Source organism: Streptomyces sp. NPDC001351, assembly GCF_042896045.1.
GTDB lineage: Bacteria > Actinomycetota > Actinomycetes > Streptomycetales > Streptomycetaceae > Streptomyces.
On record NZ_JBIAWS010000001.1, the window covers coordinates 656768 to 712558 of the forward strand.

Annotated in this window: 54 protein-coding genes and 3 pseudogenes (2 of these 57 only partly in view); 22 read left to right on the plus strand and 35 right to left on the minus strand. The window is 70.6% G+C overall.

The genetic code is table 11. The features are described 5' to 3' along the window. The 4 genes from ACFY1U_RS02965 to ACFY1U_RS02980 all read left to right on the plus strand — a co-directional run. On the plus strand, positions 1 to 227 hold the 3' portion of the coding sequence (locus tag ACFY1U_RS02965) for a CheR family methyltransferase (RefSeq protein ID WP_390692373.1). 1642 nt of this gene lie to the left of the window's left edge; 227 of the gene's 1869 nt are visible here — the last part of the coding sequence; its start codon lies off the left edge, out of view; its stop codon occupies positions 225 to 227. A 24-nt stretch (positions 228 to 251) separates the two neighbouring features. Beyond that, positions 252 to 1115: a GAF domain-containing protein gene (locus ACFY1U_RS02970; protein WP_390692374.1), complete on the plus strand. Its 864-nt coding sequence runs from the start codon at positions 252 to 254 to the stop codon at positions 1113 to 1115. Between the two features lie 79 nt (positions 1116 to 1194). Continuing rightward, the gene (locus tag ACFY1U_RS02975; RefSeq protein WP_390692375.1) at positions 1195 to 1932 is read left to right on the plus strand and encodes an ANTAR domain-containing protein; all 738 of its coding nucleotides are present in this window, start codon (positions 1195 to 1197) and stop codon (positions 1930 to 1932) included. A 231-nt stretch (positions 1933 to 2163) separates the two neighbouring features. Then, positions 2164 to 2463 carry a hypothetical protein gene (locus ACFY1U_RS02980; protein ID WP_390692376.1) on the plus strand — a complete coding sequence of 100 codons (300 nt, stop codon included), beginning with the start codon at positions 2164 to 2166 and terminating at the stop codon, positions 2461 to 2463. 28 nt (positions 2464 to 2491) lie between these two features. Here ACFY1U_RS02980 and ACFY1U_RS02985 read toward each other — a convergent pair whose 3' ends face one another. From ACFY1U_RS02985 to ACFY1U_RS02995, 3 genes are all read right to left on the minus strand, one after another. Further along, positions 2492 to 3076: a hypothetical protein gene (locus tag ACFY1U_RS02985; protein ID WP_390692377.1), complete on the minus strand. Its 585-nt coding sequence runs from the start codon at positions 3074 to 3076 to the stop codon at positions 2492 to 2494. 1 nt (position 3077) lies between these two features. Next, complete coding sequence (gene htpX / locus ACFY1U_RS02990; RefSeq protein ID WP_390692378.1) at positions 3078 to 3995, minus strand: zinc metalloprotease HtpX; 918 nt, start codon at positions 3993 to 3995, stop codon at positions 3078 to 3080. 127 nt (positions 3996 to 4122) lie between these two features. Next, positions 4123 to 4386: a hypothetical protein gene (locus ACFY1U_RS02995; RefSeq protein ID WP_390692379.1), complete on the minus strand. Its 264-nt coding sequence runs from the start codon at positions 4384 to 4386 to the stop codon at positions 4123 to 4125. A 404-nt stretch (positions 4387 to 4790) separates the two neighbouring features. On the opposite strand from ACFY1U_RS02995, the gene ACFY1U_RS03000 reads away from it, so the two are divergent. Both ACFY1U_RS03000 and ACFY1U_RS03005 read left to right on the plus strand, forming a co-directional pair. Then, a complete protein-coding gene (locus ACFY1U_RS03000) occupies positions 4791 to 5126 on the plus strand; it encodes a hypothetical protein (protein ID WP_390692380.1) in 336 nt (111 codons plus the stop codon). Positions 5127 to 5389: 263 nt separating this feature from the next. Continuing rightward, positions 5390 to 5797, plus strand: coding sequence for an SseB family protein (locus tag ACFY1U_RS03005; RefSeq protein ID WP_390692381.1), 408 nt, complete (start codon positions 5390 to 5392; stop codon positions 5795 to 5797). 641 nt (positions 5798 to 6438) lie between these two features. Here the strand turns inward: ACFY1U_RS03005 and ACFY1U_RS03010 are convergent. The 3 genes and pseudogenes from ACFY1U_RS03010 to ACFY1U_RS03020 form a co-directional block, all read right to left on the minus strand. Beyond that, the gene (locus ACFY1U_RS03010; RefSeq protein ID WP_390692382.1) at positions 6439 to 6645 is read right to left on the minus strand and encodes a hypothetical protein; all 207 of its coding nucleotides are present in this window, start codon (positions 6643 to 6645) and stop codon (positions 6439 to 6441) included. A 374-nt stretch (positions 6646 to 7019) separates the two neighbouring features. After that, positions 7020 to 7872: pseudogene (locus ACFY1U_RS03015) on the minus strand (transposase); the annotation flags it as partial. A gap of 312 nt (positions 7873 to 8184) precedes the next feature. Next, a complete protein-coding gene (locus ACFY1U_RS03020) occupies positions 8185 to 8652 on the minus strand; it encodes a hypothetical protein (RefSeq protein ID WP_390692383.1) in 468 nt (155 codons plus the stop codon). Between the two features lie 195 nt (positions 8653 to 8847). On the opposite strand from ACFY1U_RS03020, the pseudogene ACFY1U_RS03025 reads away from it, so the two are divergent. After that, positions 8848 to 9379, plus strand: a pseudogene (locus ACFY1U_RS03025) (hypothetical protein); the annotation flags it as partial. 148 nt (positions 9380 to 9527) lie between these two features. Here the strand turns inward: ACFY1U_RS03025 and glnA are convergent. Further along, the gene (gene glnA, locus ACFY1U_RS03030) at positions 9528 to 10937 is read right to left on the minus strand and encodes a type I glutamate--ammonia ligase (RefSeq protein WP_390692384.1); all 1410 of its coding nucleotides are present in this window, start codon (positions 10935 to 10937) and stop codon (positions 9528 to 9530) included. A gap of 197 nt (positions 10938 to 11134) precedes the next feature. On the opposite strand from glnA, the gene ACFY1U_RS03035 reads away from it, so the two are divergent. Beyond that, positions 11135 to 11602 (plus strand): RDD family protein, encoded by a 468-nt coding sequence (locus tag ACFY1U_RS03035; protein WP_390692385.1) that lies wholly within the window; start codon positions 11135 to 11137, stop codon positions 11600 to 11602. Between the two features lie 137 nt (positions 11603 to 11739). On the opposite strand, the gene ACFY1U_RS03040 is transcribed toward ACFY1U_RS03035, so the two are convergent. The 4 genes from ACFY1U_RS03040 to lipB all read right to left on the minus strand — a co-directional run bounded on the left by ACFY1U_RS03040 (position 11740) and on the right by lipB (position 14820). Then, positions 11740 to 12441: a DUF4191 domain-containing protein gene (locus ACFY1U_RS03040; protein WP_389069665.1), complete on the minus strand. Its 702-nt coding sequence runs from the start codon at positions 12439 to 12441 to the stop codon at positions 11740 to 11742. A gap of 60 nt (positions 12442 to 12501) precedes the next feature. Beyond that, positions 12502 to 12702, minus strand: a complete 201-nt coding sequence (locus tag ACFY1U_RS03045) for a hypothetical protein (RefSeq protein WP_390663207.1) — start codon at positions 12700 to 12702, stop codon at positions 12502 to 12504. A gap of 278 nt (positions 12703 to 12980) precedes the next feature. Next, positions 12981 to 13946: a lipoyl synthase gene (gene lipA / locus ACFY1U_RS03050; protein ID WP_390692386.1), complete on the minus strand. Its 966-nt coding sequence runs from the start codon at positions 13944 to 13946 to the stop codon at positions 12981 to 12983. A gap of 73 nt (positions 13947 to 14019) precedes the next feature. Then, on the minus strand, positions 14020 to 14820 hold the full coding sequence (gene lipB, locus ACFY1U_RS03055) for a lipoyl(octanoyl) transferase LipB (protein ID WP_390692387.1): 801 nt from the start codon (positions 14818 to 14820) through the stop codon (positions 14020 to 14022). 253 nt (positions 14821 to 15073) lie between these two features. On the opposite strand from lipB, the gene ACFY1U_RS03060 reads away from it, so the two are divergent. Then, positions 15074 to 16510 carry a regulator gene (locus tag ACFY1U_RS03060; protein ID WP_390692388.1) on the plus strand — a complete coding sequence of 479 codons (1437 nt, stop codon included), beginning with the start codon at positions 15074 to 15076 and terminating at the stop codon, positions 16508 to 16510. 93 nt (positions 16511 to 16603) lie between these two features. On the opposite strand, the gene ACFY1U_RS03065 is transcribed toward ACFY1U_RS03060, so the two are convergent. The 3 genes and pseudogenes from ACFY1U_RS03065 to ACFY1U_RS03075 form a co-directional block, all read right to left on the minus strand. Beyond that, positions 16604 to 17953 (minus strand): NAD(P)/FAD-dependent oxidoreductase, encoded by a 1350-nt coding sequence (locus ACFY1U_RS03065; protein WP_390692389.1) that lies wholly within the window; start codon positions 17951 to 17953, stop codon positions 16604 to 16606. Positions 17954 to 18140: 187 nt separating this feature from the next. Continuing rightward, positions 18141 to 18260 (minus strand): annotated as a pseudogene (locus ACFY1U_RS03070) (DUF1731 domain-containing protein); the annotation flags it as partial. A gap of 101 nt (positions 18261 to 18361) precedes the next feature. Continuing rightward, positions 18362 to 19267, minus strand: a complete 906-nt coding sequence (locus ACFY1U_RS03075; protein WP_390692390.1) for a TIGR01777 family oxidoreductase — start codon at positions 19265 to 19267, stop codon at positions 18362 to 18364. A gap of 38 nt (positions 19268 to 19305) precedes the next feature. Here ACFY1U_RS03075 and ACFY1U_RS03080 point away from each other — a divergent pair, with 38 nt between their 5' ends. After that, entirely contained in the window at positions 19306 to 19794 is a 489-nt protein-coding gene (locus tag ACFY1U_RS03080; RefSeq protein ID WP_390692391.1) for a GNAT family N-acetyltransferase, read from the plus strand. Between the two features lie 10 nt (positions 19795 to 19804). Here the strand turns inward: ACFY1U_RS03080 and ACFY1U_RS03085 are convergent, their stop codons facing one another. After that, positions 19805 to 20989, minus strand: coding sequence for a MarP family serine protease (locus ACFY1U_RS03085; protein WP_390692392.1), 1185 nt, complete (start codon positions 20987 to 20989; stop codon positions 19805 to 19807). Positions 20990 to 21263: 274 nt separating this feature from the next. On the opposite strand from ACFY1U_RS03085, the gene ACFY1U_RS03090 reads away from it, so the two are divergent. After that, the gene (locus ACFY1U_RS03090) at positions 21264 to 22007 is read left to right on the plus strand and encodes a peptidoglycan recognition protein (RefSeq protein WP_390692393.1); all 744 of its coding nucleotides are present in this window, start codon (positions 21264 to 21266) and stop codon (positions 22005 to 22007) included. 37 nt (positions 22008 to 22044) lie between these two features. Here ACFY1U_RS03090 and ACFY1U_RS03095 read toward each other — a convergent pair whose 3' ends face one another. After that, on the minus strand, positions 22045 to 23172 hold the full coding sequence (locus ACFY1U_RS03095; protein WP_390692394.1) for a lipid II:glycine glycyltransferase FemX: 1128 nt from the start codon (positions 23170 to 23172) through the stop codon (positions 22045 to 22047). Positions 23173 to 23264: 92 nt separating this feature from the next. Between ACFY1U_RS03095 and ACFY1U_RS03100 the strand changes: the two genes are divergently transcribed. Next, entirely contained in the window at positions 23265 to 23489 is a 225-nt protein-coding gene (locus ACFY1U_RS03100) for a hypothetical protein (protein WP_390692395.1), read from the plus strand. 3 nt (positions 23490 to 23492) lie between these two features. Here ACFY1U_RS03100 and ACFY1U_RS03105 read toward each other — a convergent pair whose 3' ends face one another. From ACFY1U_RS03105 to ACFY1U_RS03145, 9 genes are all read right to left on the minus strand, one after another. Then, entirely contained in the window at positions 23493 to 24032 is a 540-nt protein-coding gene (locus ACFY1U_RS03105; RefSeq protein ID WP_390692396.1) for a carboxymuconolactone decarboxylase family protein, read from the minus strand. A 27-nt stretch (positions 24033 to 24059) separates the two neighbouring features. Then, a complete protein-coding gene (locus ACFY1U_RS03110; protein WP_390692833.1) occupies positions 24060 to 24578 on the minus strand; it encodes a DUF4240 domain-containing protein in 519 nt (172 codons plus the stop codon). A gap of 56 nt (positions 24579 to 24634) precedes the next feature. After that, positions 24635 to 25627, minus strand: a complete 993-nt coding sequence (locus tag ACFY1U_RS03115; protein ID WP_390692397.1) for a helix-turn-helix transcriptional regulator — start codon at positions 25625 to 25627, stop codon at positions 24635 to 24637. Positions 25628 to 25704: 77 nt separating this feature from the next. Continuing rightward, positions 25705 to 26619: a hypothetical protein gene (locus tag ACFY1U_RS03120; protein WP_390692398.1), complete on the minus strand. Its 915-nt coding sequence runs from the start codon at positions 26617 to 26619 to the stop codon at positions 25705 to 25707. Positions 26620 to 26788: 169 nt separating this feature from the next. Then, positions 26789 to 29491 carry a pyruvate dehydrogenase (acetyl-transferring), homodimeric type gene (gene aceE / locus ACFY1U_RS03125; RefSeq protein WP_390692400.1) on the minus strand — a complete coding sequence of 901 codons (2703 nt, stop codon included), beginning with the start codon at positions 29489 to 29491 and terminating at the stop codon, positions 26789 to 26791. A 283-nt stretch (positions 29492 to 29774) separates the two neighbouring features. Continuing rightward, on the minus strand, positions 29775 to 30398 hold the full coding sequence (locus ACFY1U_RS03130) for a GntR family transcriptional regulator (protein ID WP_275771573.1): 624 nt from the start codon (positions 30396 to 30398) through the stop codon (positions 29775 to 29777). A gap of 444 nt (positions 30399 to 30842) precedes the next feature. After that, positions 30843 to 32666: a 2-oxoglutarate dehydrogenase, E2 component, dihydrolipoamide succinyltransferase gene (gene sucB, locus ACFY1U_RS03135; protein WP_390692401.1), complete on the minus strand. Its 1824-nt coding sequence runs from the start codon at positions 32664 to 32666 to the stop codon at positions 30843 to 30845. Between the two features lie 62 nt (positions 32667 to 32728). Then, complete coding sequence (lpdA, locus tag ACFY1U_RS03140) at positions 32729 to 34117, minus strand: dihydrolipoyl dehydrogenase (protein WP_115908590.1); 1389 nt, start codon at positions 34115 to 34117, stop codon at positions 32729 to 32731. Positions 34118 to 34371: 254 nt separating this feature from the next. Then, entirely contained in the window at positions 34372 to 35904 is a 1533-nt protein-coding gene (locus tag ACFY1U_RS03145; RefSeq protein ID WP_390692402.1) for a leucyl aminopeptidase, read from the minus strand. Between the two features lie 255 nt (positions 35905 to 36159). On the opposite strand from ACFY1U_RS03145, the gene ACFY1U_RS03150 reads away from it, so the two are divergent. Beyond that, positions 36160 to 36948 carry an endo alpha-1,4 polygalactosaminidase gene (locus tag ACFY1U_RS03150; protein ID WP_390692403.1) on the plus strand — a complete coding sequence of 263 codons (789 nt, stop codon included), beginning with the start codon at positions 36160 to 36162 and terminating at the stop codon, positions 36946 to 36948. Here the strand turns inward: ACFY1U_RS03150 and ACFY1U_RS03155 are convergent. Together ACFY1U_RS03155 and ACFY1U_RS03160 are read right to left on the minus strand one after the other, a co-directional pair. After that, on the minus strand, positions 36908 to 37513 hold the full coding sequence (locus ACFY1U_RS03155; RefSeq protein ID WP_390692404.1) for an RDD family protein: 606 nt from the start codon (positions 37511 to 37513) through the stop codon (positions 36908 to 36910). The two genes, ACFY1U_RS03150 and ACFY1U_RS03155, sit on opposite strands and share 41 nt — an antisense overlap. A 46-nt stretch (positions 37514 to 37559) precedes the next feature. Next, complete coding sequence (locus ACFY1U_RS03160) at positions 37560 to 38345, minus strand: adenosylcobinamide-GDP ribazoletransferase (RefSeq protein WP_390692405.1); 786 nt, start codon at positions 38343 to 38345, stop codon at positions 37560 to 37562. A gap of 61 nt (positions 38346 to 38406) precedes the next feature. Between ACFY1U_RS03160 and ACFY1U_RS03165 the strand changes: the two genes are divergently transcribed. Further along, positions 38407 to 39168, plus strand: coding sequence for a hypothetical protein (locus ACFY1U_RS03165; RefSeq protein ID WP_390692406.1), 762 nt, complete (start codon positions 38407 to 38409; stop codon positions 39166 to 39168). Between the two features lie 4 nt (positions 39169 to 39172). Here ACFY1U_RS03165 and ACFY1U_RS03170 read toward each other — a convergent pair whose 3' ends face one another. From ACFY1U_RS03170 to cobT, 3 genes are all read right to left on the minus strand, one after another. After that, positions 39173 to 39874, minus strand: a complete 702-nt coding sequence (locus tag ACFY1U_RS03170) for a hypothetical protein (protein ID WP_390692407.1) — start codon at positions 39872 to 39874, stop codon at positions 39173 to 39175. A 10-nt stretch (positions 39875 to 39884) separates the two neighbouring features. Further along, the gene (locus tag ACFY1U_RS03175; protein ID WP_390692408.1) at positions 39885 to 41621 is read right to left on the minus strand and encodes a phosphatidylglycerol lysyltransferase domain-containing protein; all 1737 of its coding nucleotides are present in this window, start codon (positions 41619 to 41621) and stop codon (positions 39885 to 39887) included. Positions 41622 to 41704: 83 nt separating this feature from the next. Next, positions 41705 to 42829: a nicotinate-nucleotide--dimethylbenzimidazole phosphoribosyltransferase gene (gene cobT / locus ACFY1U_RS03180; protein ID WP_390692409.1), complete on the minus strand. Its 1125-nt coding sequence runs from the start codon at positions 42827 to 42829 to the stop codon at positions 41705 to 41707. Positions 42830 to 42966: 137 nt separating this feature from the next. On the opposite strand from cobT, the gene ACFY1U_RS03185 reads away from it, so the two are divergent. Beyond that, the gene (locus ACFY1U_RS03185; protein WP_390692410.1) at positions 42967 to 43497 is read left to right on the plus strand and encodes a methyltransferase domain-containing protein; all 531 of its coding nucleotides are present in this window, start codon (positions 42967 to 42969) and stop codon (positions 43495 to 43497) included. Here the strand turns inward: ACFY1U_RS03185 and ACFY1U_RS03190 are convergent. Continuing rightward, entirely contained in the window at positions 43486 to 44688 is a 1203-nt protein-coding gene (locus ACFY1U_RS03190) for a bifunctional adenosylcobinamide kinase/adenosylcobinamide-phosphate guanylyltransferase (protein ID WP_390692411.1), read from the minus strand. The genes ACFY1U_RS03185 and ACFY1U_RS03190 overlap by 12 nt on opposite strands. 113 nt (positions 44689 to 44801) lie before the next feature. On the opposite strand from ACFY1U_RS03190, the gene ACFY1U_RS03195 reads away from it, so the two are divergent. After that, positions 44802 to 45014 (plus strand): hypothetical protein, encoded by a 213-nt coding sequence (locus ACFY1U_RS03195; protein ID WP_365845313.1) that lies wholly within the window; start codon positions 44802 to 44804, stop codon positions 45012 to 45014. Between the two features lie 57 nt (positions 45015 to 45071). Here ACFY1U_RS03195 and ACFY1U_RS03200 read toward each other — a convergent pair whose 3' ends face one another. The 3 genes from ACFY1U_RS03200 to ACFY1U_RS03210 all read right to left on the minus strand — a co-directional run bounded on the left by ACFY1U_RS03200 (position 45072) and on the right by ACFY1U_RS03210 (position 47810). After that, entirely contained in the window at positions 45072 to 46151 is a 1080-nt protein-coding gene (locus ACFY1U_RS03200; protein WP_390692412.1) for a S1C family serine protease, read from the minus strand. Positions 46152 to 46350: 199 nt separating this feature from the next. Beyond that, the gene (locus tag ACFY1U_RS03205) at positions 46351 to 47052 is read right to left on the minus strand and encodes a class I SAM-dependent methyltransferase (protein ID WP_390692413.1); all 702 of its coding nucleotides are present in this window, start codon (positions 47050 to 47052) and stop codon (positions 46351 to 46353) included. Between the two features lie 83 nt (positions 47053 to 47135). Further along, entirely contained in the window at positions 47136 to 47810 is a 675-nt protein-coding gene (locus ACFY1U_RS03210) for a DUF3043 domain-containing protein (protein ID WP_390692414.1), read from the minus strand. 251 nt (positions 47811 to 48061) lie between these two features. Here ACFY1U_RS03210 and ACFY1U_RS03215 point away from each other — a divergent pair, with 251 nt between their 5' ends. The 5 genes from ACFY1U_RS03215 (at position 48062) to ACFY1U_RS03235 (ending at position 54510) form a co-directional block, all read left to right on the plus strand. Further along, positions 48062 to 48826: a PspA/IM30 family protein gene (locus ACFY1U_RS03215; RefSeq protein WP_390692834.1), complete on the plus strand. Its 765-nt coding sequence runs from the start codon at positions 48062 to 48064 to the stop codon at positions 48824 to 48826. Positions 48827 to 48857: 31 nt separating this feature from the next. Continuing rightward, complete coding sequence (locus ACFY1U_RS03220) at positions 48858 to 49136, plus strand: hypothetical protein (protein ID WP_390692835.1); 279 nt, start codon at positions 48858 to 48860, stop codon at positions 49134 to 49136. A 202-nt stretch (positions 49137 to 49338) separates the two neighbouring features. Further along, complete coding sequence (locus tag ACFY1U_RS03225) at positions 49339 to 50562, plus strand: sensor histidine kinase (RefSeq protein ID WP_390692415.1); 1224 nt, start codon at positions 49339 to 49341, stop codon at positions 50560 to 50562. Continuing rightward, positions 50559 to 51242 (plus strand): response regulator, encoded by a 684-nt coding sequence (locus ACFY1U_RS03230; protein ID WP_390692416.1) that lies wholly within the window; start codon positions 50559 to 50561, stop codon positions 51240 to 51242. The genes ACFY1U_RS03225 and ACFY1U_RS03230 overlap by 4 nt, the downstream gene beginning before the upstream one ends. Before the next feature lie 139 nt (positions 51243 to 51381). Continuing rightward, complete coding sequence (locus tag ACFY1U_RS03235; protein WP_390692417.1) at positions 51382 to 54510, plus strand: efflux RND transporter permease subunit; 3129 nt, start codon at positions 51382 to 51384, stop codon at positions 54508 to 54510. Here ACFY1U_RS03235 and ACFY1U_RS03240 read toward each other — a convergent pair whose 3' ends face one another. Then, on the minus strand, positions 54511 to 55296 hold the full coding sequence (locus ACFY1U_RS03240) for a hypothetical protein (RefSeq protein WP_390692418.1): 786 nt from the start codon (positions 55294 to 55296) through the stop codon (positions 54511 to 54513). Positions 55297 to 55365: 69 nt separating this feature from the next. On the opposite strand from ACFY1U_RS03240, the gene ACFY1U_RS03245 reads away from it, so the two are divergent. Continuing rightward, positions 55366 to 55791, plus strand: the 5' end (the start) of a protein-coding gene (locus tag ACFY1U_RS03245) for a protein kinase (RefSeq protein WP_390692419.1). The gene runs 1827 nt beyond the window's last position; the window shows 426 of its 2253 coding nt (coding positions 1-426); its start codon is at positions 55366 to 55368; the stop codon falls past the right edge of the window.

Below are 55791 nucleotides of genomic sequence, written 5' to 3' on the forward strand. Positions count from 1 at the left end.
TGGACCAGCCCTTCCACGGTCTCGACTTCGGACTGCCCACCGGCGAGCTGCGCGAGACCATCCAGCTCTGCGTCGACAGCGGCAAGCGGGGAGACCCGCTGCCGGTGCCCGCCGTCAACCGCCTGGGCCGGTCGATCGTGTGCATGGTGCAGTGCAGCCCCTTCGACGGCCACAACGGCGGGGTGGTCCTGCTCATGGAAGAAGGCCGGACAAACGGCTCGCAGTGAGAACCTGAAGCGTACGATTCCGGTATGGCGACCGGACGTGAGGTCTCGGACCTCATTGCCTCCGCCGAACGGCAGGCCGCTGCGGCGCGCCTCCGTTCGGAGAAGGAGAGCAGCAGTGCCGAGCGGCATGAGCTCCTCGCCGGTCAGGCCCGCACCGAGGTCCTCAGGGACATGTACCTGCGGATCGCGGCGATCCACCGTTCCACCGCGGCCTGCCACCTGACCGCGGCCCGGCTTCAGGAGGACTACGTGGACCGGCTCACCAGCTGGGCACGTACGCGCGACGTCCCGAAGCCCCTGTTCATGTCGGGTGTGGCAGCGGCCTGCGGCACCAGCAGCGCCGCCGTCACCCTGGTCGGAGCGACGCTCGACCAGCTCGGCCTGGCGGCCTCCGACGAGTCTGCCCGCGCCGCCCAGGAGCTGGAGTTCCTGCTCGGTGAGGGCCCGGCCCGGGACGCCGCCAAAGAGCTCTGTCCGGTGGCCGCGGACGGCTCGGCGCTGCTCGACCGCTGGCCCGGGTACGGGCCCGCGGTGGCGGACCTGGGCATCGGCGCGGTGGCCGCCGTACCGCTCAGCCTGTCCGGCACCTGCGTAGGCGCACTCGCGGTCTTCGATCCGGCGCAGGGCGTCACCGACTCGGACACCTTCTCCGAGGTCGCCGAGGCGCTGACCCGCTCGGTGATCCTCGACGTGGACGGCGACCCCGGTATGTACGGCGCCACCGATCTGCGCGCCAAGGTGCACCAGGCCGCCGGCATGGTCTCCGTGCACCTCGACTGCCTGGTGGCCGACGCACTGGAACTGATCAAGGCACATGCCTTTGCCGAGGGTGCCTCCGTGCACTTGGTGGCGGAGTCCATCCTGCGCGGTGAACTGCGCCTCGGCTGAGGCGGGGGAGACGACGGGGCGTGGGCAAGGAAGACTGCGGACGCATCACCGGCCGAAGTCCGAGAGCGAAGGAAAGCTGATGAGCACGGTATCCCCGTCGCGGCAGCAGCAGCTGGCACAGGCGTTCGTCGACCTGGCCGCCAGCCCGGTCACCGCACCGTCCGACCCGACGGGGCTCCTCGCGGCCCTCGCCGCGCACGGAACCAAGCTGCTCGGCGACTGCGCCGTGGTCGTGCTGTACGCTCCCGACGACTCCTGCGGTGCCGAGGTGGCCGGCACCGGCCAGGACCTGCTGCACCTGGCACGCTCCGCCGCCACCTGGGGCGAGGGGCCCGGGTCGGAGGCCCGCCGCACCGGTTTCCCGGTGGCGGACACCCCCCTGGACAGCGACCGGGCCCGCCGGGACTGGCCGCGCTACACGGCCCGGGCGGTGGAACTGGGTTACGGCCGGGTCGCCGCGCTGCCCCTGCATGTCGGCGGGGACACCCTGGGAGCCCTGGTACTGCTCGGTCCCGGCAGCACACCGCTGCCTCACGAGCTCCTGACGCTGGCCCAGGCCCTCGCCGACGCCGCCGGCTGGACCCTGGAACGGGAGCGCCGGCTGCGCGAGACCCAGGCCCTGGCCGACCAGCTGGGCCAGGCGCTGAACAGCCGTATCGTCATCGAACAGGCCAAGGGCACCCTCTCCGCCCGGCACTCCATCACCGTCGACGAGGCCTTCCGCGTCCTGCGCTCCCACGCCCGCTCCCACCGCCGCCGCCTGACGGAGGTGGCCCGGGAGGTGGTGGAGCGGACGCTGGATCTGGGAGTGGACTGACGTCGCCTCCGGGGCTCCCGGCCGGAAAACAGGATGCACGCCCGGTGACCGTCTCCCTACGCTGGACATGCGTCGCGGAGCTGCCCACCACCGCTTTCCGCAGGACAGGCATCACCCTGCGGACTCGGGGCTACTCTCTACGCACCGACGGACGGACGCCCATCCCCCAGCGCCCCGTCGGACGAGAAAACCATCACCGCTCACTCATCCACGCCCAAACGGAGGCCCGTCATGGGCACCATCGTCATAGCCGGGACCGCCGTCCTGGTGCTCTTAGGATTCGGAAACCACGTCTGGTGGCTGGCCGCGGTCGCCGTGCTCTTCCTGTACGCGCAGTACGGGCGCAGCGGCACCAAGGGCGGCTCCGCCTCGCAGTCCTCGCAGTCGTCGGGGGGATCCTCGTCGGGGTCGATGCCGGCCACGTACCAGGCCTACCGCAAGCGCCGTGACATGCAGGCCAAGTGGGAGCGCCGCTACGCCCGCGAGCGCCCCCTTGAGTCGCGCCGCCAGGAGCGCGAGAAGAGCAAGTGAGACGACGTGAACCGCTGGTAGGCGCCGGTCACAGGCCGGGCGCGCCCCACACCGGGAACCAGCGGCTCAGGTCCTGCTCCATCCGCAGGTCGTCGGCGAGCGCCGCCTTCACCTGCAGTTCCAGCGCGTTGTCGCGCCGCTGCCCACCGCCGGGCAGCGGCGCGAACGGGTAGAACGTGCCGCGCTTGTAGAGATAGACCAGCGCGAGCCCCCGGCCCCCCTCGCTCTGGAAACCGGCCAGGGAGCACAGCAGTTGCGGCCCGAAGCCGTTGACCTCCATCGAGCTGTTCACCGCGTGCAGATCGTTGACCAGCTCGGACAGCTGGTCGGGGGAGCGGCGGGAGACCAGCCAGGAGTAGCCGTACTCGTCCTGGCTGAGCTCGACCGGGGGGCCTTCCCGGTCGGCGTCCGCGTCCAGCAGGGCCTGGACCTCCCGGTGCGTCTGCTCGAAGGCCCCGCCCTCGACCGTCGCGAAGCACACCGCGCCCGTGCCGGTCGGCGTGAAGCCGGCCGCGGCCTCGAGGGTCACGGCCGCCGACGGCAGCGCGAAGAGCTGGTCGAGATCGGGCAGGACCGGTTTCGTACGGCCGAGCAGAATGTCCAGGAGCCCCATGTCACCCCTTTCCGGGTGTTGCCGCATCACCCAACTCGGCGGAGATCCGCCCCAGTTGGTCGAGCCGCTGCTCCAGGCTCGGGTGCGTGGAGAAGAACCGCTCGATGCCGGGCTCCTTGCCGGCCGCGGGGGTGAAGTAGAAGGCGTTGAAGGCCTGCGCCGTCCGCAGGTCCTTGGTCGGGATTCTCGCGATGTCGCCGGAGACCTTGGTCAGCGCGGAGGCCAGCGCCGAGGGCCGCCCGGTGAGCAGCGCCGCCGCCCGGTCCGCGGCCAGCTCCCGGTACCTCGACAGCGCCCTGATCAGCAGGAAACTGATCGCGTACACGGCCGCCGACACACCCATCACGGCGGCGAAGACGGCAGCGGTGTTCTGGTCCCGGCGCCCCCCGCCGAACAGCTGCGAGTAGAAGGCGAACCGCACGATCAGGCCCGCGATCACGCCGAGGAACGACGCGATCGTGATCACGGCGACGTCCTTGTGCGCCACGTGCGACAGCTCGTGCGCGAGGACGCCCTCCAGCTCCGCGGGCTCCAGCCGCCGCAGCAGCCCGGTCGTCACACACACCACCGCATGGTCGGCATTGCGTCCGGTCGCGAACGCGTTCGGCATGTCCATCTCGGACACCGCCACCACCGGCTTGGGCATGTCGGCGATCGCACACAGCCGGTCGACCACCGCATGCAGCTCGGGATACTCCTCGCGCTCCACGACCCGCCCGCGCATGGCGAACATCGCGATCCGGTCGGAGAACCAGAACTGCGCCACGAACATCGCCGCCACCAGCACCACGACCAGCAGCCACGACTTGAGCAACACGATCAACGCGGCGACGAAGGCCACGTACAACAACCCGAGCAGGAACATCGTGACCGTCATCCGCACGGTCAACCGCCGGTCGCTCCGGAAGCGGCTCTGCATCTGCCATCACCCCGCAGTCAGGCACTCGTCCCACTGCCAGTGTGCACCCAGCCACTGCCATGAAGTGGTCCCGAACGGCTCTAGGAGCCGCAAAAGGTCCCTGTGAGAGGCCGCTGGGCAGAGTCCTCTAGTACGGGGCCCGGAACTGTGCCCACCCGAGCAGCACGATGATCGCCGCCACACTGCCCAGCACGATCGCCGTCGACACCCATGAGGACCTGCGCGGCGCCACCGGCTCGGGATCCGCACGGAAGGGCTGCGGCTCCGGCGGGTTCTCCCTCCAGCGCGCGGCCAGCATCCGGGCCCGCGCCGAGGGCTCCTTGTGCTGCGCGTCGTCCGCCCACCTCAGGTCGAACTCGCGCTCCTGGTCGTCGTGTTCGTGCTCCGGCATCCCGTCCACCCCCGTGTCATGGCATCGGCAGAGGCAGAATAGAACATACGCCCGCGCCCCCGCTGTCGGTACGACAACGGGGGCGCGGGCGCTGTGCCTGGGACAGGCGTCGATCACACGTCGCTGTCATTGTCTGTCGTTGTTGGTAGTCATTGGGCTGTCCTCGGACGGCCCAGATACGGCCCAGGATGCGCTCGGGTACGTGCCGCCCCTCGAAGGCAGTGGCCTCCGCCTGTCCGGGCTGAGAGGGTGAGCCGGTGACTGATGACGAGGTCGTGGAGACAGTGCGCGCTGCAGCCCGGACACGTACGCTGCCCCCGCCTGCGGGGCCGGACGCTCTCGCCCATGCGGAACAGGTCATCGGGTTTCGGACGCCTCCACTCCTTCGGCGTCTGTACAGCGAAGTGGCCAACGGAGGGTTCGGACCGGACGACGGCATCCTGGGCGTGAGCGGGGGCCACGCACAAGGCAACTTCTACGACATCGCCGAGCTGTACCACGGCGGCCCAGATCCCTCCGGCCGCATCCCCGCCGGCCTGGTGCTGATCTACGACTGGGGTTGCACCATCTGGTCACTGGTCGACTTCCGCGACCCTGCGGGCCACATGTGGTGCAGCCACCAGGGAGAGCTCTGGGCCCAAGGGATCACTCTCGCGGAGTGGCTGATCGGCTCGTCGGCAGGAACCGTGACGGTGGATACGCTGCTCGACAGCCAGCCCGCCGTCGAGCGCGTTCAGTAGCCGGTCTACTGATCACGGGTCTCGCCCACCAGCGAGGTTGAGGAAGCCCACGGCTCTGACCTGGTCGGACGCCGTGGGCTTCTGTGATTGTTGGTCGACGTCGGGTGACCTGGGACGGCCCAGCGATGAAACCTCGTGCAGCTGCCGTCGATGTGATCGACATCTGCTCTCATCGTCGACGCATGATCGGACCGATCGCGGGTAGGCGAAGTTGACGATCCGTCGTCTCTGGGTCGTTTCTATGCACAAAAGGGTGCGGCGCGATGACTGAGATACCGGCAGAGGTCTTCGAACTGGTGGCGCGGAAGGCTCTGCAAGACCTGTCCACCGCGGTGGACCTATCGGCACTGGATGCGCTGGCCGGCTGTGACGTGCTGATTCCTGCGATCGGCGGGATCCGATACACGCGTAACCGCAGTGAACTCGTGCGGCTTGTGCTTCCGGTGATCGAAAGCGCCAACGACGCCCTCGCGGTCATGGTGTTCACCTCGGAGGAACGGCTACTCAGGGCGTTTCCCCAGGTGCCCTGCTACAGGCCTGTCACCCTGCGGGACCTGGCCTCTCGCTGGCCGAGCGACGAGGTGGTGCTGGTGATCGACGCCGGGGACCAAGACGAACTGACACTGTCCGCGCACAACGCGCGGTGGCTGCTCAGCCGCTGCCTCGTGTGACCGCCAGGTCCGTACGGCCGCCTCGAGCTCCGCGAGCGCGGCTCCAGCGCTCCCCTTCAGGAACCGAACGGATTGAGTGAACAGCTAGCTTGACGTCGCGGTCGGCGGCGCCTCAATGACCGAGTCAAGCAGGTGGGGCGCCATTGCTCGGTTGAGAACAGCGCCCCGTGCAGCACTTGTTTCAAGCTGCCCCTCGATGCGAACTACGGGCGGGTCGGTCGCTGAGGTCTACCCGGCTGATCAGATGTTCGCTGGCAGTTGGTATTGGTCGGCTGCGGTTGCCGTGGTTGCTGTACTCCACTGCTGTACAGCACAGCTCACCGTGCCGGGTTCTCCCAGGGGGCGTAACGCTTCAGTGCCGTCTGTTCCGTCAGCCCGAGCCGCTTCGCCGCCCGACGTCTCTCCCGGACTTCTGCAGCCGACCGACAGGGTAGAGAGGGCACTTGACCAGGACCACGGCTTTAGGAGCGAGGTTGGGCGATCACGGGCGTGACCTGCCGATTCCCTACCTTGGCAGACTTCGGCCGGTGCCTCCCGATCGCACCTCGGTGCACCGTGAGTCCCCGTCCGTTCTGGCGCGAGAGTGGCACGTTCCGCGGCTGTTCCGTGGTTCCCTCGACGCGAACCACGGGCACGTCACTCTAGACGCGCTCGCGCTGGGAACGTATCTGCCGGTAGATCGCGTGGCATGCGGACAGCATCAGGAAACTGGCACCGAGCGGCCAGAACAGAGAAGCTCCCTCTCGGTGCATTCTCACGCCCTCTGCCAAGAGGATCGCGGAGATGATCAGGCTCAGATAGGGCATCACCTTTTCCGCCGGGCCGCCATCTCTGAATGGGTTCTCCATGATCGCCCTCTCCGTCTATGGGGAGCGGCACTGTACCGCGCGGGCGGTGGAGTCTTAATGGCCGATTCAATCCGTTGGAGGGCTGGTTCCTTCTTCCCATCCCCACTCGTTGCGGCAGTCGACGCAGGTGAGGTGTGTGGGCACCGACTCCGTCGTGCTGTGTGCAATGCGGAAGAGTTCCTGCTCGTCCGTGGTGGTGGGGACGAACACGGTCAGGACGCGGTCTGTTGCTGCGCCGCAGCGGGGGCACGGCGTGGGTGGATCAAGGCGTGGACGCATGGATCACCTGTTTGGTCGGTTGAGCGCCCAAGGTAGTCAACTGCGAGGCAGGACATAGCTGATGGAGAGGGCAGGGCTTCGTGCCCGGCTCAGGCGGCGGGGATGTGCTTGTGTCCCTCGGCTCGTTTCTTGAGGTAGTAGGCGCGGTTGGGGCCTTCCCGAATGATGCTGGTCTGGGCGGAGACGTAGAACACGCGGCGAAGGCGGCGGCTGTAGCGCTGGGGGCGATGCAGGTTGCCGGTGCGCGTCCGGAGTCTTTCGCAACCGGGATGAGACCGACATGTTGGGCGTGCGCGGCGGTGAGGGCGGTGGCGGCGACCGTTTCGGGGTGGCGCACGCGTCGGGCGGCGAGCCATCGGGTCAGGCGGGTCTGCCCGCAGCGGCGGAGGGCGGCGGGGGTCCGATAGCCGGTGAGCAGGGCGAGGGCGCCCTTGTGGTCGGCGTAGTCGAAGGCCGTTTCCAGGGCAGGGCTGATGCCGGTGAGCACGTCGTGCAGGCGGTTGAGCAGACGGACCCGGTCGGCGATGAGGTCGCAGCGGTGGGTCGTGAGCAGGGCCAAGTCGGCGGCCAGCTTGGTGGGGACCTCGATCGGGGCGAAGTCCTTTCGCAGGCGGGCGGTATCGGCGATGACGTAGGCGTCGCGGGCGTCTGTCTTGGCCTCGCCCTGATAGGCGCCGGACATGCGGTTGACCGTCCGGCCGGGCACGTAGACGACCGGTTGTCCGTAGTCAGCGAGCAGGGCCAGCAGCAGGGCGGGCGCGGTGTCCGTGAGGTCCACTGCCCATCGAATCGTGCGAGGACTTCGCTGAGGCCGGCCAGGATGACGGCCTCGTCGTTGCAGACTCTCCGGCTCCAGACGCTGGTGCCGGTGTCGTCGATAGCGACCCACCAGTGGTGGGCCTTGCTGGCGTCGATACCAACCCATACACGGGGCGTCCGTGTGGTCATGTGGCGGTCTCCTCGGGCTGCGGACAGCGTGCCATTGGTCCAAGGACACCCCGCCGTCAGCTCCGTGAACAGCGACCGATTCGCACATCTCAATCGGCGGCCTGGGCGTCCCGAAGAGCGGGGCGGCCACTCCACCGGAGCCACCGGGGGCAAGCGGCTTTAGAGCAACACCCCACTCTTCCGGACCGCCAAACAACCTACGGAGCGGCTTTGGGCTGGAGCTGATCTGGCGATAGTGATGGGGCTGCAATCCGCGGGGATGACGACGCCCCGCCGACGCTGGTCGGCGGGGCGTTCGGGCCTGTGCGAGGGTCAGCAGGCGTTGTACTTCCAGTCGCCGCCCTCCAGCGTCCACGGCTGCTTCGTCTGGTCGAACTTCGGTAGGCCCTTCACCTTGTACGAGACGTGGCCCATGTCCCCCGAGACGGTGGCTTGTACGTCCGTCGCCGGGTGGTCGGGCCCGTAGTCCTTCGCGGCCTGCTTCACCGTGGCCTCGAACACGGCCGGATCCGCCTTCGCCCGGCAGCGCTTCGACAGGAACGCGTAGGCGCCCTTCCCTTCCCCGCCGAAGTACAGGTCCGTGTACGTCTCGGCGACGCGCTCCAGATCGACGGAGTCGGCCGGCGTCGGGGTGATGGTCGGCGTCTCGACGGCCGCCGTCCTGGTGGGTGTGCTGCTGCTCGCCGAGTCGGGCTTGTCGTCGCTGCTGGACGAGCAGGCGGTGAGCGCGGCGAGCAGGAGCGCGGTGGTGGTGAGCGTGATGGTGGCGCGGGTGCGCATGTGTTCCCCCATGGACGTGCGGTCTGAGGGGGCATGGTGACACAGGCGAGCATGGGTGAGACCCGCGCCCCTGGGGATTAGGCGCGGGCCTCAGATCCGTAGGCGCGTGCACCCTGGATGCGCGCCCTGCCGACGCACACACCCCACCGCCCACCTCCCGGGAGGGCCACGCTGTGGCCCACCCCGTCTTCTGCCCGGACCCTCGCGGACTCAGGGATGGCAGCGTCGTATCAGCGGACGGTCTTCGCGAACGTCTCTGCTGTGTTCGGCGCGGCCGTGGATGACGGAGTTCTGACCCGGAATCCCTGCCGCGCAGGCTCCGTACGGGCGCCGTCGACGTCGGTGCCGGTTGTGGTTTGCGGCAGGGGGAGATTTTCGGGCTTGCTGTCGACGAAGTCGACTTCGTCGAGGGAACGGTGCACGTCGTGCGACAGGTCAAGCTGATCGGCCCGCAGATGGTGTTCGCCCCGCCCAAGGGCGGCAAGCTGCGAGATATGCCGCTGCCGGACGTGGTGTCGGATGCGTCTACGCATCGGTGCTGCCGGACTCGGGGGAGAACATCAAAGCCCTGGCCGAGTACCTCGGCCACTCCGACCCGGGATGCACGCTCCGGACTTACACGCGCCTCATGCCGAACAGTCGGGATCGTGCTCGCTGGGCCATCGACGCCGCCTTCGGCCTACCGGCTGCGGCTCCCGGCCCGGGCGGAGCCGAAGCACTGACCTGAGCGGCGGCGGGGCCGCGTGGCTCTGGACCCCTATGTGCCGCAGGGCCTCGAAACGGCCGTCGGCCGTGCCCTGCCGGCGAGGAAGGACACGGCCGACGGCCCACAGACGGCCCAGGGGAGCGGAAACCCGCTCTGACCTGGGGCGATATCACACGTCGAAGTAGAGCTCGAACTCGTGCGGGTGCGGACGCAGCTGCAGCGGGGCGATCTCGTTCGCGCGCTTGTAGTCGATCCACGTCTCGATCAGGTCGGATGTGAAGACGTCACCGGCGAGCAGGAACTCGTGGTCGGCCTCGAGGGAGTCGAGGACGGCCGGGAGCGAGGTCGGGACCTGCGGGACGCCCGCGTGCTCCTCGGGGGCCAGCTCGTAGAGGTCCTTGTCGATCGGCTCGGCCGGCTCGATCTTGTTCTTGATGCCGTCCAGGCCCGCCAGCAGCAGGGCCGAGAAGGCCAGGTACGGGTTGCCGGAGGAGTCGGGCGCACGGAACTCCACGCGCTTGGCCTTCGGGTTGGAGCCCGTGATCGGGATACGCATGGCCGCGGAGCGGTTGCGCTGCGAGTACACCAGGTTGACCGGCGCCTCGAAGCCCGGCACCAGACGGTGGTAGGAGTTCACCGTCGGGTTGGTGAAGGCGAGCAGCGACGGGGCGTGCTTGAGGATGCCGCCGATGTAGTAGCGGGCGGTGTCCGACAGGCCCGCGTAACCGGCCTCGTCGTAGAAGAGCGGGGAGCCGCCCTGCCACAGCGACTGGTGGACGTGCATGCCCGAGCCGTTGTCGCCGAAGATCGGCTTCGGCATGAAGGTCGCGGTCTTGCCGTTGCGCCAGGCCACGTTCTTCACGATGTACTTGAAGAGCTGGAGGTCGTCGGCCGCGGCGAGCAGCGTGTTGAACTTGTAGTTGATCTCGGCCTGGCCGGCGGTGCCCACCTCGTGGTGCTGGCGCTCGACCTGGAGGCCGGAGTTGGCCAGCTCCAGGGAGATCTCGGCACGCAGGTCGGCGAAGTGGTCGACCGGCGGGGTCGGGAAGTAGCCGCCCTTGTAACGGACCTTGTAACCACGGTTGTCCTCGAGGGCACCGGTGTTCCAGGCGCCGGCCTCGGAGTCGATGTGGTAGAAGGCCTCGTTCGCGGAGGTCTGGAAGCGCACGCTGTCGAAGACGTAGAACTCGGCCTCGGGGCCGAAGTACGCGGTGTCGGCGATACCGGTGGACGCCAGGTAGGCCTCCGCCTTCTTCGCCACGTTGCGCGGGTCACGGGAGTACTGCTCGCCCGTGATCGGGTCGTGGATGAAGAAGTTGATGTTGACCGTCTTGTCGCGGCGGAAGGGGTCGACGCGCGCCGTGGAAAGGTCGGCGCGGAGCGCCATGTCGGACTCGTGGATGGCCTGGAAGCCGCGGATCGAGGAGCCGTCGAATGCCAGCTCCTCGGCCGGGTCGAAGGCCTCTGCCGGCACCGTGAAGTGCTGCATCACACCGGGCAGGTCGCAGAAGCGGACGTCGATGAACTTGACGTCCTCGTCCGCGATGAACTTCTTGGCCTCGTCGGCGTTCTGGAACATCCAGCTCCTCCTACTCCCGACCGCCTCGCCGGGGTGGTAGTTCGTTCGTGCGGCCAGTGCGGTGGCACACGCTGTCCTCGACCCTAGGGACGGGTGATTTCTCGGGCGTGACCCATTTGTTTCGCACAAGTTAACCGGACCGAGTCCGGTGTACCCCACCTGTCCGTATCGCGAAACGGGCGCAGTACCGTGGACGCGTGGACAACAGGGATGCAATCGGCTCATGGCTCTCGGGCCCCCGCGCGGCCGCAGAGGAAGCCGGTGTCGACTTCGGATACCGCGGTCAGCAGCTCGGTCTGCCCGAGGAGGGGCCCGGCTCGATCGCCCGCCCGGGCCGCCGGTTCGGCGCCCTGTTCGTCGACTGGGGCCTGTGCCTGTTGATCGCATACGGTCTTATTACTCACGGCTACAACCAGGCGACCGGCAACTGGGCTCTGCTCATCTTCTTCCTGCTCGGCGTCCTGACGGTCGGCACGATCGGCTTCACCCCCGGTAAGCGCCTCTTCGGCCTGCGCGTGGTCGCCCTGGACACCGGCCGCCCCAGCCCCCTCCGCGCCACCCTCCGCACGGCCCTGCTCTGCATCGCCATCCCGGCCCTGATCTGGGACCGAGACGGCAGGGGTATGCATGACCGCCTGGCCCGCACGGTCGAGGTCCGCAGCTAGTCGCTCCGCGGGGTGCGCCGTTTTTCGTCTGCCGCGCCATCGTGGTTTCTCGCGCAGTTCCCCGCGCCCCTTCAGGGCGCTACGACGAAGGGGGCGCCCGGAGTGATCCGGGCGCCCCCTTCGTCGTAGGAGCGAAATCAGCGAGCCTTCGGCCCACCCCTGGGCAGCTTCATGCCCTTCGGCATCGGACCCTTCGGCAGCGGCATATTGCTCATCAGGTCACCCATGGCACGCAGCCGGTCATTGGTGGCCGTCACCTGCGGCCCGGTGAGCACGCGCGGAAGCTTCAGCATCGTGGTCCGCAGCTTCTTCAGCGGGACCTGGCCCTCGCCCGTGCCGACGATGACGTCGTGCACCGGTACGTCCGCGACGATGCGGTTCATCTTCTTCTTCTCGGCGGCCAGCAGGCTCTTCACCCGGTTCGGGTTGCCCTCGGCGACCAGGACGATGCCGGCCTTGCCGACGGCCCGGTGCACCACGTCCTGGCTGCGGTTCATCGCCACCGCGGGCGTCGTCGTCCAGCCCCGGCCGATGTTGTCCAGGACCGCCGCGGCCGCGCCCGGCTGGCCCTCCATCTGCCCGAAGGCCGCCCGCTCGGCCCGGCGCCCGAACACGATCGCCGTTCCGAGGAAGGCGAGCAGCAGGCCCAGGATGCCGAGATAGATGGGGTGACCGATCAAGAAACCGATCGCGAGGAAAACACCGAAGATGCCGATGCCGACAGCCGCGAGTACAAGACCGATCTTCTTGTCGGCCTTGCGGGTCATCTTGTAGGTCAGAGCGATCTGCTTCAGTCGCCCGGGGTTCGCAGCGTCCGCTGCAGGTTCCTTCCTCGCCATGCCACGAAGTCTACGTGGCCCCGGGAGCGCCGTACGACGGCACTGTCCGGAGGGTGGGATTCAGGGGCGGGCGACGAGGGTCTGCTCCATGACGCGCTGGGCCTCGACGCGGTCCTTGGCACGGCGGCGGTCCTCCAGGACGGAGGTCCACGCGTTGCGGCGGGCGGTGCGCTGACCGCTGCTCATGAGCAGCGACTCGACGGCACGCAGTGCAGTGGTGAACGACGGGATGGCGGTGGCGCGAACCGGCGCGGCCTGCATGATGGAGGTCCCCCCTCGGGATACGGGCACTGGGGCGGGTGTACGTGGCGTGAGTCCAGCGTCACTGATTGGTGTTACCAGGGCGTGACCGACCGGTCAAACACCAATGAAGCCTTGATGCGACGGGCGAAAACGTTGACGCGGCCCTGACGGCGCCCTCATCTGCGAGGACGGTCAGGGCCGCATCGAATCGGCCGTTACCGGCCAGTAGTTTCTTGTGCGCAGTTTCACACGGAATAGTGGCACTCCGTGCCATTCGGCGATGGGTCGTGCGACCGTCAGACGGCCTGCGAAGCGACGTAGGAACCCCGCTTCTCGACCGCCATCTGGTAGAGGCGTCCGGCCCGGTAGGAGGACCGGACCAGGGGGCCGGACATGACACCGGAGAAGCCGATCTGCTCGGCCTCCTCCTTCAGTTCCACGAACTCGTGCGGCTTCACCCAGCGCTCGACGGGGTGGTGGCGCACGGAGGGCCTCAGGTACTGGGTGATGGTGACCAGTTCGCAGCCCGCCTCGTGCAGCTGCTTGAGCGCGTCGCTGACCTCCTCGCGGGTCTCGCCCATGCCGAGGATGAGGTTCGACTTGGTGACGAGGCCGTAGTCGCGGGCGGCCGTGATGACCTTCAGCGAGCGGTCGTAGCGGAAGCCGGGGCGGATGCGCTTGAAGATCCGGGGCACCGTCTCGACGTTGTGCGCGAAGACCTCGGGACGGGAGGAGAAGACCTCTTCGAGCTGCTCCGGCACGGCGTTGAAGTCCGGGGCGAGCAGCTCCACCTTCGTCCGCCCGGCCTCGCGGCCCGCGGTCTGCTGGTGGATCTGGCGGACCGTCTCGGCGTACAGCCAGGCGCCGCCGTCCTCCAGGTCGTCGCGGGCGACACCGGTGATGGTGGCGTAGTTCAGGTCCATGGTGACCACGGACTCGCCGACGCGGCGCGGCTCGTCGCGGTCGAGTGCCTCGGGCTTGCCGGTGTCGATCTGGCAGAAGTCGCAGCGCCGGGTGCACTGGTCGCCGCCGATGAGGAAGGTCGCCTCGCGGTCCTCCCAGCACTCGTAGATGTTCGGGCAGCCGGCTTCCTGGCAGACCGTGTGCAGACCCTCGCTCTTCACGAGGTTCTGCATCTTCGTGTACTCGGGGCCCATTTTCGCCCGGGTCTTGATCCACTCGGGCTTGCGCTCGATGGGGGTCTGGCTGTTGCGGACCTCCAGGCGCAGCATCTTGCGTCCGTCGGGTGCGACTGCGGACACGACCGGCTCCCTAGCGTTGATTCTTCGGCGTGCTCAAGGGTACGCCCGTTGTTTTGAAAGCTTTCGGCGGTGTTCAGGCTGCCGGTGTCTTCTCGATCACCCTCGGCTTGAGGTCCGCGTTCTCCAGTACGTCCCTCAAGTGCCGCTCCACGACCGGCAGCACCTCCGCGATCGTCACGTCGCGGCCCAGCTCCCCGGCCAGGGAGGCGACGCCCGCGTCGCGGATGCCGCAGGGGATGATGCGGTCGAACCACCGGTTGTCCGGGTTCACGTTCAGCGCGAAGCCGTGCATGGTGACGCCCTTGGCCACGCGGATGCCGATCGCCGCGATCTTGCGGTCCTCGCGGCGCTGGCCGGCGTTGGACGGGGCGTACTCCGGGCCGTTCATCCGCGGGTCGAACTCCTCGTCGTGCAGACGGGGGTCGAAGTCCAGGGACAGCCCGCCGAGCGACGGACGCTGCTCCACCGGGTCGCCGAGGACCCACACCCCGCTGCGGCCCTCGACCCGCGTGGTCTCCACCCCGAACTCCGCGCAGGTGCGGATCAGGGCCTCTTCCAGGCGCCGCACATGCGCCACCACGTCCACCGGGCGCGGGAGCTTCTGGATGGGGTAGCCGACCAGCTGGCCCGGGCCGTGCCAGGTGATCTTGCCGCCGCGGTCCACGTCGATGACGGGGGTGCCGTCCAGGGGGCGCTCGTTGTCCGCCGTGCGCCGTCCGGCCGTGTACACCGGCGGGTGCTCCAGGAGCAGTACGGTGTCGGGGACCTCGTCGGCGAAGCGCGCCGCGTGCACCCGGCGTTGCTCGTCCCACGCCGTCTGGTACTCGACGGCCTCGGCACCGAATCCCATGCGGACGAACCGCAGCTCACTCACGGCAAGCGCCTCCCTAGAAGGTCGTAAGGCACGAAACGTGCCTACGCCACTGTACGACCGACCGCCTCGCGTCAGCCCTGCGGCCAATCCTCACACGATCGGATGAACGAGGGTCGAAGTGTGCGACCGCCTGCTCACTCTCCGCTACATTCACGCCGTTCACAGAGGCCATAAGGGCTGCTCACAGGCAATCCGGGCACACAGGGCCGGCAGAGGTCCCGGTAGGCCCGAAAGGCAGGAGACCGCACCGCAGATGACGGAACGACCCGCGCAGCGCACTCCCAACCGCCAGCTCGCCGCGCTCATCGCAGAAGCCGGGTTCTCCAACGCGGGTCTCGCCCGCCGAGTCGACCAGCTCGGCCTCGAACACGGGCTTGATCTCAGATACGACAAGACGTCGGTCACCCGCTGGCTGCGCGGGCAGCAGCCCCGCGGCACCACTCCCGCCCTGATCGCCGAGGTCTTCACCCGCCGCCTCGGCCGCCGCCTCACCGCCCAGGACCTCGGCCTCGACGCCTGTGCGCCGGTGTACGCCGGGCTCGAGTTCGCCGCGGCCCCCGAGGAGGCCGTCGACATCGTCGGGGGCCTGTGGCGCAAGGACTCCGGTTCGCACGCCGAGCTCCGGAAGATCGCGTTCACGCCCGCCGGTCTTGTCGTGCCCAGCCGCGACTGGCTGATCGGCCGCGCCGACGACAAGGTCGCCCGCGGCGAACAGCCCGCCCGGGTCCCCGCCCAGGGCCGCCCGGTGGTGCCCCGCCAGCGCGGCCAGGCCGAACGCGGCCCCGGCCAGAAGGTCACCGCCGGCGACATCGCCGCACTCCGCTCGGTCGGCGAACTGTTCCGCACCCTCGACGACAAGTACGGCGGCGGCCACGCCCGCCAGGCCCTGGTGCGCTACCTGGAGCACGAGTGCGAGCCGATGCTGCGCGGCACCTACGGCGAGCAGACGGGCCGCCGGCTGTTCGGCGCGGCCGCCGACCTGACCCGGCTCGCCGGCTGGACGTCGTACGACATCGCCGCGCACGGGCTCGCGCAGCGGTACTTCGTGCAGGCGCTGCGGCTCTCCCAGGCGGCCGGGGACCGGGCGTACGGCTCGTACGTGCTCGTCACCATGAGCCGGCAGGCCGTGTACCTGGGCCACGGACGGGAGGCCGTGCAGCTGGCCCGGGTCGCCCAGCAGGGCGTCGGGACCAGCGCCCCGCCGGTGGTGCAGGCGCTGCTGCACGCGGCCGAGGCGCGCGGGCACGGGGTGCTCGGCGAGGTGCGCAACTGCACCGCCTCGCTGGTGCGGGCGGAGCGGGCCCTGGAGGCCGCACGATCCGGTGACGAGGTGCCCTACTGGGCGCGGTTCTTCGACGAGGCGCAGCTTGCGGACGAGTTCGGGCACGCGCATCGGGATCTGCAGCAGTTCCGCGCGGCCGCGCAGCATGCGGAGCGGTCGCTGCAGTTGCGTGCGCCTGCGTATGCGCGGAGTCGGCTGTTCTGCCGGGTGGTGCTGGCCTCCGCCCGCCTGGGTCTGGGGGAGCTTGATCAGGCCTGTGCGTTGGGGGCGGAGGCGGCGAGTGCTGCGGCGGAGATGCGGTCGGTGCGGGCGGTTGAGTATGTGCGGGAGTTCGAGCGGCGGTTGGAGCCGTACAAGGATGCGGCGCCGGTGCGGGGGTATCGCGACAAGGTCGCGGCACTTGGGTGACTATTCGCCGTAACTCCGATTGCCCGATGTCTCGTGCGGCGATCGTCGTGGTTTCTCGCGCAGTTCCCCGCGCCTCTGACGGGGCGCGGTTGCTCACGCCGCTTGTTTGACCGCGCTGCTTGGTGGGTCTGCCGTGTGCATCGAACCCGTCGCCCCCAGGTCCGTCAGGATGGCTGTTGAGGCCCTGTGGGCCGAGTGGAGGGCTCCCTGGACTGTGCTGGTGTCGCGGTGGTCGCCGCAGACGTACAGGCCTGCCAGCAGCCTTACGGGGCGCCGGAGATCGTGTGGGGGGCGCATGGCGGGGACTGCCTCGGGGGTGTGGTGGACGGCGAGGGTCTCCCAGCGGGTGGTGGGGGTGCCGTAGAGGCGGGAGAGGTGCATGCGTACGGCGGTGTCCAGTTCCGGTGGGGGTGGGCCGAGGACCGTGGAGGAGATGAGGGCGCGGCCCGCGGGGGCGCGGCTGGGGTCCACCGCGCTGACGATCGCCGTGTGGGCGACCGGGCCGCCGCGGTCGGCGTCCAGGAGGAGGGACGAGCCGGTGGCCGGGGGCTCGTCCGTGGTGTGGTGAAGGACCGTCAGGGGGTGGAAGTCCGGTACGCGCAGGCCGGGGAGCAGGTCGGCGGCGGCGCGGGCGTCCGTCGCCAGGAGGACCGCCCGGCAGCGGATCTCGCCGAGTTCGGCGGTCGTGACCGCGCTGGTCGAGACCGAGGTGACGCGGACGCCGGTGTGGACCGTGCCGGGCGGCAGCGCTCGTGCGAGCAGTTCCGGGAGCATCTCGGCGCCGCCCTCCGGCAGACACAGGCGCCCGCGGGCGAAGGCGCGCAGCGCGAGGTCGGCGCACCGGCTGGAGGTGGTCAGCTCCGGGTCGCAGAGCAGGGCGGCCAGCAGCGGACGCAGGAAGCTGTCGATCGTGCGGGCGGGGACACCGCGGGCCGTGAGGGCCTGGGCGGCGGGCAGCTCCGGGCGGGACAGCAGGCGTTCGACGGGGATCGTGGCGAGCCGGGACAGGGCGTTGCCGAGGCGGGCCTGGTCGACGGCGGTGCCGAGCGGGGCGGTGGTCCGGGGGGCGCTCTTGGTGGGGGCGCTCGCCAGGGCGCGTACCGCATGGAGTGCGCCCCTTGCGCCCCCCGCGGCCGCCGGGGTGCCCGCGCGGTGGTGGCGTCCGTCGCTGTGCAGCAGGACGCCGGGCGCGAACGGGCGCAGCACGAGCGCGTCCAGCCCGGGGGTCAGCCGTAGTTCGGGATACGCCGTGGACAGCAGCTGGCCGATGCGGTCTAGCCGGAAACCGTCGACCTTCTCCGTCGACATGCGGCCCCCCACGCAAGGGGCGGCCTCCAGGACCGCGGTCGTCACTCCTGCGCTGGTCAGCCGATGCGCCGCGGAGAGTCCGGCAACCCCGGCTCCCACGATCACGACGTCCGCCTGGTACGCGGGCTCAAGCACGTGCCCCTCCTCGAGGTTGCGCCGCCGGTGGAGACGTCATGCCCCCAACTGGCTCCAGGGATACCCGAGTTCGGGTCGAGGTTAGGGCTGCGAGCGGTCAAGTGCAGTCGCGCATGAACAGGGCACGGTCGCACAACGGTCGCATACGGTCACGCCTTCTTTGTCGTGCCCCCGAGGCGCCTCCGCCCTACGTCTCCGTGAGCGCGGCCCTCCGCGCCCCTTCGATGTCCGGGAACGCGAACGTGAAGCCCGACTCCAGGAGCCGTTTGGGCAGCACCCGTGCGCTGCCGAGGACGTCCCCGGTCATGTCGCCGAGTACGTCCGCAGTACCGGGGGCGGGTGAGGAGAGCAGCGTCGGATGGTGCGGCATGCACCCCATCGGCGCGGTGATCTCGGGGTGTCTGGGTCCTACTGCTCCGCGAGCGCGGCCTTCAGTGCCCCTTCGATGTCCGGGTACGTGAATGTGAAGCCCGACTCCAGGAGCCGTTTGGGCAGCACCCGTGCGCTGCCGAGGACGTCCCCGGCCATTTCGCCGAGCACTGTTCGTAGGACGGGGGCTGGTACGGGGAACAGTGCCGGGCGGTGCAGTACGCGGCCCATGGCTGCGGTGATCTCGCGGTTGGTGAGCGGGTTCGGGGCGGTGAGGTTCAAGGGGCCGGACAGGGTGTCCGTCTCGATGAGATGGCGGATCGCGGCCACCTCGTCGTGCAGCGCGATGTACGACCAGTACTGGCGGCCGTCGCCCATGCGTCCGCCGAGGCCCGCCTTGAACAGCGGGAACAGCCGGCCCCAGGCGCCGCCGCCGCGGGCCACCACCAGACCCGTCCGGGTGAACACGGTCCGCACGCCCGCCTCCTGCGCGGGAGCCGCCGCGCCCTCCCACTCCACGCACAGCTCCGGCAGGAACCCGGTCCCGGGCGGCGCGCTCTCGTCGACCGCCCGGTCGCCGGTCTCGCCGTAGTAGCCCATCGCGCTGCCGTTCACGAACACCCGCGGCTTCTCGTCCAGCGCGGCGATCGCCCCGGCCAGCGCGGCGGTGCCGAGCACCCGGCTGCTCCGGATACGCGTCTTGTACTCGTCCGTCCAGCGGCGGTCGCCCACCCCGGCGCCCGCCAGGTTCACCACGACCTCGCACCCGGAGAGCACGGCCGGGTCCACGCGCCCGCCCTCCGGGTCCCAGCGGACCTCGTCCTTCGCCCGGGGCGCCCGGCGCACCAGCCGCACCACCTCGTGCCCGCCGGCGGTCAGGGACCGCACCAGGGCGCCGCCGATGAGCCCGGACGCACCGGCCACCGCGATTCGGGAACGTTCCATGGGCCCATTCTGCTCGGGGGACTCATAAGGTGGCCGTCATGCCGGTTCCGTTCATACGCCACGCAACCCTCGGCGACGAGGAGACGCTGGGGCGCCTCGACCGTGTCACCTGGTCCCCGCTGCACTCCGTGCAGCCGCGCCCCCAACCGCCGTACGAGCCCTTCTACAACGAGCGGTTCGGGCCCCGGGACCATCTGGTCGCGGAGTTCGACGGGGAGGTCGTCGGCTACATCCGGCTGGCCCGTCCGACCCCGCTCGTCTGCAACGCCCATGTCCGGCAGATCCAGGGGCTCGTCGTCGCCGAGCAGGCGCGGGGCGCCGGCGTCGGGCGGGCGCTGCTGCGGGCGGTGCGGGAGGAGGCCCGCAATCAGGGCGCGCGCCGGCTCACGCTGCGCGTCCTCGGCCACAACACCCCGGCCCGCAAGCTGTACGAGGCCGAGGGGTTCGTCGTCGAGGGGATCCTGCCCGGCGAGTTCCTGCTGGAGGGCGAGTACGTCGACGACGTGCTCATGGGGTGCAGTCTGTGACCCGCCCGCTCTAGGACGTGACCAGGTCCCCCGTGTCCACCGACGCCGTCGCGTCCGCCGCGCGCCGGGCGTCGGGGGCCACCTCTGCCGCCGTCAGGACGTAACCCGTCTCGTTGTCGGAGGTCGAGCGGGCGAAGACCACGCCGTAGACGCGGCCGTCGGTCGTCAGCAGTGGGCCCCCGGAGTTGCCGGGGCGGACGGTCGAGCGGATCGAGTAGATCTCGCGGGTCACCATGGCGTCGCTGTAGATGTTCTGGCCGGTCGCCCGCACCCGGTTCGCGACCGTCGCCGCCTGGAGGTCGAGGTCGCCGTCCTGCGGATAGCCGGCCACGACCGCCGAGTCGCCGCGCGAGGCGCCGTCGTCGAACTTCAGGACCGGCGCGCGCAGCCCGGGCACGTACAGAACGGCCACGTCCCTGTCGGGGTCGAAGAGCACCACCCGTGCCTCGTACGACCGCCCGACCCCGCCGATCCGCACGTTCGGGTTGTCGATGCCGGCCACCACGTGCGCGTTGGTCATCACATGGTCGCGGGCGTACACGAACCCGCTGCCCTCGCGTCCCTGGGTGCCGGAGACGCCCTCGATCTTCACCGTGCTGCGCTTGGCCGCGTTGGTGGCGCTCGCCGTGACGCTGTCGCCGGTGGGCTTGGCGACCTCGGCCGTCGACTCGTTCTCGAACGGGTTGAACACCTGCGGGAAGCCCGCCTGGGTGAGTGCCGAGGTGGCCCGGGAGAACCAGGTGGGGGTGGTGTCCGGCATGGCGTCCTGCACGGCACCGAGCAGCGCCGAGTCCCGGATCGCGGTCGTGAGCAGCGGTGACGAGGAGGCGCCCAGGACGCTCGCGGCGACCCAGGCCACGATCAGCACGGCGACCGAGTTGGCCGCGGCCCCGCCGACCCCGTCGGCCACCCTCAGCGGTCCCCGGTCCAGCTCCCGGCGCAGCCTGAGCGCGAGACGCCCCGCCAGCTCGTGGACCACCACGGCAGGGAGCAGCACGGTCAGCACCGCGGTCACCGTTGCCTGGGCCGTGCCCGCCGTCACCAGGTCCATCATCCAGGGCAGGATCCACACGCCGAGCACCGCGCCGCCCACGAACCCGGCGAGCGAGACACAGCCGGCCACCAGTCCGCGCCGGTAGCCCGATGCCGCGTAGGCCACGACCACCAGCAACAGCAGGATGTCGAGCAGGTCCACAGAGCCGCCTTTCTCTCAGACCCCTTAGTACGCGCGGGACGGGCCCAGTGATCAGCCACGCGCGCGTGCATGAGGAGAAACGCCCCGGACCTGGACGATGGTTCCACCGGGTGGCACAGCACACATCGCGGACGGGGCGGATCGGGCCGAGAGTGGGTGCATGCGCGTCCGAAGATCGCGAGGACCCCGGCACGCACGCGCGGCGCCCGCGCGACGGAGCCGCACATCGGCCAGGACACCGGCCGCTGCCCCGGCGGGGCGCGGTGTCCCGCGCGTGCTGCTCGCCTGCCTGCCCGGGCTGGCCGCGGCCCTCGGACTGGTCCTGTGCGCCGACGGCATCGGAAACCCGGCCGCGAAGCCCCGGCCGCCCGTCGCGGCCCCGCGCCCCGCCGCGCGGCACACCGCGCCCAGGCCCCAGATCGTGCCCCGGTCGGCCTGGCTCGACTCCCTCGCCCGGCACGCCCAGCCGCCCCCGCGTTACGACGACAAGGTGGTCGCGGTCTTCGTCCACCACACCGACTCGCCGAACGACTACGACTGCGCCGAGGCGCCCCGCATCATCCGCTACCTCTACGCGGGCCAGACCGGCGTCCGGAACTGGGACGACATCGGCTACAACTTCCTCGTCGACCGCTGCGGCACCGTCTACGAGGGCCGCGCCGGCGGCGTGGACCGCGCCGTCACGGGCGCCCACACCCAGGGTTTCAACCACCGTACGGCAGGCATCGCCGCCCTCGGCACGTTCACCGCGGGCGCCACTGTCCCGCAGGCCATGACGGATGCGATAGCCGCGCTCGCCGCCTGGAAACTGGGCCTCGCCGACATCGACCCGCGCGCCGAGGCGCGCCTGGTCTCCAGCAACAGCCTCAGCCGCTACGCCTCCGGCACCACCGCCACCCTGCCCGCCCTCGCCGCCCACAAGGACGCGTTCATGACCAGTTGCCCCGGCCTGGCCCTCACCGCCCGCCTCCCCGGGATCAGACAGCTGGCGGCGCAGCTGCAGGGCCGCACGCCCTAGCGGCACCCACGCGGCGGAGCCGCACATCAACACAGCCTCACCTGCGCCCGAGATACGCTCCCAGCGCCCGCTGCAGCACCTTGCCCTGGCTGCCCACCGGCAGCTTCCACTCGCCGAGGTACTCCACCGCGCGGCCGCCCGCGCCCGTCTTGAAGCGGAGCCGGTTCAGCAGCCGGTTCTCGCTCAGGACGGGGGTGACGGAGCGCAGGTCGTACGTGGCGGCCCCCGCCGCCCGCGCGTGGCACAGCATGCGCCACAACAGCGCGCTGCTGGGCCGCAGTTCACGCCCCCGGCGGCCGGACGCGGCGTACGAGTGCCAGGCGCGCGAGCCGACGTTGATCATGAGCGCGGCGGAGAGCACCTCGCCGTCGTACTCGGCGAGATACAGCCGCAGCCGGTCGTCGTCCTCCGCGTTCAGCGCCTTCCACATGCGCCGGAAGTAGTCCAGCGGGCGGGACTTGAAGCCGTCGCGGGCGGCGGTCGCGGTGTACAGCCGGTGGAACTCGGGCAGGTCGGCGGCCGCGCCCCAGCCGACGCGCACACCTGCCAGCTCGGACGTCCGCAGGGACTGCTCCCAGTGCGGCGCCAGCGCCCCGCGCAGCTCGTCCACCGAACGCCCCGCGAGCGGTATGTGGCAGCCGTAGCGTGGCTGGCCGAGCCCGAATCCGCTGCCCTCGTCCTCCTCGCACCGCCGCCACCCGAGCCGCCCCAGCCGCTCCGCCACGTCCAGCGCGTACCCGTCGAGGCCGTCCGCCGGCAGATCGTGCAGATGGCGTACGTCGGGGTCGGCGATGCCCGCCGCGACACCGGCCGCCTCCCAGTGGCGTACGACAAGGGGCGGTCCGATCCGGAGCGAGAACGACCCGCGCTCCTCGACGTGGGCGACGAGCGGGTCCAGCAGGCGTTCCAGGCGAGGGTGGCGCCAGTCGATCGCGGGCCCGTCAGGGAGATAGGCGAGGCAGCGCCGGGTGCCGGGCAGCGGCCGGTACAGCACGAGGGCCGCGGCGACCATCGTCCTGCCCTCGAACCAACCGACGCTCTCCGCCTGCCAGTCGGGCTTCACATCGCCCCACTCGGGGATCTGGAGGTGGCTCGCGTCGGGGTACTGCCGCAGGTGGGCCAGGTGTTCCTCGCGGGTGATCTCCCTTACGTACGGGCTGGTCATGGCCTCACAGGTTCCTCTCAGCCGCCTCACGGATCATCCCGAGGCGCCCTCCCTATCGTCATGCACACGCACGGACTGGAGGTGGGGAAGAAGTGAACAGTCACAGCAACACCACGCACAAGACCGAGGGCCGGTCCCGGAGCGCCCACGGCCCCTGGGCGGCGCTCTGCGCGGCCGTGGCCGTCGTCCTGGGCCCGGCCGCCGTCACCGCGTCCGCGCTCGACCAGGCCAACGCCGCGCCGATGCACCACGCGGTCAAGGCCGGCCACACGCAGGCCTACATCCCCTCGGACCCGGACCGGCGACGGACGGCCTGACCCTCATCCGGGGTCGCCGCCCACCAGCCCCAGGAACTGCTCCCCGGACGGGTCGATGTCCACCGCGAGCCCGTTCAGCAGGCCGGCCAGCATGATGTAGTAGCCGGTCGTGGTGACGATCTCGATCACCTGCCGGTCGGTGAAGCAGGCGCGGAGAGCCGACAGCGTGCCCTCGGACAGGGTGTGCCGGGACACCAGCTCGAAGGCCGCCGTCAGCGCCGCCGACTCGGACTCGTCGAACTCCGGCCCGTCGGCGCGCCGTTCGGCGGCAGCCGCCAGCTGCTCGGGTGTCACCCCCGCGTTCAGGGCGATCGGGCGGTGCTGGACGGACCCGTACTCGCACCGCGTACCGGCCGCGACCGCCATCACCACCAGCTCGCGCAACCGGACCGAGAGCGTCGACTCACGCAGCACCGCCAGCCCCAGATCGATCGTCGGGCCCGTCAGCGGCGGGGCGTGCGAGAGCATACGGAAGGCGTTGAGCGGTACGGGCAGCCGGGCGACGGCGTCGGACGGCCGCTCAGGGTACGGAATTCGAGCCATGATCCCCCTCATGCACGGATGTGAACGTCACTCCCGGAACCGCTCCCACAGCTTGGGATACCGCTCCGCCAGCGCCCGTTCGTTCTCGAAGTCGATCGGTGTGCCCTCCGGCTCGGAAGCCGGGGCCGGGATGCCCAGGTCGGGGGCGACAGTCCCGGTGAGCTGCTCGTAGGCCTCGTCCGCCGCGTAACCCAGCTCCTCCCCGTCCCCGTCGATCTCCTCGTCGAAGTCGTCCAGGAGGTCGGCCAGCGAGTCCGGGTGGTGCACGGCTCCCTCGTAGACCTCCCGCCCCTGCCCGATCAGCCAGCACCGGAAGAAGTCGAACGCGTCGTCGCTCGCCCCGTCGAGCAGCACCCAGGCGGCACCCCACAGATCCCAGCTGTAGGCCCGGTTGTAGCGGGACTCGAAATGCCGGGAGAAGTCCAGGACGGTCTCCGGGTCGAGCTCCACAAGCCGCTCCACCAGCAGGTCCGCCTGCTCCTCGGGGTCGCCCTCGGCGGCCTCGCGGGCGGCGTCCACCAGCTCCCAGAACTCCGACTCTTCCATCACGGGTCCAGCATCGGCCCTGGGTGGGTGGGGCGCACGTGGAGTGTGGCGGATTGTTATGTCCCGTTCAGCCGGTCGTACAGCGCGGCCAGCCGTGCCGCATCGTCCGCGAAACGCCCGCGCAGGCTCTCCGGCGCCAGCACCTCCACCTCCGGGCCGAGCCCCGTGAGCTGCCCGTGCGCCACCTGCTCCGACTCCACCGGGAGCGTCACCGTGAGCCACCCGTCCTCGTCCGGGGGCCCCGCGGCCGCCAACGCCTCCCGTGCCGAAGCCGGATCGACGGCGTACGGAAGTCTTCGGACCCCGTCCGCCGACAGCCGTACGACCACCTCGGCCCGCAGGATCGACCGCGCGAACTGCTCCGCCTGCTCCGTCCAGAAAGCGGGCAGGCCGAACTCCTCGTCCCGTGTGAAGCGCTCCGCGCAGACGTCCACCGCCGTGAACCGGTCGATGCGGTAGACGCGGTACGGCCCACGGTCCGGTTCGGCCACCCGCGCGCACAGGTACCAGACCCCGGCCTTGAGCACGAGCCCGTACGGCTCCAGCTCCCGCTCGACCTCGCGGTCCCCCTTGCGGTAGCGGGCGGTGACCCGCCGGTCGTCCCACACCGCGTCCGCGAAGGCGGGCAGCAGCGCGGGTGTCTTCGGCTCGGTGAACCAGGTCGGCGCGTCCAGGTGGAAGCGCTGCGCGGCGGTCTTCGAGGCGTCGCGCAGGGAGGGCAGCAGGGCCGCCGACACCTTCAGCCGGGCCGCGGAGGCCGCGTCCTCCAGCCCCATCTCCCGCAGTGCCCCCGGTACACCGGACAGGAACAGCGCCTCGGCCTCACTGCGCGCAAGGCCGGTCAGCCGGGTGCGATAGCCGCCGATGAGCCGGTAACCGCCCGCCCGGCCACGGTCCGCGTACACGGGCACGCCCGCCTCGGACAGCGCCTGCGCATCCCGTGTCACCGTCCGCTCCGACACCTCCAGCTCACGCGCCAGCTCGGCGGCGGTCATGGAGGGCCGGCCCTGGAGCAGGAGGACCATCTTGATGAGACGGGCGGCGCGCATACGGACATGATGCGGGAGGCCATTGACAGAGTGGGGCCGAAGGCGACGCGGGTCGGCGCCCTCGGCCCGGCAGCCCGCTACCGAAGCGGGGGCAAACCGTTGCCCCGCCGCACGCGGCGGACTCTGCGTCGGCCCGCGCCGGGGAGGCGCAGGTCCAGGTCGAGGCCGGGCGGTTCCGGGCCCGGGTCCTCCAGTACTGGCCCAGGTGGGGTCGGCGTCTCCTCGTCCGGCAGTTCGTCCACTTTCCGTTCCACCCCGGAGGCATCGGGCGGGCGCGGGGGCACATCGTCGATGGCGGCGAGTGCATCCGGTTCGTCCGGCGGCTCCTCGCCGAGGTCCCACAGCAGGTCGTGGAGTTCCGGCGAGTCGGGTTCAGTGGCGAGCGTCTCGATGCCGTCCATGCACTCGGTGAATCGCGCGACGTTCGTTGCGTAGACGGCTTCGGCCAGCAGCTCCGTGGTGTCCCCGAACAGCATCAGCGCCGACGGGTGCAGGAGGTAGCGCGCCACTTTCACGGTCGTCGTCAGCGTTTCGTCCCCGGCCGCCGCCTCCTTGAGCAGCCGGAACTCCCAGTCGGCGCCGTCGTCGGACCTGACCAGCCTGAGTGTGCCCAGCCCATCCAGGAAGTCCGTCATGAGGCGTTCACCGGCATGGGGCCCCTCCTGCCCCGGCCCCACCACGTGCAGGATCGCCTGCAGGTCGGACGCGCGCCAGTTGTGTGCCCGGACGAAGACGGCCGCCTCCGTCACGAGCCGGATCAGCTCCTCCGCCTTGTCGGGCGACAGGTCGGTGGGCCAGCACAGGTCGAAGCGGCCCGTCAGCGCCGCGAAGTCCAGGTACAACTCGTCGAGGACCTCCTCGACGTCCTCTGCCCTGTACTCACCCCGCACCATCGCCTGCGCCTCCCTGGCCGTCCTCAGGACATGCCGGGCCGCGTTGTCCAGCTGCAACCGGGTCATCACCCGGGGCGTGCGCGGCTGCTCTTCGGTCAAGGCCCCCACCACCTTTTCCTCAGGAATCAGCACAAGGTACTGGAGGCGGAACATGTGCACCAGACCGCGTAACCCGGACCTGTCGGCAGAACCCGGGTCAACTGGCTGAAAACACATGCGGCGGGTAGGAGGGCATGTGCGCCCTCCTACCCGCCGCAACGGCCGACTTCTACAGTCCGTACTTCTCCCGCGCTTCCTTCACCGCCGTCGCCTTGACCTCGCCGCGCCTGGCCAGCTGGGCCAGGGCCGCGACGACGATCGACTGGGCGTCGACGCCGAAGTGGCGGCGGGCCGCCTCGCGGGTGTCGGAGAGGCCGAAGCCGTCCGCGCCGAGCGAGGAGTAGTCCTGGTCCACCCACTGCGCGATCTGGTCCGGGACCTGGCGCATGTAGTCGGAGACCGCGAGCACCGGGCCCTCGGCGCCGTGCAGCGCCTGGCGGACGTACGGCACGCGCTCCTCGCCGCGCAGCAGCGCCGCGTCGGCCTCCAGGGCGTCGCGTCGCAGCTCCGTCCAGGAGGTCGCCGACCAGACGTCGGCCGCGATGCCCCACTCCTCCGCGAGCAGCTTCTGCGCCTCCAGCACCCAGTGGATCGCCGTACCGGAACCCAGCAGCTGGATGCGCGGTGCGTTGGCCACCGGCGAGAGCCCGGCCGACTCCGCCGTGTTGAAGCGGTACAGGCCCTTGACGATGCCCTCGTCGATGCCGAGGCCGGCCGGCTTCGCGGGCTGCGGCAGCGGCTCGTTGTAGACGGTGAGGTAGTAGAAGACGTTCGGGTCCTCGCCCGGCGCCGCCTCGCCGTACATGCGACGCAGACCGTCCTTGACGATCGTCGCCACCTCGTACGCGAACGCCGGGTCGTACGTCAGCGCCGCCGGGTTCGTCGCGGCGATCACCGGCGAGTGGCCGTCGGCGTGCTGCAGGCCCTCGCCCGTCAGCGTCGTACGGCCGGCCGTCGCGCCGACCAGGAAGCCGCGGCCGAGCTGGTCGCCGAGCTGCCACATCTGGTCGGCCGTGCGCTGCCAGCCGAACATCGAGTAGAAGATGTAGAACGGGATCATCGCTTCGCCGTGCGTGGAGTACGCGGTCGACGCGGCGATGAAGTCGGCCATCGAACCGGCCTCGGTGATCCCCTCGTTGAGGATCTGGCCGTTCTTGGCCTCCTTGTAGTACATCAGCTGGTCGCGGTCGACCGGCTCGTACGTCTGGCCCTTGGGGGAGTAGATCCCGAGGGACGGGAAGAGCGACTCCATGCCGAAGGTGCGCGCCTCGTCGGGGACGATCGGCACCCAGCGCTTGCCGGTCTCCTTGTCGCGGACCAGGTCCTTGATCAGGCGCACGAAGGCCATGGTGGTGGCCACGTTCTGCGTGCCGGAGCCCTTGTCGAAGGAGGCGAAGGCCTTCTCGGCGGGGGCGGGCAGCGGCGCGAGCGCGTGCGTACGGCGGGCCGGGGCCGGACCGCCGAGGGCCGCGCGGCGCTCCTGGAGGTAGCGGACCTCGGGGGAGTCGGCGCCGGGGTGGCCGTAGGGCACCTGACCGTCGACGAACTGGCTGTCCGAGATGGGGAGTTCGAGCAGATCACGCATCTTCTTGAACTCGTCCACCGACAGCTTCTTCATCTGGTGGTTGGCGTTCTTCGACGCGAAGCCCTCACCGAGGGTGAAGCCCTTGACGGTCTGGGCCAGGATCACGGTCGGGGCGCCCTTGTGGTCGAGGGCGGCCTTGTAGGCGGCGTAGACCTTGCGGGCCTCGTGGCCACCGCGCGACAGGTGGAAACACTCGAGGATCTTGTCGTCGCTCAGCAGCTTCGCCATCTCGACGAGCGCCGGGTCCTTGCCGAAGAAGTCCTCGCGGATGTAGGCCGCGTCGCGCGTCTGGTACGTCTGCACCTGGGCGTCCGGTACCTCGCGCAGCCGGCGTACGAGCGCGCCCGTGGTGTCGAGCTGGAAGAGCTCGTCCCAGGCCGTACCCCACAGCGTCTTCACGACGTTCCAGCCGGCGCCGCGGAACTGGGCCTCCAGCTCCTGCACGATCTTGAAGTTCGCGCGGACCGGACCGTCGAGGCGCTGCAGGTTGCAGTTGATGACAAAGGTCAGGTTGTCCAGGCCCTCGCGGCTGGCGAGTGCGAGTGCCGCCGTCGACTCGGGCTCGTCCATCTCGCCGTCGCCGAGGAACGCCCACACGTGGGACGAGGAGACGTCCTTGATGCCGCGCGCCGTCAGATAGCGGTTGAAGCGGGCCTGGTAGATCGCCGACAGCGGGCCGAGGCCCATGGAGACCGTCGGGAACTCCCAGAGCCAGGGCAGGCGCCGCGGGTGCGGGTACGACGGCAGGCCGTTGCCCCCGGCCTCCTGGCGGAAGTTGTCGAGGTGCGCCTCGGTCAGCCGGCCGTCGAGGAAGGCGCGGGCGTAGATGCCGGGGGAGGCGTGGCCCTGGATGTAGAGCTGGTCGCCCGAGCCGTCGGCCTCCTTGCCCTTGAAGAAGTGGTTGAAGCCGGTCTCGTACAGCCAGGCCGCGGAGGCGAAGGTGGCGATGTGGCCGCCGACGCCGTGTTTCGCGCCCCGGGTCACCATCGCGGCCGCGTTCCAGCGGTTCCACGCGGTGATCTTGCGCTCCATCTCCTCGTCACCGGGCACGCCCGGCTCGGCGGCGGTGGGGATGGTGTTGACGTAGTCCGTCTCGAGGAGCTTGGGCAGCGTGACACCGGTGCCCTCCGCGCGCTCCAGCGTGCGGCGCATCAGATACGCGGCACGGTGCGGGCCCGCCGCCTTGGCGACCGCGTCCAGGGAGGCCTGCCATTCGGCGGTCTCCTCGGGGTCCCGGTCGGGGAGCTGGTCGAGCTCGCTCGGCTGGATGGCGTTGGGGTCGGTCATGTCGCCGCCTTCCTCAGTCGAAGGGGGTTCCCTGTGAGGTGTTTCGGGGGGTGCCCTTTGTCTTTGGCAGGACAGGGCGGTGGGGCCTGGGTGCTGTGACACCTCGCGGCTTCCGTCGCGTGGCCCGTCGGCGACTCTAACTCCCTGATCGATGATCGATCAAAGGGTTGCAGGCAAAACTTCTCGATTACGAGAAAGTAGGCACGCGGTGCCTTTCGGACGGGCACCCGGTGCCGCGATTTTCGAGGGTTTTCGCAGGTGAGCGTACGTATGCTCGGCTGTGTCACGCCCGCGGCGCGCACCCCAGCACATGCGCCTTCACCAGTTCCGCGATACGGGGGTCCCGGCGCCGGAACGCCTGGACGAGCTCCTCGTGCTCCTCGGCGTACGACTGCTGCACCGTGCCCAGCCAGCGGATCGAGAGTGCCGTGAACACCTCGATGCCCAGGCCCTCCCAGGTGTGCAGCAGCACGGAGTTGCCCGCGGCGCGCACCAGTTCGCGGTGGAAGGCGACCGTGTGCCGCACCTGGCCCGTGCCGTCGGCATTGCGGTCGGCCTCGTACAGCGCGACGACGTGCGGTTCCAGGGCCGAGCAGTCCTCCGCCAGCTTCTCCGCGGCCAGCTCCGCCGCGATCGCCTCCAGGCCGGCCCGCACGGGGTAGCTCTCCTCCAGGTCGGCCGCCGTCAGGTTCCGCACCCGTACGCCCTTGTTCGGCGCCGACTCGATCAGCCGCAGCGACTCCAGCTCGCGCAGCGCCTCCCGCACCGGCGTCTGGCTGACCTCCAGCTCGGTGGCGATCCGCCGCTCCACGATCCGCTCGCCCGGCTTCCAGCGCCCGCTGACGATCCCCTCCACGATGTGCTCGCGGATCTGTTCGCGCAGCGAGTGGACGACGGGCGCGGTCATGAGAGCTCCTTAAGGGCGTTTGACGCTTAGACAATAAGGCCGCGGGCCCGTTCGGGAGGGGCGCACGGGGGCGCTTTCATGCAGGTGAGACGAGACTTACACGCCCGGCAGGCACGGCCCCTCGGTAAAGACCCGTACCGGATGCGGTCCGGAGCCGTCACCGCCGTGTCACCTACGGAACCTGGCGGCACCGATCCGTGTGGCGTTCGGCAGGGCGCACGCAAAGAGGCGCACCTGGCAACGGCAGGGGGACGGCATGGGCGTCGGGGGACGACGAGGAGCGCTGCGCTGGACGGCCGCGGCGGCCGTGATCGGCGCGATCGTCGGCGTGACAGGCTGCCGGCGGATGCCCACAGGGGCGCCGGCTGACGCCCCGGTGGCGCATACGACGGTGCCCCCGCCCGGAAAGCTCCGGGCGGGGGCACGTCGTACAGGCCCTGTGACTTACAGGCCGAGCTCGACCTCGAACTCGCCCGCCTCCAGGATCGCCTTGACCGCGGTCAGGTAACGGGCCGCGTCGGCGCCGTCCACCAGACGGTGGTCGTAGGAGAGGGTCAGGTAGGTCATGTCGCGGACGCCGATGACCGTGCCCTCCTCGGTCTCGATGACCGCCGGGCGCTTGACCGTGGCACCGATGCCGAGGATCGCGACCTGGCCCGGCGGCACGATGATCGTGTCGAAGAGCGCGCCGCGCGAACCCGTGTTGGAGATGGTGAAGGTCGCACCGGACAGCTCGTCCGGGGTGATCTTGTTGGCGCGGACCTTGCCGGCCAGCTCCGCCGTGGCCTTCGCGATGCCGGCGATGTTCAGGTCGCCCGCGTGCTTGATGACCGGGGTCATCAGGCCCTTCTCGGAGTCCACCGCGATTCCGATGCTCTCGGAGTCGAAGTAGGTGATCGTGCCCTCAGCCTCGTTGATCTTGGCGTTGATGACCGGGTGGGCCTTCAGCGCCTGGGCCGCCGCCTTCACGAAGAACGGCATCGGGGAGAGCTTGACGCCCTCGCGCGCGGCGAAGGAGTCCTTGGCCTTGGCGCGCAGCTTCATCAGCCGCGTGACGTCGACCTCGACGACCGAGGACAGCTGCGCCTGCTCGTGCAGCGCCTTGACCATGTTGTCGCCGATGACCTTGCGGATGCGCGGCATCTTGACGGTCTGACCGCGGAGGGGAGAGGCCTCCAGGGTCGGCGCCTTCTTGGCGGCCGGGGCGGCAGCGGCGGGAGCCGGAGCAGCGGCGGCGGCCTTCGCGGCCTCGGCGGCGGCGATGACGTCCTGCTTGCGGATACGGCCGCCGACGCCGGTGCCCTTGACGGATCCCAGGTCGACGCCGCTCTCCGCGGCGAGCTTGCGCACCAGCGGGGTGACGTAGGCGCCCTCGTCGGTGGCCTGCGCGGCAGGGGCGGGGGCAGCCGGGGTCACCGGAGCCGGAGCGGCTGGCGCGGGCGCCGGGGCGGCCGGAGCCGGAGCGGCGGCGACCGGGGCGGGCGCGGGAGCCGGTGCGGCGGGAGCCGGGGCCGGGGCCGGGGTCGGCGCGGGGGCCGGCGGAGCCACCGGGGCGGCCGGGGCCGGAGCCGGGGCAGCGGCGGCGGGCGCCGGAGCGGCGGGGGCCGGGGCGGCCGCCGGGGCGGCACCGGGAGCGCCGATGACGGCGAGCTTGGCGCCGACCTCGGCGGTCTCGTCCTCGCCGACCGTGATCTCGAGCAGCACACCGGAGGTGGGCGCCGGGATCTCGGTGTCGACCTTGTCCGTGGAGACCTCGAGCAGCGGCTCGTCGGCCTCGACGGAGTCGCCGACCGACTTCAGCCAGCGGGTGACGGTGCCCTCGGTGACGGACTCGCCGAGCGCGGGCAGGACCACGTCGGTGCCCTGGGCGCCGGACGCGCCGGCGGTGGCCGCGGGGGTGGGAGCCGGGGCGGGCGCGGCCTGCTCGGTGGAGGGCTGGGCGGCCGGCGCCGGGGCGGGGGCCTCGGCAGCCGGGGCCGGGGCGGGGGCCTCGGCGGCGGCGGGGGCCGGGGCGGCAGCGGGGGCGCCCGTGCCGTCGTCGATGACGGCCAGCTCGGCGCCGACCTCAACGGTCTCGTCCTCGGCGACCTTGATGGACGCCAGGACACCGGCGGCAGGGGAGGGGATCTCGGTGTCGACCTTGTCGGTCGAGACCTCGAGCAGCGGCTCGTCGGCCTCGACACGCTCGCCCTCGGCCTTCAGCCAGCGAGTGACAGTGCCCTCGGTGACGCTCTCGCCGAGCGCCGGAAGGGTTACGGAAACCGCCATGGTTTCGGTTGCTCCTTACGGAAAGTGCGGAAGTCTGTGTCGTCGCTTCGTCGACCGAGGGATCAGTCGTGCGAGTGAAGGGGCTTGCCGGCCAGAGCCAGGTGGGCCTCGCCCATCGCCTCGTTCTGGGTGGGGTGGGCGTGGATGAGCTGGGCGACCTCGGCGGGCAGCGCTTCCCAGTTGTAGATCAGCTGGGCCTCGCCGACCTGCTCGCCCATGCGGTCGCCGACCATGTGGACGCCGACCACGGCACCGTCCTTGACCTGGACGAGCTTGATCTCGCCCGAGGTGTTCAGGATCTTGCTCTTGCCGTTGCCCGCGAGGTTGTACTTCAGAGCGACGACCTTGTCCGCGCCGTAGATCTCCTTGGCCTTGGCCTCGGTGATGCCCACGGAGGCGACCTCGGGGTGGCAGTACGTCACCCGCGGCACGCCGTCGTAGTCGATCGGGACGGTCTTGAGACCGGCCAGACGCTCCGCCACCAGGATGCCCTCGGCGAAGCCGACGTGCGCGAGCTGGAGCGTCGGGACCAGGTCACCGACGGCGGAGATGGTCGGGACGTTCGTCCGCATGTACTCGTCGACCAGGACGTAGCCGCGGTCCATCGCGACGCCCTGCTCCTCGTAACCGAGACCCTGCGAGACCGGGCCGCGGCCGACCGCGACCAGCAGGAGCTCGGCCTCGAACTCCTTGCCGTCGGCCAGGGTGACCTTGACGCCGTCGGCGGTGTACTCGGCCTTCGAGAAGAAGGTGCCCAGGTTGAACTTGATGCCGCGCTTGCGGAACGCGCGCTCAAGAAGCTTGGAGGAGTTCTCGTCCTCGACCGGGACGAGGTGCTTGAGGCCCTCGATGACCGTGACGTCCGTACCGAAGGACTTCCAGGCGGAGGCGAACTCGACGCCGATGACGCCGCCGCCGAGGACGATCGCCGACTTCGGGACGCGGTCCAGGACGAGGGCGTGGTCCGAGGAGATGATGCGGTTGCCGTCGATCTCCAGGCCCGGCAGCGACTTCGGCACGGAGCCGGTCGCCAGCAGGACGTGACGGCCCTGGACGCGTCGGCCGTTGACGTCGACGGAGGTCGGGGAGGACAGGCGGCCCTCACCCTCGATGTACGTCACCTTGCGGGACGCGATGAGACCCTGCAGACCCTTGTACAGGCCGGAGATGACACCGTCCTTGTACTTGTGGACGGCGGCCACGTCGATGCCCTCGAAGGTGGCCTTGACGCCGAACTGCTCGCTCTCGCGGGCCTGGTCGGCGATCTCGCCCGCGTGCAGCAGGGCCTTGGTGGGGATGCACCCCCGGTGCAGGCAGGTACCGCCGACCTTGTCCTTCTCGATCAGGGCGACGTCCAGGCCCAGCTGGGCCCCGCGCAGCGCCGCGGCGTAACCACCGCTACCACCGCCGAGGATCACTAGGTCGAAAACGGTGCTGGCGTCGTTCGCCACGTCACGTCCTCCATGCATGTGCGCCACGCCGGTCGTCCGCGACCGGTCGGCGGCTGGTGTCCGGCCGCTCTTTCTTCGGCCCTGTGGTGGGGGCCCTGTCCTGCCGTGCCCCATCTTCGCACTTGTCGAGGGGCAACGAGACGCCGGGCCGGTGTGTGAGACGTCCCACGTTCAGTTGAGCGGATGGCTGAGGCACATCGACGAGGGGGCTCCGCCCTACCCGCGCGCGGAGCCCCCTCGTTCTCAGAGCAACCTCACCCCAGGTCGCCGGCCGCGGTGAGCTCCGCCAGCCGTACCAGCGTCCGTACCGCCGTGCCCGTACCGCCCTTCGGCGTGTAGCCGAACGGTCCGCCCTCGTTGAAGGCCGGCCCCGCGATGTCCAGGTGCGCCCAGGTGATGCCCTCGCCCACGAACTCGCGCAGGAAGAGACCGGCGACCAGGCCGCCGCCCATCCGCTCGCCCATGTTCGCGATGTCGGCGGTGGGGGAGTCCATGCCCTTGCGCAGGTGCTCGGGCAGCGGCATCGGCCAGGCCGGCTCGCCGACCTCCTCGGCCGCCTCGTGCACCGCGGAGCGGAACGCGTCGTCGTTCGCCATGACCCCGAAGGTCCGGCTGCCCAGCGCCAGCACCATCGCGCCGGTCAGGGTCGCGACGTCGACGATGGCGTCCGGCTTCTCCTCGGAGGCGGCCCACAGCGCGTCCGCGAGGACCAGCCGGCCCTCGGCGTCGGTGTTGAGGACCTCGACGGTCTTGCCGCTGTACATGCGCAGCACGTCGCCGGGACGGGTCGCGGAACCCGACGGCATGTTCTCGGCCAGCGCCAGCCAGCCGGTGACATTGACCTCGAGACCCAGGCGCGCGGCGGCGACCACGGCGGCGAAGACGGCCGCCGCACCGCTCATGTCGCACTTCATCGTCTCGTTGTGGCCGGCCGGCTTCAGCGAGATGCCGCCCGAGTCGTAGGTGATGCCCTTGCCGACGAACGCGAGGTGCTTCTTCGCCTTGCCGGAGGAGTACGACAGCTTCACCAGCCGCGGACCCGCCGCCGAACCGGCGCCGACGCCGAGGATGCCGCCGTAGCCGCCCTTCTCCAGGGCCTTCACGTCGAGCACCTGCACCTTGATGCCGTGCTCCTTGGCCGCGGCCGTGGCGACGGCGGCGAACGCCTCCGGGTTCAGGTCGTTCGGCGGGGTGTTGATCAGGTCGCGGGCGCGGTTGAGCTCCTCGGCGACGGCGGTGGCGCGCTCGACGGCGGCCTTGTGCTCCTTGTCGCGGGGCCTGGCGCCCAGCAGGGAGGCCTCGGCGAGCGGCGCCTTGCCGTTCTTGTCCTTGGCGTCCTTGCCGCCCGCGTTGTTCTTGTAGGCGTCGAAGGAGTACGCGCCGAGCAGCACGCCCTCGCTGATCGCGCCGACGTCCGAGGCGTCCCCGACGGGCAGGGCGAAGGCGGCCTTCTTGGCGCCGGTGAGGGTGCGGGCCGCGGCACCGGCGGCCTTGCGCAGCGCCTCGCCGTCATAGCCGGAGTCCTTCTCGGGCTCCGCGCCCAGGCCCACCGCCACCACGAGCGGGGCCTTGAAGCCGGCCGGCGCCGGCAGCTTCGTCACCTCGCCCTCGGCACCGGAGGCACCGAGGGTTTCCAGGACGCCGGCGAGCTTGCCGTCGTAGGCCTTGTCCACGGCCTCGGCGCCCGGTGCGACGACCGGGCCCTTCGCGCCCTTGGCCACACCGATCACGATCGCGTCGGCCCGAAGACCGGCCGCCGCGGCGGTGCTGAGAGTGAGAGCAGTCACGGTGGTGAATTCTCGCTTCCAATGTGAAGTTTCTGTGGTCGATCTGTGTGGGTCGACCGGGCCCGACAGCCGACCCTAGAACCGGTCTCAGGGTGCGGTCTCAGCGGGGCCTTCCCCGGTACGGCGAACACTCGGGATGAGCCTACGCGTGTGTGCGCCTTCACTCATTCCTGTGGGCGGTGTGGGCGGTGTGTGCGGTGCCGGCATCGGAGATCATCCGTGAGGAACACTTCTACGCACCCTGGAGCCTGTTCGTTGAAACGTCCGATACGCCTGCTTGCCCCGCTCGCCCTGCTCGTGCTGACGGCAGGTTGCAGCAGCGCGCCCGACTCCGGTATGTCCGGCGGGCGTTGGCAGCCGCGCCCCGGTGTGGCCTGGCAGTGGCAGCTCAGCGGCCGCGTCGACACCTCCGTCGACGCGCCGGTCTACGACATCGACGGCTTCGACCAGCCGAAGGCCACGGTCGCCACCCTGCACGGCAAGGGCCGCAAGGTCATCTGCTACCTCTCCACCGGCGCCTGGGAGGACTGGCGCCCCGACGCGAGGAAGTTCCCCAAGTCCGTGCTCGGCAGGGGCAACGGCTGGAAGGGCGAGCGCTGGCTCGACATCCGCCGCACCGACGTACTGGAGCCGCTGATGGCGGCCCGCTTCGACATGTGCCGCAAGAAGGGCTTCGACGCGGTGGAGCCCGACAACATGGACGGCTACAAGAACACCACCGGCTTCCCGCTCAAGGCCGCCGACCAGCTCCGCTACAACCGCCTGATCGCGAAGCTGGCCCACGAGCGGGGCATGGCGGTCGGCCTGAAGAACGACCTGGACCAGATCCCGCAGCTGGTCGGGGACTTCGACTTCGCGGTCAACGAACAGTGCGCCCAGTACGGCGAGTGCGCCGCCGAGAAGCCCTTCATCACGGCCGGCAAGGCCGTCTTCCACGTCGAGTACGAGCTGCCGACCAGCCGCTTCTGCGCCCAGTCCCGCCGGCTGAAGCTCAGCTCGATGCTCAAAAAGTACGAACTGGGGGTGTGGCGCCGGGCGTGCTGACCCCGAGCCCGGTGACCGCCGTGCCCGCCAGCCGGTCGGCGAGGGAGCGGCGGGTGGGGGAGAAGACCAGCAGCGCGTTGAGCAGGAAGACGACCACGGCCAGCGCCCACACCAGCACCGACAGCACGAACTGGCCCTCGACCAGCAGGACGCAGGCGACGGCGTAGACGGCGATGTCGGCGCCCGTGGTGACCGCGGCACGCACCGCGGCCCGGGTGGGGGCGCACGGGCTGACCCGCAGCCCGAGCAGCCCCTTGCCGAGGGTCCTTCCGGCGAAGACGAGGCAGCCCCACTGGTAGAGGAAGGTCGCCACGACCAGCATCCCGAAGGCCTCCTCCACGTCGAACACCGCCTTGCGCCACAGCGACAGCCCGAGGGTCTCCGAGGCGCCGACGACGTCGCCCCGTGAGGTCAGCAGATCGAAGCCGCCATGGGTGGCGAGCTCGGGCGCGTCGGTGAGCAGCCCGGCTATCCGGTGGAAGGTCAGGACGCCGAGCAGATACGCCAGCGTGAGCACCAGCGCGAAGTCGATGAACCAGGCCATGGCACGACGAAGCTTCGGCACGAACATCCCCCGATCACGATCACTTGTCCGTGTACGGCGGAAGAGACTACTGCCCCAGCGAAAGCACCAGGAGCGAAACCGTCCCAGCCGTCTCGGCAAGCCCCCCGAACACATCGCCGGTGACCCCGCCGAAGCGGCGCGTGCAGTGGCGGAGCAGCAGTTCGGCCACGGCGAGGGCGGCGACGACCGCCGCCGCCGTACGGACCACGTCGTACGTCCCGACGAGGGCACCACCGGCGGCCGCCGCACCGGTCACCACGACCGCCGCGGCCGTGGCCGCCCGCACCGGCACCACGCCCGCGACCGCCGCCCCCAGCCCCTCGGGGCGGGCGGCCGGCACCCCCGTCCGCGCGGCCAGGGTGAGCGCCAGCCGGGCGGCCGTCGCCGAGACGACCGCGGCGAGCGCACCCCGGGCCCACGAGTCGCCGTACGCCTGAGCCAGCGCCGCCACCTGCGCCAGCAGCACGAAGACGAGCGTGATCACCCCGAACGGCCCGATGTCCGACTGCTTCATGATCCGCAGCGCGTCCTCGGCGGGCTTTCCGCTGCCGAGCCCGTCCGCGGTGTCCGCGAGGCCGTCGAGATGCAGACCGCGGGTGAGGACGGCGGGTACGGCGGCGGAGGCGACGGCGGCGAGCAGCGCCCCCGCGCCCAGCGCCAGCAGCACCACGCCGGCCAGCGCCGCGCATCCGCCGACGACCAGCCCGGCGAGCGGGGCGCAGAGCATGCCGCCGCGCGCGGCGTCCCGGTCCCAGCGGGTCACCTTCACCGGGAACACGGTGAGGGTGCCGAAGGCGAAGCGGAGGCCGTCCGGCCAGGGGGTCTTGAGCACCGGCGCAGGCTACCGGGCCGGTGCGCGGGAGGGCCGAGGCGGCCGTGGATACAGTGCGCATATGGGACATTGGTTGCAGCGCAACATCATCGAGCCCGGCAAGCTGCCGCTGTTGCTCGCCCTCACCGCGTTCGTGCTGACGTTCCTGATCACCCGGCTCGTCACCCGCCTCATCCGGGCCGGCAAGGGGCCCTTCGGGAACGTGAAGGCGGGCGGGCTGCACATCCATCACGTCGTGCCCGGCGTGGTCCTCATCATCGTCGGCGGCTTCGGAGCGGTGGCCAGCAGCCGGTACGGCTTCGGCGCGGCCGTCTGCGCGGTCCTCTTCGGCGTGGGTGCCGGACTGGTCCTCGACGAGTTCGCACTGATTCTGCACCTCGACGACGTGTACTGGACCGAGGAGGGCCGCAAGAGCGTCGAGGTCGTCGTCCTCACGGCGGCCCTGGTGGGGCTGGTGCTCTCCGGGTTCTCGCCGTTCGGCGTCAACGACATGAGCCAGGATGAGCTGCACGACCGGGGCGGCGTGATCTCGACCGTGGTGGTCAACTTCCTGTTCTCGCTGGCCGTGCTCAGCAAGGGCAAGGCGCGGATGGCGATCTTCAGTGTGATCGTCCCGTTCATCGGTCTGATCGGTCTGGTCCGCCTGGCCCGCCCCGGCTCGCCCTGGGCCAGACGCTTCTACCGCCGCAGGCCGCGCGCCAGGGCCAAGTCCACGCTGCGGGCCTATCGCCACGACCGCCGGTGGGCCGGTCCCCGCCGCAGGCTGCAGGATCTCCTGGGCGGCAAGCCCGACCCCCGACCGGACCGCGCCATCGGTCGTTGAACGGTCAAGATCTCACCGGTGGAAAACCCGACCCGGATTCGATCCGCGCCATCGGCCTCTGACGATGCCGCACCGCCGAGATGAAGCACAGCATCCCCACCGCCGCGATCGCCGCCATGTGCTCCTTGCCGGCGAGATTCCCCTTCAGCAGGACCTCGACCGCCATCGCCGCCGTCACCGCGCACGCCGTGACATACGCGCCGTAGCGCCAGCCGAGGAACACGGCGAGGCCCACCACCGCCGCCGACGGGCCGGTGTCCACGACCCAGGCGTCCGAGGAGGGCAGTCCGAAGGGGTTGTCGAAGCCCAGCCAGATGCCCAGGCGGGCGTAGAGCGTGCCGGCGAGCGTGGCGGCGTAGGCGATGACGAGGGTGCGCCAGCGGCCGAGGCAGATCTCCGCGACGCCGAACACGAACAGGACCTGCGCGAGCGCACCCCACACGGGGAGGTCGAGAGCCGGGACGAACAGCGACAGGGGAGTGCGCAGCAGCGACAGCCACAGCGGGTCCTCGGCGCGCACGCCCCCGGTGTTCTCCACGAACCGATAACCCCACGACTGGTTCTGCACGACCTGTATGGCCGTCGTCAGCACCACCGCCCCGAGAGTCATCGGGATCGCCCGCCAGCGCCGCTTCATCAGCGACTCACGCACCGTGACGAACAGGAATCCCCATTCGACACGGGCCCAGCGGGCGAGCCTGTTCATCCGGCGATCCTCATCTGTGCGTCTCCAGGTGCTTGCGGTGCAGCCACTTCGGCAGTCCCGGCGCCTCCAGGAACCCCTCCGCGCGCGCCGAGGCGATGCCGATGCGCGGCAGGTCCGCGCTCTTCTCGAAGAGCAGGAACCGCGGCTCCCAGATGGGCCGGTACTTGGCGTTGGCGCGGTACAGCGACTCGATCTGCCACCAGCGCGAGAAGAAGCTGAGCAGCGAGCGCCACAGCCTCAGCACCGGCCCGGCACCGAGGCGTGCGCCACGTTCGAAGACCGAACGGAATATCGCGAAGTTGAGCGAGACCTGCGTGATCTCGATCTCGTGGGCGCGCCGCAGCAGCTCGATGACCATGAACTCCATCAGGCCGTTGTCACAGCCGCGGTCCCGGCGCATCAGGTCGAGGGAGAGCCCGTGCGGGCCCCACGGCACGAAGGACAGCAGCGCTCTCAACTCACCCTTGCCGTCGGTGCATTCGAGCATCACGCACTGCCCGTCCTCCGGATCCCCGAGCCGGCCCAGCGCCATGCTGAACCCGCGCTCGGTGGCCCCGTCGCGCCAGTCGTCCGCCCGCTTCAGCAGATACGCCATTTCCTCTGCCGGAATGTCCTCGTGTCGCCGGATACACACCGTGTACCCAGCCCGCTTCACCCGGTTGTAGGCCTGCCGCACGGTGCGCATGGCCCGCCCGTCGAGGGTGAAGTCGGCGACCTCCACCAGCGCCTCGTCGCCGAGCTCCAGGGCGTCCAGGCCGTGCCGCGCGTACACCGTGCCGGCCTCCTCGCTCGCCCCCATCACGGCCGGGATCCACCCGTGCGCGCGTGCCTCGGCGAGCCAGGGCTCGATGGCGCCCGGCCAGGCCTCCGGGTCGCCGATCGGATCACCGGACGCCAGCGAGACGCCCCCGACGACCCGGTACGCGACGGCCGCCTTGCCGGTCGGCGACCACACCACGCTCTTCTCCCGGCGCAGCGCGAAGTACCCGAGGGAGTCCCGCTCGCCCTGCCGCTCCAGCAGCTCCCGCAGCCGCTTCTCGTCGTCCTCGGTGAGCGGGTCGACGGCCCGCCGGGAGCGGAAGGCGGCGTAGAAGACGGCGAGGACGAGGATCGTGCTGAGCACGTTGATGGCGACGTTCACCCAGTTCGGCGCGTCGATGCCGGGGAAGCGGGACTCGTCGACGGCGACGGAGACGAGCCTCAGGGTGCCGTAGCGCCAGCGCTCGAGGAACGTCGAAACGGCCGCGTCCGGTGCCTGGTTGGTGACCGTCACCAGCAGCGCGGCGAACAGCGAGGCGACCAGCGTGCCGCCCACCGCGACGGCGGCGGCGAGCTTCGGGTTGGAGCGGTCGCCCTTGGCGTAGAACTCCCGCCGCCCGACCAGCAGGGCGAGGACGAACAGGGCCGTCAGGCCCAGCGAGATCCAGTTCTGGGCGTACTGCCGGATCTCCGGGTACGCCATCGCGAAAGCGAACAGCCCGAGGAACGAGCCGGCCAGAGCGAGGTTGAGGATCCACGCGGCGCGCTTGCGGCGCCGCATGGTGACGGCGAGGAACGCCGTGAACACCCCGGAGGCGAAACCGGCGGTCAGCAGATACGGGGTGAAGAAGTTCTCCTGGTTGTGCCGTCGCACGTCCTGCCCCAGAGAGACCCAGACGGCACTGAGGAAATTGACGAACGCGACGGCCCGCAAATACCAGACGGCGAATGCGGCAGCGCGCCGCGAGGCAATTCGGGCATCTCCCATGAGTAAGGATCATATGGGCGATGCCTTGATGAACCCATCCACCTTTTGTCTGCGGCTCCGTCGACTTTCGGCCCACCTGCGGCCTACTCGGTCTCCTCCTTCGTGTCGACGTCCTCGGCCGACTCGTTCCCGGGTTCATCCTTCTCAGGTACCCCCAAGGCCTGCGGCTTCTCCGGCAGCTCCGCGGCCAGCGCCGCGGCGGCCTGCACCAGCGGCAGCGCCAGCAGCGCCCCCGCGCCCTCGCCCACGGTCACCCCGTGCGAGAGCAGCGGCTCCAGGGCCATCCGGTCCAGCGCCTTCGCCTGCCCGGGCTCCCCGCTGTCGTGCGCGGCCAGCCACCAGTCCGGCGCCCGGAAGGCGACCCGCTGCGCCACCAGGGCGCAGGCGGCCGTCACGACCCCGTCCAGGATCACCGGCACCTTGCGCACCGCACTCTGCAGCAGGAACCCCGTGATCGCGGCGAGGTCGGCCCCGCCCACCGTGGCCAGCAGCTGCAACTGGTCGCCCAGCACCGGCCGGGCCCGGCGCAGCGCGTCCCGGATCGCCGCGCACTTGCGCATCCATGCCAGGTCGTCGATGGCGAGCCCGCCCCGCCCGGTGACCACGGACGCGTCGGTCCCGCACAGCGCGGCGATCAGCACCCCGGCCGCAGTCGTCCCGCCCACGCTCACATCGCCGAGCACCACCAGATCCGTACCGGAGTCGGCCTCCTCGTCGGCCACCGCGACGCCGGCCAGGAACGCGGCCTCCGCCTCCTCGGCCGTCAGTGCGTCCTCGAGGTCGATACGTCCGCTGCCGCGCCGCACCCGGTGCCGTACGACCTCGTCGGGCAGGGTGCCGGGGTCGCAGTCCAGCGCCATGTCGACGATCCGCACCGGCACCCCCAGCCGCCGGGCGAGCACCGACACCGGGCGGCCGCCCTCCAGGATCTCCCGCACCAACTCGTGGGCGCCGCCCGCGGGCCGCGCCGAGACACCGAGTTCGGCCACTCCGTGGTCGCCGGCGAAGAGGACCACCCGGGGCCGTTCGATCGGCCGCACCGGCACGGCGGACTGCGCCGCCGACAGCCACTCACCCAGGTCGTCGAGGCGGCCCAGCGACCCGGGCGGCACGATCTGACGCTCCCTGCGCGCCTCCGCGTCGCGGCGCACCCCGCCGTCGGGACGCTCGATCAGATCGGTGAAGTCGTCGAGATTAAGCGAGCTCATTCGCCGAACAGTACCGGCACCGGCCGAACGCGACAGCGCCCCATGGGCACCCCGCGTGCGTGACGTCTTTGCCCCCGGGATATGGATCCCATACGTTCCGTTTTGCAGCGGATTGTCCGACCACTCCGGGAGCCGCCATGACCTACCCGAGCACCCATGTCAGCGCCCGTGACCGGCGCCGCCACCTCTCGGCGGCCCACGCGGTCCTGCGGCTCCTGCCCGAACCGGAGAGCTGGCTGGACGTGGGTACGGGCGACGCCCACTTCCCCCGGACCGCACGCGAACTCTTCCCCTACACCTCCTTCGACGGCCTCGACCCCACCCCGCGCGTGTCCTACGCCTGCCACGCCGAGCGCGTGGAGGAGGCCTTCGTAGGGCATGTGACGGACCCTCACATCACCACGATCCTGCGCGGCCGCTACGACGTCGTCACCCTCCTCCAGCACCGCACACCCGTCACGGACCTCCGCGCCGAACTCCGCGCCGCCCTCACGCTCGTCCGCCGCGGCGGCCTCCTCCTCGTCGAGACCCAGCCGGCGCAGTCGCCCGCCCTGTGCACCCAACTCGACTTCCACGGCTGCACGATCCTCGCGAGGAGCCGGCACCTCCTCGGGCAGTTCCCGTACACCCACCGGATCATCGCGCGCCGCGCACCCTCAGCCCCGTAGCACCATCGCCTGCCCCGCCACCACCAGCACCACCTGCTCGCACTCCCCGGCGAACGCCGCGTTCAGCCGCCCCAGTTCATCGCGGTACCGGCGCCCCGAAGCGGTCGCCGGCACGATCCCCGAGCCGACCTCGTTGGACACCGCGACCACGGTCCGCCTGCTCGCCCGCACCGCGTCCGTCAGCTCCCGCACCCGCTCCCGCAGGGCCCGCTCCCCGCCGTCGGCCCACTGGGCGTCGTCCCACGCCCCGACAACGTCCATCGCGTCCGTCAGCCACAGCGACAGACAGTCGATGAGCAGCGGCGGGCCGTCGGCCGCCAGCAAGGGCACCAGATCGCAGGTCTCGGCCGTCCGCCAGGACCCCGGCCGGCGCTCCCGGTGGACGGCGACCCGGGACGCCCATTCCGTGTCCCCGCCCCGTGTGCCGCCCGTCGCCACGTACAGCACGTCCGGAAAGGCCTCCAGGCGCCGTTCGGCCTCCACCGACTTCCCGGACCGCGCCCCGCCCAGCACCAGCGTGCGCCGCGGCACATCGGGAACGTCCTCGTACACCCCCACCGTCAGCGTCGCCCCGTCCGGCACGGCCCGCGCCCCCGCGGCCGCGAGCCGCCGCCGCAACTCGGGCCCCGGCGGCACGTCGTGGTCGAGATGGACGGCGACGACGTCCGTGGTCGGGCCGACGGCGCCCACCGCCCGCAACTTGGCCAGCGCGTCCGGCCGCCCCACCACATCGGTCAGTACCATGTCGTACCCCACGGCCCCGTTGTGCTCAAGACCGGCCGGCGCGCCCCCCGGCGGCAGATACAGCAGCCGCTGCCCGTTCGGCCCGGTCACCGCGTACCCCGTGCCGGGCCCGTCCATCGCCACCGCCCGCACCCGATGCCCCGTCAGCAGCGCCAACTCCCGCCCGTCCGGCACCCGCCCGGGCTGCGGCAGCCCCGCCGGCACCTCGACCACGGGCCCACGGTGCGGATGCGACAACAGCACCTGCCGTACGCCGCCGAGCGAGTGCCCGGCCCGCGCCGCCGCGAACGCCGCGCCCGGCGTCAGGTCGAGCAACAGGGTCCCGTCCACGAGCAGCGCGGTCGCCGCCCGGGCATCCGCGCCGAGCGCGGTCGCACAGGCAGCACAGGGACAGTCGGGGCGGGGCAGGCCCACGGGGGCACCGGTGCCGAGCAGAGTCACTTCCACGGAAGTGATTTTCGCGTGTCTGCGCAGGTGCTGCCCATCCGACTAGGCTTCGCGCAGGAGGCGGACCAAGATCCGCCTTCTGCTCTGCAGGTGCTCAGACACGGGAGGCGTACATGACGTCATGGACGTGGCGGTTCGAGAAGGCCGACGGGGCGGAGGTCCAGCCCGCGGTCCAGCCCGAGGAGTTCACCACGCAGGGTGACGCCGAGTCCTGGATCGGGGAGCACTGGAAGGCCCTGCAGGACGGCGGCGCCGACCAGGTGCGGCTGTTCGAGGACTCCGCGGAGATCTACGGGCCGATGAGCCTGCACGCCGAAGAGGCGTAGCCGGTACGGAGGGGGAGGGAGCGGCCGCGACCCGGCCGCTCGCTCCCCCTGCTCCTGTCACTGCTCGCCCAGCGTCACATCGACCTTCTTCCGACTCCCGTTCCGGGTGAACGTCACAGACGTCCTGTCACCCGGCTTCTGCGCCGCCAGCGCCTCCGCCAGCGACGTGATGGTGGTGATGTCCGTGTGCCCCAGCCTGACGATGACGTCCCCGGCCCGGATGCCTGCCTTGTCGGCCGCCCCGCCGCTCTTCACGGCGACCACGGCGACCCCGCCGGCCCGGTAGCTGTGGTCGACGACCGTACGGCCGGTGATGCCGAGCGCGGCCCGTCCCGAGTCGGTGACCTTGCCGCTCTTGATGATCTGGTCGGCGATCGTCTTCACCATCGACGAGGGAATGGCGAACCCGATGCCGGGCGCCGCACTGTTGCCGAGAGCGGGATCGGTGGCGGCCAGCGTCGGAATGCCGATGACCTGCCCGTCGAGGTCGACGAGGGCGCCGCCGCTGTTGCCCGGGTTGATGGCCGCGGACGTCTGCACCATGTTGGCGAGGGTCGCGCCCGTGCCCCCGCCGCTGCGGCCCTCGCTCACCGTCCGCCCGGTCGCCGAGACGATGCCCTGCGTCACGCTGGACGACAGCCCGAGCGGTGAGCCCATCGCCAGCACGATCTGCCCGACCGCCACCTTCGAGGAGTCCGCGAAGGCGGCCGCCTTCAGCCCGCCCGGCACCTTGTCCAGCTTGATGACGGCGAGGTCCTGGTCCGGGTACGAGTAGACGAGCCGGGCGGTGAGCGCGTCCTCGCTGTTGGCGGTCGTCACCTTGAAGGTCTTCGAGTACCCGACGACATGCGCGTTGGTGACGATGCGCCCCCTGTCGTCGTAGACGATCCCCGACCCCAGATCGCCGTCGGCCTGGATCTGCACGACCGACGGCAGAACGTCCTTGATCACCGTCTGGTAGGCGCTCTGCAGATCACTGCCCGCCATGGGCGCAACGGCCTGCGCGGCCTGCGCGGTCGTCTTCTCCTGCCCACTGGAGGATCCGGAGCCGGAACACCCCGACACCAGCGCGAGCACACAGCAGAGCGCGGTGACGGGAACGAGCAGCCGGATGCCACGGCTACGGGCACTGTCCATGCCCCGAGTCTCACTTCGGGGTGAATGTCCGGCTTGCGCTATACGCCCGAACGGGCAGCGCCCCGAAGGGGCGCGGGGCTGTGCTGATATGCGGCTCCGCCGCGGGGCGCGACCAGCCACGATGAGCCTGCAGGTGATCGACGGCCAGACGGCCAATGGCGGCCCGCGGCGCAGCCGCAAACCGAGACAGCCCGCGGCGCTAGCCGCGCACCCCGCACAGGTGCAGCAACGCCGCCACCCCCCGATACGGATCCGTCCGCCCGGCCCGCTCCTCGACCGCGAGCAGGGTCTCCAGGTCCGCGGGGATCTCCGCCCCGTCCGCCGCGGTGTCCGTGAACACCCGCACCCCGTACCAGGCGTGCAGCGGCGCGGCGATGCCGGCGAGCGTCGCGGTCAGGGCCGCCAGGCGGTCGGCCCGTACATCGAGGCCCAGCCGGTTCGTGTACGACACGGTGTCGAAGGCGCCCAGCGCACCGGCCCAGTCCCCGGACAGCCCCGGCCGCATCGCCAGCGCGTCGCCGTTGCGTACGAGCAGCGACAGCAGCCCGCCGTGGGCCAGCATCCGGGCCAGCCCCGCAAGCAGCGGATCCGGCTCCTCGACGTACATCAGCACCCCGTGGCACAGCACCACGTCGAAGCTGCCCGGCAGGAAGTGCACCCCGGTGTCCCGGCCGTCGCCCTCGATGATCCGCACCCGCTCGCGGATCCCCTCGGGCTCACCGGAGAGGGCCTCGCGCGCGGTGGCGACCATCGTCGGATCCTGCTCGAGCCCGGTCACCTGATGCCCGGCCCGCGCCAGCCGCAGTGCCTGTGTGCCCTGCCCCATGCCCACGTCGAGCACCCGCAGCCGCTGCCCGACCGGGAACCGCCCCGCTATCTGCTCGTCGAGCTGCCGGGCCACCAGCTCCTGCCGTACGGCATTGCGCAGACCGCCCAGTTTGCCCAGCCAGGCATCCGCCGCGCCCCCGGAGAACGACGTAGTGCTCAGGGCCGCTCTCCGCGCTTGACCTGCGGCTTCGGCAGCCGGAGCCGACGCATCTGGAGGGAGCGCATCAGGGCGTACCGGGTGGCGCCCTTCGTGTTCTGGTCCGGGAAGCGCTCGGCGAGCTGCTTCCTCAGCCGGAAGGCGCTGACGATCGCGTCCAGCACGATCAGCACGATCACGACGAGCCACAGCAGCAGCGCGATGCTCTGCAGCGCGCCCACCCGCACCACGCTCAGCACCAGGATGACCACGGCCATGGGCAGGAAGAACTCCGCCACGTTGAACCGCGAGTCGATCCAGTCGCGGGCGAACTTGCGCACCGGACCCTTGTCACGGGCGGGCAGATACCGCTCGTCACCGCCGGCCAGCGCCTGGCGCTGCCGCTCCAGCGCGGCACGGCGCTCCTCGCGCTGACGCTTGGCGGCGTCCTTGCGCGTCATCGAGGTGTTGGCGACGCTGCGGCGCTGGGACTGGGCCTCACTGCGCTTGGGCGTGGGCCGACCCTTCTTCGCCTGCGGGTCACGGGGCTGCTTGGAGTCGGTCAGCGACGCCTTGTCGACGGCGGCTGCCTTCTCTTCCTTGGCACGGCTACGGAACACAAAACCCAAGGGTACGGGGTGGGCGGGGTTGGACCCCAGCCCGGTGGGGAACGATCCGGCAACACCAGTCGTCATGTAAGGGACAGAGGGGACGTTGCACGTGCTTCCGGCCCCGGAGTCCGCAGGGGTCTCCTTGGGGGGACACCTACTCCCTACGCCGGAGCGGGAGCGCTTGCAGTCGTCCTTGGGGATGAGCGCATCCGTCCCCGAACAGTGCGTCAATGGATGCAGGGCCCGTACTGTGGGTTCTGTCGCAGAGCTGGAGCTGGAAGTCCGTCAGAAGGGGGCGCGCGAAGCCCATGAGCGGTGTCATGAAGCGTATGGGGATGATCTTCCGCGCGAAGGCGAACAAGGCCCTTGACCGGGCCGAGGACCCGCGCGAAACCCTCGATTACTCGTATCAGAAGCAGTTGGAGCTGCTCCAGAAGGTGCGCCGGGGTGTCGCCGACGTGGCGACCTCCCGCAAGCGCCTGGAGCTCCAGCTGAACCAGCTGCAGTCGCAGTCCACCAAGCTGGAGGACCAGGGCCGCAAGGCGCTGGCGCTGGGCCGTGAGGACCTGGCCCGCGAGGCGCTGTCCCGCCGTGCCGCGCTCCAGCAGCAGGTCACCGACCTCGAGACACAGCACGCGACGCTCCAGGGCGAGGAGGAGAAGCTCACCCTGGCGGCCCAGCGGCTCCAGGCCAAGGTCGACGCCTTCCGTACGAAGAAGGAGACGATCAAGGCGACGTACACCGCCGCCCAGGCCCAGACCCGCATCGGCGAGGCCTTCTCCGGCATCTCGGAGGAAATGGGCGACGTGGGCCTCGCGATCCAGCGTGCCGAGGACAAGACCGCACAGCTCCAGGCCCGCGCCGGCGCGATCGACGAACTCCTCGCCTCGGGCGCCCTCGACGACCAGTCCGGCATGCACAAGGACGACATCCAGGCCGAGCTGGACCGCCTCTCCGGTGGTACGGATGTAGAGCTGGAACTGCAGCGCATGAAGGCGGAGCTCGCCGGAGGCTCGCCCCAGCAGGCGATCGAGGGCGGCACGGGCCAGTCGCAGTCCCAGCAGCAGCCGCAGGACACCCCCCGCTTCGACAAGCAGTAGGGTCCACGCCTAGGAGGCCGACATGGGCGACATGATCGTCAGGATCATGGGGGAGGGGCAGGTGAGGCTGGCCGACAGCCACCTCACCGAACTCAACAAGCTCGACGACGTACTCCTGCGGGAAATGGAGAACGGCGACGGCCCCGGCTTCCGCCGCACCCTGGAGGCCCTCCTCGCCAAGGTCCGCGAGCTGGGCGAGCCCTTGCCCGACGACTCCCTGGAGCCGTCGGAACTGATCCTGCCGTCCCAGGACGCGACCTTGGAGGAGGTCCGGGATCTGCTGCGCGACGACGGCTTGATCCCGGGCTGACGGCCTCAGCCCGTCGTGGGGGTCCCCCCGCTCGAGCGAAGCCGAGAGTGGGGGAGTTTGAGGACGAGGCCCCTTAAGGGCCGAAGTGGGGGTCTGGGGGCGGCAGCCCCCAGTGCGGCCACGTCACCGCCGGGTACAGGACAAGGGGGGGGAGCAGCCGACCCCCGTTCCTAGCCCCGCAGGGACGCCGTACTGTTCAAACGTGAGCGGCACCCTGGAACGAACGAGATGTCGCCTGACGGCGCACCCCCTCGCGCTGGACGCGACCCTGGCGGCCGGCGTCCTCGCCGCCATGGTGGCCGGTTCCTTCGTCGACCCGCACGGCAAGAACGGCGTCACCTGGGGCGTCCGCACCCCCGACGCCCTCGCCCTCGTCCTCATGGCCCTCGGCGCCCTCGCCCTGGTCTTCCGCCGCCGCGCCCCCAGGACGGTCCTCGCCCTCACCGGCACCGTCTCCCTCGTCGAGTGCGTCGTCGGCGACCCCCGCGCCCCCGTCGCGATGTCCGCGGTCATCGCCCTCTACACCGTCGCCGCCAGCACCGACCGCCCCACCACCTGGCGCCTCGGCCTGCTCACGATGACCGTCCTCACCGGTGCCTCCATGCTGTTCGGCCCCCTCCCGTGGTACGCCCAGGAGAACCTGGCCATCTTCGCCTGGACCGGCATCGGCGCCACCGCCGGCGACGCCGTCCGCAGCCGTCGCGCCGTCGTCCAGGCCATCCGCGATCGCGCCGAGCGGGCCGAACGCACCCGCGAGGAGGAGGCCCGCCGCCGGGTCGCCGAGGAACGCCTGCGGATCGCCCGCGATCTGCACGACGTCGTCGCCCACCACATCGCCCTGGTCAACGTCCAGGCGGGCGTCGCCGCACATGTCATGGACAAGCGCCCCGACCAGGCCAAGGAGGCCCTCGCCCACGTCCGTGAGGCCAGCCGCTCCGCACTGAACGAACTCCGCGCCACCGTCGGCCTGTTGCGCCAGTCCGGCGACCCCGAGGCCCCCACCGAACCCGCCCCCGGCCTGGACCGCCTCGACGAACTCGTCGGCACCTTCCGCAGCGCCGGCCTGCATGTCGAGGTCGCCCGCGCCGACAACGGCACCACCCTCCCCGCCGCCGTCGGCCTGGCCGCGTACCGCGTCATCCAGGAAGCCCTCACCAACGTCCAGAAACATGCCGGTACGGAGGCGAAGGCCGAGGTCAGCGTCGTACGCGTGGGCCCCAACGTGGAGATCACCGTCCTGGACAACGGCTCCGGCGAGGACGACGCCCCCGACAACGGCGGCGGCCACGGCCTGCTCGGCATGCGCGAACGCGTCACCGCCCTGCGCGGCACCCTCACCACCGGCCCCCGCTACGGCGGCGGCTTCCGCGTCCATGCGATCCTGCCGGTCAAGACCCGTACGGCCGCCCCGGGGGGAACCGCATGACGATCCGCGTCCTGCTCGCCGACGACCAGGCACTGCTGCGCAGCGCCTTTCGCGTGCTCGTCGACTCCGAGCCCGACATGGAGGTCGTCGGCGAGGCCTCCGACGGCGCTCAGGCGGTGCGGCTGGCCAAGGAGGAGCGGGCCGACGTCGTGCTGATGGACATCCGGATGCCCGGCACCGACGGCCTCGCCGCCACCCGCATGATCAGCACCGACCCCACCCTGGCCCACGTCCGCATCGTCATCCTCACCACCTTCGAGGTCGACGACTACGTCGTGCAGTCGCTGCGGGCCGGCGCCTCCGGTTTCCTCGGCAAGGGCAGCGAACCGGAGGAACTGCTGAACGCGATCCGGATCGCGGCCGGCGGCGAGGCCCTGCTCTCCCCGACCGCCACCAAGGGCCTGATCGCCCGCTTCCTCGCCCAGGGCGGCGCGGACGACGACCGCCGCGACCCCGCCCGCGCCGAACGCCTGGAGGCGCTCACCGTCCGCGAGCGCGAGGTCCTGGTCCAGGTCGCCGGCGGCCACTCCAACGACGAGATAGCCGAACGCCTCGAGGTCAGCCCCCTCACCGTGAAAACCCACGTCAACCGGGCCATGGCCAAGCTGGGCGCCCGCGACCGGGCCCAGCTGGTGGTGATCGCGTACGAGTCCGGGCTGGTACGTCCAAGGGTGGAGTGAGCTCTACCCGGCCGTACTACGGCCGGAGTATGCGCCGTACAAGGAAATGGACCTGGGGCCTACGGATCACCGTGGACCGATGACTCAGGGTGTAGGTGGCCACTTCTGCCGCCGCCCACAGAAGAGAGAACCCTGACCCATGTCCTGGCTGTCCAGATTCAGCCTCGCGCAACGGGCCCTGATCGGCCTGATGTCCGTCATCGCGCTCGCCTTCGGAGCCATTGCGATACCCCAGCTCAAGCAGCAGCTGCTGCCCTCCATCGAACTGCCCGTGGTGTCCGTCCTCGCGCCGTACCAGGGTGCGTCCCCGGACGTCGTCGAGAAGCAGGTCGTGGAGCCCCTCGAGAACAACCTCGAAGCCGTGGACGGCATTTCGGGCGTCACCTCGACGGCCAGTGAGGGCAACGCCGTGATCATGGCGTCCTTCGACTACGGCAACGACACCAAGCAGCTCGTCGCCGATGTCCAGCAGGCCGTCAACCGGTCCCGGGCCCAGCTCCCGGACGGCGTCGACCCGCAGGTCGTCGCCGGTTCCACCGACGACATGCCGACCGTGGTCCTCGCCGTCACCTCCGGCAAGGACCAGCAGGCCCTCGCCGACCAGCTCGACAAGACCGTCGTGCCGGGCCTGAAGGGCATCGACGGCGTCGGCCGGGTCACGGTCGACGGCGTACGGGACCTGCAGGTCACCGTCACTCCGGACGACGAGAAGCTGGCGAAGGCCGGCCTGACCGCGCAGGCGCTGTCGCAGGCCCTCCAGGCGGGCGGCGCGACCGTCCCCGCGGGCTCCTTCGACGAGGGCGGCAACAACCGCACCGTCCAGGTGGGCGGCGGCTTCACCTCGCTCGCCCAGATCGAGAACCTGATGGTCACGGGCGAGGGCACGTCGGCTGCGGCCAAGAAGCCGGTCCCGGTCCGCCTGGGCGACGTCGCCACGGTCAAACAGGAGCAGGCCACCGCCGACTCCATCACCCGCACCGACGGCAGGCCCTCCCTCGCCGTGACGGTCACCATGGACCACGACGGCAGCGCGGTCGCCATCTCGAATGCGGTCAAGGACAAACTCCCGGGCCTGCGCAAGGACTTGGGCTCCGGCACGAAGATCACGGTCGTCAGCGACCAGGGCCCTGCGGTCTCGAAGGCCATCAGCGGCCTGACGACGGAGGGCGGGCTGGGCCTCCTCTTCGCCGTCCTCGTGATCCTGGTCTTCCTGGCCTCGGTCCGCTCGACACTCGTCACGGCGGTGTCGATCCCCCTCTCCGTCGTCCTGGCCCTGATCGTCCTGTGGACGCGCGACCTGTCCTTGAACATGCTGACGCTGGGCGCGCTGACGATCGCCATCGGCCGGGTCGTCGACGACTCGATCGTCGTCCTGGAGAACATCAAACGGCATCTCGGCTACGGCGAGGAGCGCCAGGCGGCGATCCTGAACGCCGTCCGCGAGGTGGCCGGCGCGGTGACGTCCTCCACCCTCACCACGGTCGCCGTCTTCCTGCCGATCGGCCTGGTCGGCGGCATGGTGGGCCAGCTGTTCGGCCCGTTCAGTCTGACGGTGACGGCGGCCCTGCTGGCCTCGCTCGTCGTGTCCCTGACGGTCGTACCGGTCCTGTCGTACTGGTTCCTGCGCGCCCCGAAGGGCACACCTGAGGACGCGGAGGAGGCCCGCCGCAAGGCGGAGGAGAAGGAGACACGAAGCCGCCTCCAGCGCGTCTACGTCCCCGTCCTGCGCTTCGCCACCCGCCGCCGTCTGACCAGCGTGCTGCTGGCGGTGGTGATCCTGGTGGGCACCTTCGGCATGGCGCCGCTGCTGAAGACGAACTTCTTCGACCAGGGCGATCAGGAAGTCCTCACCGTCAAGCAGGAGTTGAAGCCGGGCACCAGCCTGGCCGCGACCGACCAGCAGGCGAAGAAGGTCGAGCAGCTGCTCGGCTCGGTGAAGGGCGTCAAGGACTACCAGGTGACGGTCGGCTCGTCCGGCTTCATGGCGGCCTTCGGCGGCAGCACGGACAGCAACCACGCGTCGTACCAGGTGATGCTGAAGGACGACGCGTCGGCCACACAGGTCCAGGACGCCATCGAGTCAGGTCTTAAGAAGCTCTCCGGCATCGGTACGACGACGGTCTCGGCCGGCGCCGGGTTCGGCAACCAGGACCTGAGCGTGGTCGTGAAGGCGGCCGACGGGAACGTCCTGCGCAAGGCCTCGGATCAGGTGCGCGCGGCGGTGGCCGGCCTCGACCACGTCACGGACGTCACCAGCGACCTCTCGCAGAGCGTGCCGCGCATCTCGGTGAAGGCCAACTCCCGCGCCGCGGCGGCCGGTTTCAACGACCAGACCCTAGGGGCGGCGGTCGCCCAGGCAGTGAAGGGCACCACGGCGGCCAAGGCGATCCTGGACGACACCGAGCGGGACGTGGTCATCAAGTCGGCGACCCCGGCGACGACACTGGCCCAACTCAAGAACCTCCGGCTGGGCCCGGTGAAACTGGGCGACATCGCCACGGTGCAGCTGGTGGACGGCCCGGTGTCCATGACCCGTATCGACGGCCGGCGCGCGGCGACCATCACCGCGAAGCCGACGGGCGACAACACGGGCGCGGTCAGCGCCAAGCTCCAGTCCAGGATCAAGGCCCTGAAGCTCCCGGCGGGCGCCACGGCCGAGATCGGCGGCGTCACGTCCGACCAGGACAGCGCGTTCAAGAACCTGGGCCTGGCGATGCTGGCGGCGATCGCGATCGTCTTCATGCTGCTGGTGGCGACTTTCCGATCCCTCGCCCAGCCGCTCATCCTCCTGGTGTCCATCCCCTTCGCGGCGACGGGCGCGATCGGCCTGCTGGTCGCCACGGGCACCCCGATGGGCGTCCCCGCGATGATCGGCATGCTGATGCTGATCGGCATCGTGGTGACGAACGCGATCGTGCTGATCGATCTGATCAACCAGTACCGTAAGCAGGGCTACGGCGTCGTGGAGGCCGTGGTGGAAGGCGGCAGGCACCGCCTGCGGCCGATCCTGATGACGGCGCTGGCGACGATCTTCGCCCTCCTCCCCATGGCCCTGGGCGTCACGGGCGAGGGCGGCTTCATCGCCCAGCCCCTGGCGGTGGTGGTGATCGGCGGCCTGATCACGTCGACCCTGCTGACCCTCCTCCTGGTCCCGACGCTGTACGCGATGCTGGAGCTCCGGAAGGAGCGGCGGGCGAAGAAGCGGGCGGCGAAGAGGGAGTCCCTGGAGTCCGAGGAGGCGGAGGTGCTGGAACCGGCGGGGGTGTAGTCAGCGCAGAGGCCCGGCCTGCCCGATCGTGCAGGCCGGGCCTCTGCGACGAGTCAGAGGAAACTCGCTGGTGTTCCAGTTCGAAGAAGGGGATGTCGGCGCGGGCATAGCAGCGGCGCGGCTGGTGCAGTTGCCGTCGCCGTCGTACGTCCACGATTCCGTGGTGCCGTCGGCCGGGATACGGCGGGCCAGTCGGCCCTCGACCGTCCACTCCAGGCGGGTCACCGCACCGGTCGGGTCCGTGATTGATACAGGTCTGCCGAAAGTGTCACGTTCGTAGCGGGTGACCGCGCCCAGCGGATCGGTGATCTCCAGCGGCAGGCCCGCGGGATGGCAGCGGACCGTGGTCCTCGCGCCCGTGATCGCCGACAGGTGCCCGAGGGCGTCGTGGGTGAAGCGGGTCGTGGCCCCGGAGGAGTCGGTCACCTGTGTGCGGTTGCCGACCTGCAGATCACCGTTGACCCGGTAACGCGTGCTGTGGCCCATGGAGTTGGTTGCCGTGACGGTCCGCAGACCGGTGTCCGGGTCGACCTCGCCGTAGGCGAACGTGTTCCGCAGGTAGCCCGCCTCGTCCCACTGGGAGGTGCAGCGGCCCTCCTCGTCGTAGACATAGTGGTACGACGAGTTGTTCGTGTCCGTCCGGGCGGTGATGCGGCCCAGCTGCCGACCCTGCCCCTGGAGGGCGGCCGCTGTCCCCTCGTCGTCGACGCCTACGGCGACTACGCCATCACCGACCCCGAAACCGGCCGTAGGTGACGAACTCGTCGGGCCTGCCGACCGTCTCACCAACGACGACGCCGTCCCCGTTACGTATCCTGTGGCCTCGAACAGCCGTGCATGGAAGGGGATTCGGGCGTGCCGCTGTACAAGGACGACCCGAAATCGGTCGGCGGGTACAAGCTGGTCGACCGGCTCGGGTCCGGCGGCATGGGGGTCGTCTACTGGGGCAGATCACGCTCGGGCCGTGACGTCGCCGTCAAGGTGGTGCACGCCCAGTACGCGGAGGACAAGGTCTTCCGCGCCCGGTTCCGGCAGGAGATCGAGGCCGTCCGCAAGGTCAGCGGCGCCTTCACCGCACCGGTCGTGGACGCCGACCCGGAGGCGGTACGGCCCTGGATGGCGACCCAGTACGTCGCGGGCAGCTCCCTCGCCGAACGGATCCGCGACCACGGCGCCCTCAAGGGCACCCCACTGCGGCGGCTCGCCCTGGGACTGGTGGAGGCGCTGCAGGACATCCACCGGGCCGGAGTGGTGCACCGGGACCTCAAGCCGGCCAATGTC

Excerpts from the sequence above, each read along its gene's own strand:
- ACFY1U_RS02970 (WP_390692374.1), top strand. The coding sequence starts at position 252 with ATGGCGACCGGACGTGAGGTCTCGGACCTCATTGCCTCCGCCGAACGG.
- ACFY1U_RS02975 (WP_390692375.1), top strand. The coding sequence starts at position 1,195 with ATGAGCACGGTATCCCCGTCGCGGCAGCAGCAGCTGGCACAGGCGTTC.
- ACFY1U_RS02980 (WP_390692376.1), top strand. The coding sequence starts at position 2,164 with ATGGGCACCATCGTCATAGCCGGGACCGCCGTCCTGGTGCTCTTAGGA.
- ACFY1U_RS02985 (WP_390692377.1), bottom strand. The coding sequence starts at position 3,076 with ATGGGGCTCCTGGACATTCTGCTCGGCCGTACGAAACCGGTCCTGCCC.
- htpX (WP_390692378.1), bottom strand. The coding sequence starts at position 3,995 with ATGCAGAGCCGCTTCCGGAGCGACCGGCGGTTGACCGTGCGGATGACG.
- ACFY1U_RS02995 (WP_390692379.1), bottom strand. The coding sequence starts at position 4,386 with ATGCCGGAGCACGAACACGACGACCAGGAGCGCGAGTTCGACCTGAGG.
- ACFY1U_RS03005 (WP_390692381.1), top strand. The coding sequence starts at position 5,390 with ATGACTGAGATACCGGCAGAGGTCTTCGAACTGGTGGCGCGGAAGGCT.
- ACFY1U_RS03010 (WP_390692382.1), bottom strand. The coding sequence starts at position 6,645 with ATGGAGAACCCATTCAGAGATGGCGGCCCGGCGGAAAAGGTGATGCCC.
- ACFY1U_RS03020 (WP_390692383.1), bottom strand. The coding sequence starts at position 8,652 with ATGCGCACCCGCGCCACCATCACGCTCACCACCACCGCGCTCCTGCTC.
- glnA (WP_390692384.1), bottom strand. The coding sequence starts at position 10,937 with ATGTTCCAGAACGCCGACGAGGCCAAGAAGTTCATCGCGGACGAGGAC.
- ACFY1U_RS03040 (WP_389069665.1), bottom strand. The coding sequence starts at position 12,441 with ATGGCGAGGAAGGAACCTGCAGCGGACGCTGCGAACCCCGGGCGACTG.
- ACFY1U_RS03045 (WP_390663207.1), bottom strand. The coding sequence starts at position 12,702 with ATGCAGGCCGCGCCGGTTCGCGCCACCGCCATCCCGTCGTTCACCACT.
- ACFY1U_RS03060 (WP_390692388.1), top strand. The coding sequence starts at position 15,074 with ATGACGGAACGACCCGCGCAGCGCACTCCCAACCGCCAGCTCGCCGCG.
- ACFY1U_RS03075 (WP_390692390.1), bottom strand. The coding sequence starts at position 19,267 with ATGGAACGTTCCCGAATCGCGGTGGCCGGTGCGTCCGGGCTCATCGGC.
- ACFY1U_RS03080 (WP_390692391.1), top strand. The coding sequence starts at position 19,306 with ATGCCGGTTCCGTTCATACGCCACGCAACCCTCGGCGACGAGGAGACG.
- ACFY1U_RS03095 (WP_390692394.1), bottom strand. The coding sequence starts at position 23,172 with ATGACCAGCCCGTACGTAAGGGAGATCACCCGCGAGGAACACCTGGCC.
- ACFY1U_RS03105 (WP_390692396.1), bottom strand. The coding sequence starts at position 24,032 with ATGGCTCGAATTCCGTACCCTGAGCGGCCGTCCGACGCCGTCGCCCGG.
- ACFY1U_RS03110 (WP_390692833.1), bottom strand. The coding sequence starts at position 24,578 with ATGGAAGAGTCGGAGTTCTGGGAGCTGGTGGACGCCGCCCGCGAGGCC.
- ACFY1U_RS03115 (WP_390692397.1), bottom strand. The coding sequence starts at position 25,627 with ATGCGCGCCGCCCGTCTCATCAAGATGGTCCTCCTGCTCCAGGGCCGG.
- aceE (WP_390692400.1), bottom strand. The coding sequence starts at position 29,491 with ATGACCGACCCCAACGCCATCCAGCCGAGCGAGCTCGACCAGCTCCCC.
- ACFY1U_RS03130 (WP_275771573.1), bottom strand. The coding sequence starts at position 30,398 with ATGACCGCGCCCGTCGTCCACTCGCTGCGCGAACAGATCCGCGAGCAC.
- sucB (WP_390692401.1), bottom strand. The coding sequence starts at position 32,666 with ATGGCGGTTTCCGTAACCCTTCCGGCGCTCGGCGAGAGCGTCACCGAG.
- ACFY1U_RS03165 (WP_390692406.1), top strand. The coding sequence starts at position 38,407 with ATGGGACATTGGTTGCAGCGCAACATCATCGAGCCCGGCAAGCTGCCG.
- ACFY1U_RS03170 (WP_390692407.1), bottom strand. The coding sequence starts at position 39,874 with ATGAACAGGCTCGCCCGCTGGGCCCGTGTCGAATGGGGATTCCTGTTC.
- ACFY1U_RS03175 (WP_390692408.1), bottom strand. The coding sequence starts at position 41,621 with ATGGGAGATGCCCGAATTGCCTCGCGGCGCGCTGCCGCATTCGCCGTC.
- cobT (WP_390692409.1), bottom strand. The coding sequence starts at position 42,829 with ATGAGCTCGCTTAATCTCGACGACTTCACCGATCTGATCGAGCGTCCC.
- ACFY1U_RS03185 (WP_390692410.1), top strand. The coding sequence starts at position 42,967 with ATGACCTACCCGAGCACCCATGTCAGCGCCCGTGACCGGCGCCGCCAC.
- ACFY1U_RS03195 (WP_365845313.1), top strand. The coding sequence starts at position 44,802 with ATGACGTCATGGACGTGGCGGTTCGAGAAGGCCGACGGGGCGGAGGTC.
- ACFY1U_RS03200 (WP_390692412.1), bottom strand. The coding sequence starts at position 46,151 with ATGGACAGTGCCCGTAGCCGTGGCATCCGGCTGCTCGTTCCCGTCACC.
- ACFY1U_RS03210 (WP_390692414.1), bottom strand. The coding sequence starts at position 47,810 with ATGACGACTGGTGTTGCCGGATCGTTCCCCACCGGGCTGGGGTCCAAC.
- ACFY1U_RS03215 (WP_390692834.1), top strand. The coding sequence starts at position 48,062 with ATGATCTTCCGCGCGAAGGCGAACAAGGCCCTTGACCGGGCCGAGGAC.
- ACFY1U_RS03220 (WP_390692835.1), top strand. The coding sequence starts at position 48,858 with ATGATCGTCAGGATCATGGGGGAGGGGCAGGTGAGGCTGGCCGACAGC.
- ACFY1U_RS03230 (WP_390692416.1), top strand. The coding sequence starts at position 50,559 with ATGACGATCCGCGTCCTGCTCGCCGACGACCAGGCACTGCTGCGCAGC.
- ACFY1U_RS03235 (WP_390692417.1), top strand. The coding sequence starts at position 51,382 with ATGTCCTGGCTGTCCAGATTCAGCCTCGCGCAACGGGCCCTGATCGGC.